We start from the raw sequence: 57,671 nt of genomic DNA on the forward strand, positions 1-57,671 counted from the left end.
AAGTGATCGCGACAGGATTCAAACCTGTAACCGGCTGATCCGTAGTCAGCTACTCTATTCAGTTGAGCTACGCGACCATTCTTTTGTTTTAACGGGTGCAAAGATACGGACTTTTCCCGAACTAGCAAGCTTTTCAACGACTTTTTTTGTAGAAAATTATTCTATGAACCGATAATTGAATAGTTGCCAACCTATACTTAGTCCGACATTCCACTCCCTTTTCGGTGAGCTATAATGATTTACATATGCAGAGATGTCTCCAAAAGGTAATTGACATACAACAGAAATTTCTCCTAAATATTCAAACTTGGAGAAAGCTTTTCCATAATATGCTTTATTCAACGAGTTTTTTTCGATTGGATAAATGGGCATAAAGCCATAAAATTCTCCCCGAAGATGGAACATTTGGTTTAAACGGTAAATAGGCCGAATACCGGCTCCCACAAATTGATTGGCACGAAAGGCTTCGTTGTAGGTCAATTTACTGTGTAGCGTGGGCGAAAACTCTCCAGCCTGCATCATTGTGGCCGTATAGTTCTCGGAAAAGTTTTTAGAGGCATATAATGCCTTCAAATACCACCCTAAAACCCAATGTTCACTCATATTATGATATTTCTCTTTCATGTATGATAATTGCAACCATGAGTGATGGTCTTTATTATTGTTGTTGGTGGTACTTCCTTCGCCCGGGTAGAATCGTTCTTTTCCAACGAAGATCTGGGCAACAAGAGCTTCTCTGTATCCACGTGTGGGGTATTGTTTAGAATTTAGGGTACTTCCATTAAAGCTGATTGATCCACCGAATAAATCATAGCGACTTTTGTCAAATTTGTCATTTCCAAAGTCAATGACGCTTTTCTGAAAATATTTATCTTCTATTTTCGCAATTCCGACCCCAAACTCTGCTCGCTTGCTCGAAAGGAAAGGTAAGCCGACCTGCAATTTTAAGAAACGTTCGTCTTTCTGATTGAAGGCAGGTTTGTTATTTCGCGAAAAAAGTTTGTCTTTCTTGAAATAGTCGAAAGTACTGATTGAACCTATAAGACGGTATGAGGTAGGAATGGCAGTGGCAAAGTCAATTTTTGCCATAAACTGCACGTTATTATATACTTTTCCGAGTTGCCCGTCAAGGATAAACTCTTTGGCATAGTAGTTTAAATCCTGATAGCTAAGCCCCAGATAGATCTGATTGGAATTGGAAGTGGATATATTTCCTCCCAACCGCACAGCAAAATTATTTTCTAATTTCACCTTTAAATGTAGATCGTAGGTGTCGTCTTCCGGATTATAAATTGCATGCGGTATAATTTCGGAAATCATTTTATCAGATAACAATCGGAAATAACCTTGTTTTAAATCCTCATAAGTGAATTCTTTGGTATCTGATTTATGAAATTCTCTTTTAATATATACTTGTTGTTGTGGATTAGCTCCGTCGATGATGATATTTTTAAAGCGTAGCTCCGGAAAATTACTCCGGTATACCATTCTTCTTAAACGTATATTGTCCAGATTTACACGCCGATGAATACGACTTTTGATTGAATCCATCATGCTGATGGTTCGATTATATCCTATATCGTGTAATTCGTCAATGCGTTGAAAATCCATTAGATTAACATTGTCATATTTGAACGTCATTAAAATCCCCATGGAGTCCGGAATGGAATAGTCGGTTTTCTGCATCACCATATTCTCAATTTGACTCATGAGATCATTTTCTTTGGGTTTAGTGGGATTGGTTGACACGACGCTTCCTATGATGACATCCGGATGAAAATCATCTCTCATGACATCTGTAGGGAAGTTATTATAAATACCTCCGTCATAGGCTAATACATTGTCTATTTCAATAGGCTTAAACATGAATGGGAAGCTCATGGAAGCTCTGACGGCATCTCCTAAATCTCCTTCCTTCATGACTAATTGTTTCTTGTTGTATACATCGGACGCAATGCAACGGAAAGGAACAAAAAGTTTATCAAAATCTCCCTTACAAGCAGCTGTGGCACGTGCATATAGGTCTACGAAAACGAGATTCATCTGAATCGGATTGACAACACTGGTAGGCAGGAATTGAGGTTTCAAACTTTTCAGTGAGTCTTTGAATGAAAAACGAATATTGAAAAATTCGGGAGTGGGAAGATTCTTTTTGAAGTGATATACATATTTCTCTTCCACTTCTCCGGAATACCATCGTTTAAAGTCTTCCGACTTGAGAAGTTCTACCATGTCGTCAGGAGAGTATCCCATAGCATATAAAGAACCGATAATGGCTCCCATAGAAGTGCCTGCAATGTAATCAATAGGAATGTTGTTTTCTTCCAAAGCGCGAATGATACCGATGTGTGTCATCCCTTTGGCGCCACCACCGCTTAATACAAGTCCTACTTTTTGGGCATGGATAGCCGGAATAATCAGCCATAAAGTAATTAACACTAAAAAAATCTTTCTCATAACCCAAATCAAACAATTGAATTTTTTGTCTATTAAGTGTTCAAATATATACAATACTTTTCAATTAATCGATATTTTACCGATCGTTTTAAATTGAAAAAGAGCATTACAACGTGTATTTAACGTTGAATGCTCTTTCTTGAAGTATGTGTAATGTTTAAAGGGGCGATATTAAATCAATTCTATGCTACGTTTTACGAAGTTATTCAAAGCTTCACCTCTTAGCATATTATTTTGCAATAAGGCCAAATCGATCAGCTGGCGGATAACTTTATTATTGCTTGCGTAGCCGATAAAGATAGCTTCTTTCTTGCTTTTCAGATCATCCCACTTCTTATCCAGATTGTTTAGTTCATCTTTTTCTGATGTGGGGATTTCTTCTTCTTTTTTATCTTTTTGCTTGTCTTTCAACTCATTGCGTTGTTTGTTGACATTGTCCATTTCAGAAAGTATCGGAGCTACTTCTGCCTGGCAAGCGCTTTCTTCTTCATTCAATACCTGTTTTATCAACTTATGGTCTGAATTAAGAATTAGATTAAACATATCAGGCATTTCACCATAGAAACTCATTCCGGCCTGAATATTTGCCATTTCCTTCATACGACGCATATATTCGCTTTGAGTAATCATGACTGGAGCTGAATTTTCTCCTAATGCCTGTGTCATGACATTGAATTCAACTTTATCCATTTTAGGCAATTGACTCTTGAAGGCTGTTGTGATTGCATCCTGTTTATTGGCTTCCAACGTTTCACCTTTCTTATCTTCTTTTACAATAAGATTGTCAACGACATCGCTGTCTACACGAGTGAAACGGGATTTTTCAAGTTTTTGTTCCAGCATGCTCACCATAGCTACATCCAACTGGCCATCCATGAGCAAAACATTGTATCCTTTGTTGGTGGCAGCTTCAATATAACTGTATTGCTCATCCTTGTTATTTGCATACAGATAAATTAGGTTTCCATCTTTATCTGTCTGATTATCTTTAATAAGGGTCTGGTACTCTTCAAATGTATAATGCTTGTCATTTGTATCGGTGAAAAGGGCAAATTTTTGCGCTTTATCATAGAAATCCTCTTGTGTGAGCATTCCGTAATTGATAAATATTTTTAAATCATTCCACTTCTCCTCAAATTGCTTACGGTCATTCTTGAATATAGACTGTAAACGGTCGGAAACCTTCTTTGTGATATAAGTTGAAATCTTCTTCACGTTCGAGTCGCTTTGCAAATACGAACGGGAAACGTTCAACGGAATATCCGGAGAATCGATTACGCCATGTAACAAAGTCAGGAAGTCCGGCACAATACCTTCAACCGAGTCTGTAACATATACCTGATTGCAATATAACTGAATCTTATTCTTATTTAATTCAATATTGCTCTTTACCTTCGGGAAATAGAGGATACCGGTCAGATGGAATGGATAATCAACATTCAGGTGAATCCAGAATAGTGGTTCATCAGACATTGGATATAGCTTACTATAGAATGATTTGTAATCTTCATCCGAAAGTTCGCTAGGTTTACGTGTCCACAAAGGAGTGGTATCATTGATTATATTATCTTCGGCTGTTTCTACTTGTTTGCCGTCTTTCCATTCTTTCTTTTTCCCAAATGCAATGGGAACAGGAAGGAAGCTGCAATATTTCTTCAGAAGCTCGGAAATACGTGCTTCTTCGAGAAATTCTTTGCAGTCATCATCAATGTATAAGATGATGTCTGATCCACGATCGGCTTTTTCTATTTCTTCAATAGTGAATTCAGGGCTGCCATCACAAGTCCATTTTACGGCTTGTGCACCGTCTCTGTATGATTTAGTGATAATTTCCACTTTCTTTGCAACCATAAAAGCAGAGTAGAAGCCAAGTCCGAAATGTCCGATAATGGCATTTGCGTCATTCTTGTATTTCTCCAGGAAGTCGTTAGCTCCTGAAAAAGCTATTTGATTGATGTACTTTTCAATTTCCTCTGCAGTCAAACCGATACCACGGTCAGAAATAGTAATGGTATCTTTGCCCAATTCAACGTGAACGGTTAAATCACCCAGTTCACCCTTAAATTCGCCAATAGAAGCAAGCGTATTCAGCTTTTGAGTGGCGTCTACTGCATTGGATACTAACTCGCGCAGAAAAATCTCATGGTCACTGTACAAAAACTTTTTAATGATAGGGAAAATGTTCTCTGTTGTAACCCCAATATTACCTTTTTGCATAATACGTATATTTTTTAGTTTATCTATTGATTAATTTTAATTGATGTTTGTTCAGATAGAGACAAAAAAAATGCCAGACCCGAAGGTCTGACATTATGGCATATTATTTTATTTTCTTATTCAGGAAATAATATTATTCCGGAGTGACAACTTTCATCTCCAATTCACCTTTTTCTTCATTGAGAGATACCTGAATAGTATCTCCCTCCTTCAAAGAGGAGGAAATGATGAGCTCGGATAAGCCATCCTCCAGATAAGTTTGAATTGCTCGCTTCAAAGGACGGGCGCCATATTGTACGTCATATCCTTTGCCGGCGATAAATTCTTTCGCCTTATCTTCAATAACAAGCTTGTAACCAATAGATTCTATTCTATCATACAATCCTTTTAGCTCTATGTCTATAATCTTTGTTATTGCTTCCAGAGAAAGCTGGTCAAACGTGATTATCTCATCTACACGATTGATGAATTCGGGCGCGAATGATTTGTTTAGAGCTTTTTGTATTACGCTTCGCGAGAATTCCTTATCATCCAGGCGGCTTTGTGTCGCAAAACCAACGCCACGTCCAAATTCTTTCAGCTGACGGGTTCCTATATTGGAAGTCATGATAATAACAGTATTTTTGAAATCTACCATTCTGCCATAACTGTCAGTCAGACGCCCCTCATCCATAACCTGAAGCAAGATGTTGAACACATCTGGATGTGCTTTTTCTATCTCATCAAGCAATACAATCGAGTATGGTTTACGGCGCACTTTTTCTGTCAGCTGACCACCTTCTTCATATCCTACGTATCCCGGAGGTGCTCCAACCAAGCGTGAAACAGTGAACTTCTCCATATATTCACTCATATCTATACGAATCAGTGCATCAGCAGAACCAAACATATATTTGGCTAACTCTTTTGCTAAGTGAGTTTTACCAACTCCTGTCGGGCCTAAGAACATAAATGTGCCAATTGGCTTATTAGGATCTTTTAGCCCTACACGGCTTCGCAAAATAGCTTTAACCAGTTTTTCTATTGCTGTATCTTGTGCGATGACTTTAGCCTGCAAATCTTCTTTCATACCTGCGAGCTTGATACCTTCAGCCTGTGCCATCCGTTGTACCGGAATGCCTGACATCATTGAGATGACATTGGCAATTTCTTCTGCATCAACAGTTTGCCTGTTTTCTTTCAGATTGGCTTCCCATTCTTTTTTCATCTCATCCAATTGGACGGAAAGCTCTTTTTCTTTATCACGGAAGCTGGCTGCAAGTTCGAAATTCTGCGATTTCACAGCTTCGTTTTTCTTGCTTTTGGCTTCTTCGATCAGTTTTTCTTGTTCTTCTATCTCTTTGGGCACATTGACATTGGTAAGATGTACACGTGAACCGGCTTCGTCTAAAGCGTCAATAGCTTTATCAGGGAAATTACGATCTGTGATATAGCGGTCTGTCAGCTTGACACATGCTTCCAATGCTTCATCCGTATAATACACATTGTGGTGGTCTTCATATTTATCCTTGATATTACGCAAAATCTGCAAAGTTTCGGCAGCGGTAGTCGGTTCTACTATTACTTTTTGGAAACGACGTTCCAAAGCGCCATCTTTCTCAATGTTCTTACGATATTCATCAAGAGTGGTAGCACCGATACATTGTATTTCTCCTCTTGCCAATGCCGGTTTTAGCATATTGGCAGCATCCATAGAACCTGCCGCAGAACCTGCGCCTACAATCGTGTGGATTTCATCAATGAATAATATTACATTCGGATTTTTCTGTAATTCATTGAGAATGGAACGAATACGTTCCTCAAATTGTCCACGATATTTGGTTCCTGCTACAACAGCAGTCATATCAAGAGCAACCACTCGTTTATCAAACAGAATCCGCGAAACCTTTTTCTGAATGATTCTTAATGCAAGACCTTCAACAATCGCTGATTTTCCTACACCAGGCTCACCAATCAAAATCGGATTATTCTTTTTGCGGCGGCTTAAGATCTGCGCTAAACGTTCGATTTCTCTCTCTCTGCCGACAACGGGATCTAGGCGTCCTTCTTCTGCCGCTTTTGTCATGTCAGTACCGAAATTGTCAAGTACCGGTGTGTCATTAGACGGCTTCTTAGAAGCGGTTTGTGCTTGTTGGCGTTCGTCCGAACCACCTCTGCCGGAACGGGGAGAGGACATTTCTTCGTCATCATCATCGTCTTCCGTAAAGCCCATGCCAGAGTTTATATCTGGTTGCAATGTAGCTTGCTCCAGTACTTTCACATAATTTATATCGTTTGCTTCAAGTACGGAAGCGGCCATATTGTTTTTTTCTCTTAAAATAGCCAATAATACATGTTCTGTATCAGCGATGTTACTTTTCATTCCACGAGCTTCTAAAATACACATTTTTAATATCTTTGCCGCATCATTAGATAACGGTACCTCTGCATCAGGCAATAACATATCATCAGCTTCTGCCTTCAGTTGAGCTTCAATCTGTTGCTTTATTGCAGCTAGATTGGTGTTGAGTTTAGACAATATCTCGATAGCTTTTCCTTCACCGTCACGAAGGATTCCCAGAAGCAGGTGCTCAGGGCCTATATACCTACTTCTCAACCGATTCGCTTCTTCCTTACTATAGACGATAATGTCGGAAACTCTTTGTGAGAATTGATTATTCATACTTTTCCTTTTCTTCTAAGGGTTATTCACTGGCAAATATACGCATTAATCAAGTTTGTATTGCAATATTTGCTTTATTTCTTATATCTACAAATGGCGTGCCATAAAAACGGTGTATTTGCATTATATATATAAGGTATAACAAATATCCAGCTCTTTTTTACCAATGTTATCTATCTTTCCATATTATATTTATCGTTTTTATCTTTTTATTTTCGAATTTTAAAGTTTAATGAATTGTCGTCCCGGTCATGCTAAAACTTTCTTTCTAAAAACTTTCGTATATCGGGGAAAAGTAGTACTTTAGCGTGGTTTTTCACAAACCGTAGAATGTATAATTAATAATCATTTTAAATGCTTGAACAAGACAGAATTATAAAGATTAACATCGAGGAGGAAATGAAGTCATCGTACATTGACTACTCCATGTCGGTCATCGTTTCACGTGCCCTTCCGGATGTTAGAGATGGATTTAAGCCTGTTCACCGTAGAATTTTATACGGAATGATGGAATTGGGCAATACTTCAGACAAACCTTATAAGAAATCAGCCAGAATTGTGGGTGAGGTACTCGGTAAGTACCATCCTCATGGAGATTCTTCTGTTTATTTTGCAATGGTGCGTATGGCTCAGGAATGGGCAATGCGTTATCCTTTGGTAGATGGACAGGGGAACTTTGGTTCTGTAGACGGTGATAGCCCTGCTGCTATGCGTTATACAGAAGCTCGTCTTAATAAGTTGGGTGAAGCAATGATGGATGACCTGTATAAGGAAACCGTCGATTTTGAGCCTAACTTTGATAATACGCTGGTAGAACCTAAAGTTATGCCGACACGTATCCCGAATCTTCTGGTGAACGGAGCATCCGGTATCGCTGTAGGTATGGCTACCAATATGCCTCCTCATAATCTTTCGGAAGTAATTGAAGCATGTGAAGCATATATTGATAATCCGGAAATTACAGTAGAAGAACTGATGGAATTTGTCAAAGCACCAGATTTCCCTACTGGCGGGTTTATATATGGTGTGAGTGGTGTACGCGAGGCATATTTGACTGGACGGGGACGTGTAATTATGCGTGCGAAAGCCGAAATCGAAAGCGGACAGACACATGATAAGATCGTAATAACCGAGATTCCTTATAATGTAAATAAGGCCGAACTGATTAAGTATATAGCTGATCTTGTAAATGATAAGAAAATAGAAGGTATCTCAAATGCCAACGATGAGTCTGACCGTGACGGTATGCGTATTGTTATTGACATCAAACGTGATGCAAATGCAAGTGTAGTGTTGAACAAACTCTATAAAATGACAGCTTTGCAGACATCTTTTGGCGTAAATAATGTTGCTTTGGTTCATGGACGTCCAAAGACGTTGAATCTGAGAGATTTAATTAAATATTTCATCGAACATAGACACGAAGTTGTTATTCGTCGTACTCAGTTCGATCTTCGTAAAGCGAAAGAACGCGCGCACATTCTTGAAGGTTTGATTATCGCTTCGGATAATATTGATGAAGTAATTCGTATCATTCGTGCAGCAAAAACTCCTAATGACGCTATAGCAGGCTTGATTGAGCGATTCAACCTGACAGAAATTCAGTCTCGCGCAATTGTAGAAATGCGTTTGCGTCAATTGACAGGTCTGATGCAGGATCAGCTTCATGCGGAATACGAAGAAATAATGAAGCAGATAGCTTATTTGGAAAGTATTTTGGCTGATGATGAAGTATGCCGTCAGGTAATGAAAGATGAATTGTTGGAAGTTAAAACGAAATATGGAGATGAACGTCGTTCTGAAATCGTTTATTCTTCAGAAGAGTTCAATCCGGAAGACTTCTATGCAGATGATCAGATGATTATTACAATTTCTCATATGGGTTATATCAAACGTACTCCGTTGACTGAATTCCGTGCACAAAATCGTGGTGGTGTAGGTTCGAAAGGTACGGAGACCCGTGATGAAGACTTTGTAGAACATATTTATCCTGCTACCATGCACAATACGATGATGTTCTTTACACAAAAAGGCAAGTGCTATTGGCTGAAAGTATATGAAATACCTGAGGGAACGAAGAATTCTAAGGGACGTGCTATTCAGAATTTGTTGAATATTGACTCGGACGATAATGTAACTGCATACTTGCGTGTGAAGAGTTTGGAAGATTCTGAGTTTATTAATAGCCATTATGTATTGTTCTGTACTAAGAAAGGGGTAATAAAGAAGACATTACTAGAACAGTATTCTCGTCCTCGTCAGAATGGTGTAAATGCCATAACTATCCGTGAAGATGACAGTGTTATTGAAGTTCGTATGACGAATGGAAACAATGAAATCATCATTGCCAATCGTAATGGACGTGCAATTCGTTTCCATGAAGCAGCAGTTCGTGTAATGGGACGTACAGCAACAGGTGTACGCGGTATTACATTGGATAATGATGGTCAGGATGAAGTAGTAGGAATGATTTGTATCAAAGATTTGAAGACAGAATCTGTGATGGTAGTTTCCGAACAAGGATATGGCAAACGTTCTGAAATAGAAGACTATCGTAAGACGAACCGTGGCGGTAAGGGTGTGAAGACCATGAATATTACCGAAAAAACAGGTAAGTTGGTAACAATCAAGTCAGTAACTGATGAAAATGACTTGATGATTATCAATAAGTCTGGTATCACTATTCGTTTGAAAGTGGCTGATGTTCGTATTATGGGCCGTGCTACTCAAGGTGTCCGTCTGATAAATCTAGAAAAACGTAACGACCAGATTGGTTCGGTATGTAAGGTTATGACAGAAAGTCTTGAAGATGAAATTCCGGCAGAAGAAGCAGAAGGAACAATTGTGAGTGATCCGAATGCTGATGCTCCTGATATTGATGATGCAGCAGACGTAAATGAAAACGAAAGCAACAACGAAATCGAGGAATAGACATAATATTAATAATTAATCAAACAACAATCATGAAAAGAGTATTATTTTCGATGGTTTTATTGATGGCTGTTAGCTTCTCATTCGCACAAACGAAGAATGTAAAAGAAGCAAAGAGTATTGCTAATGATGTAAAACCTAATTTTAAGCAGGCTGAACAGCTTATTGGGGAAGCTATGAAGAATCCTGAAACGAAGGATCTTGCTGACACATGGGACGTTGCTGGATTTATTCAGAGACGTATCAACGAAGAGCAAATGAAAAATGCTTTTTTGAAAAAGCCGTATGATACATTGAAAGTGTATAATAGCATTCTGAAAATGTATGAGTACTATACTAAGTGTGATGAATTAGCAGAAATACCTAATGAAAAGGGGAAAGTTAAAAACAAATACCGGAAAGCAAACGCTTCAAGTATGTTGGCTGAACGTCCTAATTTGATTAATGGTGGTATTCAGTATTTTAACTTGGATAAGAATAAAGAAGCCTTGAAATTCTTTGCAACATATGTTGAATCAGCTTCTTATCCAATGTTAGCTGATAAAGAATTGGCTAAAAACGATACTCTTCTCCCGCAAATTGCCTATTACGCAACATTAGCTGCTGATAGAGTAGGTGATAAAGATGCAATTATTAAGTATGCTCCTGCTGCTTTGTCTGATAAAGATGGTGGTAAATTTGCAATGCAGTTGATGGCTGATGCATATAAGGCTAAAGGTGATACTGCTGCATGGATTAAGGCTTTGGAAGAGGGTATCCTTAAGTTCCCAGGAAATGATTATTTCTTCGCTAACTTGGTTGATTATTATAATAGCTCTAATCAAGCTTCAAAAGCTATGGAGTTTGCTGACAGAATGTTATCTAATGATCCGAACAATAAGTTGTATTTGTATGTAAAAGCATATCTTTATCATAATATGAAAGAGTATGATAATGCAATCGAATACTACAAGAAAGCTATTGCTGCTGATCCGGAATATGCAGAAGCATACTCTAATGTAGGCTTGGTATATTTGATGAAGGCACAGGATTATGCTGATAAAGCAACAACAGATATCAATGATCCTAAATATGCTGAAGCACAGGCTGTAGTTAAGAAATTCTACGAAGAAGCTAAACCATTCTATGAAAAAGCTAGAGCTTTGAAACCTGATCAACAAGATTTATGGTTACAAGGTCTTTATAGAGTTTACTATAACTTGAACATGGGACCTGAATTTGAAGAAATCGATAAACTGATGAAGTAATATCGTTTTCAGGAAAATTATAAGTCTGAAAAATATGGAAAGGTTGCTAGAAATAGTAACCTTCTTTTTTTTCGTATAATTCATATTGAGGAGAGATAATCAAAAAATACATTTGAGGGAATATGTATTTTTCTTCAATTGATAAAAATTAAAAAGGAGCAATATAATAACATTGCCCCTTTGTAATTAAACATAATATTGATTATTCCCTAATCGTAAATGCCCGTTTTTTGCTTGATCTGATCAGCTATTAATAACAAGTAATGGTGTATCAGAATGAAAAATCATTTTTCTAGCAATACTTGGATTAAATAACCGAGCAAATATATTCCTTTTGTAAGAAGTCAAAGTGATTATATCTATTTGATTATCTTTGATATACTGATCAAGCCCTTTTAGCAAATTATCGTTCATTACTACATCATAATGAATTTCAAGCCCTGGATATTGCTTGTGAAAATATTCTTTTATACCTGCTAGTTTTATTTCATTCCAGGTATCTTTGGAATCAGTAAGATGTATTAAAGATACAGAAAAATGGAATGATTTCCAAGTATTAAAGAATGCTTCGAAAGCAATTAAATCTCTTTGATCAAAATTGGTAATAAAGGCGATCCGTTTTACTTCACTAAACTGTTTAAATGGTGTGTTTTCGGGAATGGCCAGTACAGCTGTGCGGCTTCTATCAATAACTTCAGCAGTTACACTGCCAATCAAATCGATATCTTTCTGATTCTTTCCCCGAGTCCCCATGATGATAACCATAGGACGCTGTTCCTTAGCATATCTTAAGATTTCTTCTTCTGGAATACCTTCACGTAAGATACAGCTATATTTAATATTGGGAAAATCACCCGATGTGACTTTTTCTTTTATCTTTTCTGATAAGGCATTGAGGTCAGAATGAACTTTCTGAATAATCGTTTTTACGGATTCTTCATCTCCAATCTGGTAATTGAAAACATCTCCATATGGTAATGATGAAGCATATATAGGCGTAAAATAGACGTGCAACAAAATGACTTCAGCATTTTCTGTTTTTGCTAGGTTAAATGCAAATTCACACGCTTTCATCGAATAATTAGAGAAGTCAACGGGAATTAAAATCTTATTTGACTTATTTTCTGTTTTGGGCTCCTTCTCTCCCACTATACTTTCAGACAGCCATGTAGAACTTTCTGTTATTTTCAAAGCACGTGGCAGATCGCTTTCCTTTATGCGTAAACGCACCCCCGAAGAAACAACCGGTTGTATTTGATTTACGTTATGAATGTATGTTTCTATACCTTCATTTTCCAAGACATTCTTTAAGATCTGCGCTTTGGTGTATGTCAGAATGGCTAGGGTTACTAATTTGTCTTCCATAAATGTACATTTTATAAGGTGAAAACAAATAAGAAATCCCAATTGTTTGATTCAATTGGGATTCAGTTTGTTATATTTTAAACTTGCACAGATTCGGTAGCCTGTTCTTTTTGCATACTCATATTCAATTCATCTAGGATTTTTAAAGCCCGATCAAGAACGGTCGTATCATCCAACATTACAAGCCCACCATCCGGACCGGGCTCAAGATGTATTCCGACACTTTTCCCCTCCTTGAAATTGTGTCCTCCGAAGAAGTTTCGCACTGTATCTACGTGCAAACCAAGTTCGTCTGCTATTCTATGCATGCTACCGCTAGGCAATGAATCTTTAATTTTACGAAGTTCATTAAACGTTATTGTTCTCATGTCTCATAAATTTAATGGTTAATACTATGTGATTTTTTTATCACGCTATAAACTTAAGCAAAAAAAAAGATAAAACAAATTATTTGCTTATCTTTTTTTCTTGAATTTATAAAATCTATTAATGACCTTTATATTACTTCAATAGCGGAAGCTGGTACCCATCCTACTTTTCCATCTTCCAACCGAATTTCTTTCCATTCTTTCATAGAGTTGTCCTTGACGTTTACCTTTCTCCCTTCATGCAGAATAAACAAACTGGTACCACTCTCGCTTGGAGTACTTCGAACTGTTACACTTGGGTTCATTACTATAGCTTCATTTCGATTGACTAAATGTTCTTTTTGTTGTGAAGCAAAAAGATTAGAGCAAATGGTGACAATCAGAAAAACGATTCCTAATATGAAGCCTACTTTTTTTAACACAATCTGTTTAGAGAATATAAAAAAGTAAAGAGCTATAATCAATAGAATAAAGGAAACAATACCCCATGTGGCCCATGCATCTACACTCATGCTATTTGTCAGAGACTTGATCCATGAAACAAAGAACACTTCAGGAACAGGCTCAACTTTGTCTATTGTCTTTGCGCGTGCCACTTCAAGATTAGCACGTATATCGCCGTTTCCTGGTTGCAACAATAAGGCACGCTCATAATTTAAAACAGCTTTCGCTATCTCTCCTATTTTATAATAACTATTTCCCAGATTGTAATAAACGTCAGCAGCTTCTCCATTTTTTAATAATGCTTCATATATTTGAATAGCTGCTGCATAATCTTCTTTTATATATGCGGAATCGCCTTCAGCTTTTGTGGCATCTTCCAGTGTGTTACTGGAAAATGTGGTATGTGAAGCGTGGATAGAATCAGCTCCATTGGTTTGTTTAGAATCAATGTTTAACGAATCTTGTGCAAAACAAGTAAGTGACATTGATAATAATATAAAAAATAATATCTTTTTCATGACACAATCTCTTCTGGGTTAATGTTTTATCGAATTCTCCATTTTGCTTATCACTTCTATTGAAGAAGAATAAACTTTATCCATGGCTTGATTTTCATCACCTGGAGCAAACCGGGCAAATTCACAGTCATTCAATGCATTCAGGAATTCTTTGATTAGTTCCTCATTTACTCCATGATTTCTTAGCTTCTCTTCAATATTATCTTTAGATAAACGAGATACCGGAATATTTAGTTTGTCACTTATATATCCCCACAGTGCCTTTAAAACTTCATCATAGAAAGCATCTTTCTTATTTTCGGAGAGTAATTTTCCAGCTAACTTCATACGTTTTGTTGCTACTTTATTGGCTTTCTTCGTACGCATTTTAGCTACGTTCGCATTTTCAGCAGCTTGCTTACGATAAATAATAAAGAAAATAATAAAGGCAAGAGCCGGAATGATATAGAATAGCCAATATGTCATTGAACCATAGAAGAAACTTCCTTTAGGTTGGAGAGTAACTTCGTTTTGTTTGATGTAACGGATGTCCTCACCTAATACTTTCAAATCCTCTTTATTAGTGAAGTTAGCAATTACTTGATCTGCATTACCCGCACCTTTCTCAACGTTTATTACATATTCTTCTGTTTTCAGCGTTTTATAAGATTTGGAGCGAATATCAAAATAACTGAAAGATACTCCTGGAATCTTATATGTTCCAGCATGTCTCGGAATTGCTAAATATTCGATAACCTTATTACCTGTAAGTCCTTCCCGGGTTAATCTGACTTGATTGTCTACTTTGGGATCGTATACTTCAAAATCATCTGGGAATTTAATTTCTGGATTAGAAATTAACTTCAGGTTACCTGTACCGGATATTACTAGTTTAATAGTAATAGCATCATTGGTTTTCAGTTCCTTGTTGTTGATAGATGAAGAAATATTGAACTCTCCCACTCCACCGGAGAAATCTGCCGGTTTACCTGCAGGAAGCGGATTTACATTTATTGCTATTTTAGGGGTGGAAATTGATTTTTTTATTTCAATGACATTACTTCCTCCATTGAAGAAAGCATCAAAAGGATCATCAGATTGTACAGGTTTACCAACTGTCATCTGGAATTGAGCAGGATCAATATATAGTTTTCCTGATTGTTGCGGGAAGAGAACGAACTGACGATAAACTGTCGTATAGTAATTACGTCCCTGATAATGTTCCGGAGTCCATCTCGCATTTGTAGTCATTTCGATTTCTTGAGAATGGAAACCTTTAAAGTCGGGTAACTTTGCATTATTCAGTTGTAAATTGGATTCTCTGGTGTATATTTTATAGGTCAGGACAAATGCTTCCTGTTCGTACACATTCGTTTTACTGGCACTTGCTGTAATAAACAAGTCTTGGTTAGAGACCCCTGTACCAGATGAGGAATGTGTAGAAGAGCTACTGCTACTATTGCTACTACCTTGATCTTGTGGCAATACTTTAATCCTTACTGAATTTGATACCATTTGATCGCCATCAGCAATAATTGAGGCACCGGGTATTGTGTATTCTCCGGCATTATTTGCCATTAATATATATGTGAATGTAATACTACTAGTAGACGTAACATTACCATTTACTATTTGAGTATTACTTTGTTGTGAACGGCTTGGCCCCATCAACACATCAAAACCTTTGATCGATGGTGCCCGGAAATCTTTCACTTTTTGTGTAGTAACAGTATACGACAGCCTGAACTGGTCACCTACTACCACTGCGTCAGGAGCAGAAGCAGTAAAAGACACTTTATCAGCAAGCATCTGAGTGCTATATGCTATCAATGCCATCAATATAATAATCAGTTTTTTCATTGCTTATGAAATTTATATCATCAACTTTATATTACCAATCTTTTTCTAAGCGACCACCTTGCATAACTTTTTGTTGCTTTTTCACTTTGTCTTGCACATCTTTTTCATCCTGCATTACAGAATTCAGCAATTGTTCAGCATTCTCCTTTGACATCTGATTATCTTGTTTTTTTTCTGACTTCGGTGGTTGCTGCTGATCTTTCTTTTCATCTTGTTTCTGATCTTTCTGCTTGTCTTTATTCTGGTCTTGTTTTTGATCTTGCTTTTGTTGATCTTTATTCTGATCCTGATTTTGGTCTTGATTCTGCTGATTTTGTTGATCTTTCAACATTTTCTGTGCAAGAGCCAAATTGTACCGGGTTTCATGATCGGCAGGATTATTACGCAATGACATTTTATAGGCGTCCACAGCCTTTGCATAATCTTTACCAGCTTGGAAAAGTACTCCCATATTGTGGTAGATATGGGCGAGCTTCATTTTATCCTTTTCAATTTTGCTGGCCGATACGTATTGTTCCATGGCATCCTGAAACTTTTGCTGTTGCGAAAGAGTATTTCCCAAATTGTACATAGATACTGTAGACTTGGGATTTACTTCCAGAGCTTTCCGGTAGTTTACCTCTGCGTCAACAAATACACTATCATTAAACAGACGGTTTCCCTTACGGATATAGTCGCGTTCTGCTTTCTGAGCCGAGACACCGGCTGTCGCTAGCAGAAATACAGCGAATAGAATATATTTACTTTTTAACATACGTATAACTATTTCTTATTAGAAAACAGGTGAATGTTCTTAAATAAAGGATTCTTGCGGTCCAAAATTAAGATTTCTGCCAATAACAATAGTAGAATAACCCATGCAATAGCTTGGAATTGTTCGTTAAACTCTGTATATACTTTTGACTCTACATCAGACTTCGCCATTTTGTTCACTTCTTGATTAATAGCTCTTTGGGCTGAATTAGAGTTGTCTACTCGTACATATATACCTTTTCCTTCCTTAGCAATTTCCTGGCACATAGCTTCATTCAAACGGGTAACAATCACATTACCTTCCCGGTCGCGGCGATAATCATTCGTACCTTCTACCGGAATGGGGGCACCATCAGGCATACCTACTCCCAATACACTTACTTGAATACCTTTTTCTGCAGCGGCTTTGGCGGCTTCCACTGCACCACCCTCATGATTTTCACCGTCAGTAATAACAATAATAGCACGTCCTACCCCTTCTTGCGGAGTGAAACTACGAGCTGCTAAATTGATTGCTTCCCCGATAGCTGTACCCTGTTTAGAAATCAACGAAGGATTGATGGACTCTAAAAACATCTTAGCGGAAATATAGTCGCTTGTAATTGGTAGTTGAGTAAAAGCGTCACCTGCAAATACAATCATACCTACCTTATCATTGTCAAGTTCATCCACTAATCTGGAAATTAATCTTTTTGCTTTTTCCAGACGGCTAGGCTGTACATCTTGGGCTAGCATAGAGTTTGAAATATCCAAAGCTATAATTACCTCTACTCCTTTACGCTTAACCGTTTCCAGCTTAGAACCGAATTGGGGGCGTGCTAATAATACGGAGAACAAGCCAATAGCAACAAAAATAATCCAGAATTTTACATCCGGACGATATTTGGATACATCAGGCATTAATTGAGCCAATAAAGTCGGGTCTCCGAAGCGTCGGATATTCTTTCTTCTCTTGTAGTTGGAATACAAGTAGAAAGCTGCTAAAAAAGGTAATAGCAGCAATAAATATAAATATGTAGGTTCTCCAAATCGAAACATCTTCTTACTATTTTATGATTGACAAATAACGATTGACAAACATTCTTATGGAATTTTCTTGAGTACCGAATTGCGTAATAGTACTTCCAACAAGACACAGAGGAAAGCTGCTAAAGCAAACCAATGGTATTCTTCGTCTCGTTTACTGTACTCTTTTACATTCAATTTAGTCTTTTCCAGTTTATCAATTTCTTCATATACTTCTTTTAGTTTCGAGTTGCTCGTAGCCCGGAAATAGTTACCATCCGTTGTTCCGGCAATCTCTGTCAATGTCTTTTCATCAATTTCCACCGGCATACTTACATATTGTACAGTATTCCCCACCGGATAAGGATAAGGAGCCATTCCATTAGTACCTACCCCGATAGTATATACACGAATACCAAAACTTTTAGCTATTTCTGCCGCTGTCATAGGCGAAATATCTCCCTTATTATTAGTACCATCCGTCAATAAGATAATAACTTTAGATTTCGCTTTGCTATCTTTTAAGCGAGTCACAGCATTAGCAATACCCATACCAACCGCAGTACCGTCAGTGATAAGGCCGCATTTAATATTATGTATCATATCCAACAATACGGCATGATCTACAGTCAACGGACATTGAGTGAAAGTTTCTCCTGCAAATAATGTAATACCGATATTATCATTGGGGCGTCCGTTGATAAATTCAGCAGCTACATCTTTGGCAGCTTCAAGTCTGTTTGGCTTTAAGTCTTCAGCCAGCATACTGGTAGAAACGTCAATAGCCAGCATAATATCAATTCCTTCTATTTCACTGTTCTGCCACTTGTTAGTAGTTTGCGGGCGTGCAAGAACCAAGATAACTAACACCAAAGCAATGCAGCGCAGTAGAAATGGAACATGCAACAAATAGTTCTTATAACTTTTAGGTGTATGTGCGTATACCCGAGCATCTGAAATTTGAAGGGTTGCTTCACTTTTCTTTTGTTTCAGGATATACCATACAATATATGGTATAAGCAATAATAGCAAAAACAGATATTCAATATTGGCAAAAACCATTTTATTTATGATTTAACAGTTTACTATTTAGTATTAAGTTATACACTCTTTATACAAAAAGATTGTATAACTGCAGACCTATATATATAAAGGTACCAATCAGTGCTGCTGATAACAGTGCAATTCCGCAAATCAGCATAGCTTTAACACGTAAAGAACGTTTCTCAATGATAGTGATTTCCGTTGGTTGCGGTTTCTGGTTTTCCTCTTCCGGTTGTTTTGTCTCATTGATAAAATCGATGGCATTAATTAAATTAGCATCGTTTTCATTCATCTGAGGATCATGTTTGGCAAACTTAACTAAATCAGCGGTCTGGAACAAAAGCTTCAAGTCTGATATAGCCTCTTTATCATTCAACTCCAATAGCTGGTCAATTATTTCAGAAGAAGTCATTTCTAATGCGTTAAATCCGAAACGGTCCTTAATATAGGTGCGAAGCGCATCCGTTAGTTCGGTATAATACTCCTTCGATTGTCCTTTCTGCCATACCTTCTCTGTTTTGATACGTTCTATCTCTTTCATTGCAGCCTGATGTGGCGGCAATTTAGGTTCAACTTTTATTTTACGGATAATAGGTTTATTATCACGTATACGAATAATGAGATAGATCAGTAAACCAAGCAAAGGTAAAGCCAGGAATGAACAAGCAATTAATCCATACCAGTCTTCCCACGCAAAAGGAGCTTTCATCACAGGTTTCTGCCCAAAGAACTGGTCCGGATGTAATGTATCAACCGGCATCGAATATACTTTCAATGCCAGAGCTTTAGATTTATATACTTTATCATCTACGGTAACCGGCATTGGTGGTAGATAATATAGGGCAGAGTCAAAAGAAGTGATAATGTATTCTTGAGTAATCAACATTCGTTGGCGATCATTCAGGAATTGGGTATCCGGTTTGACTGTTTCTATAATTTCCACACCTCTTACCAATGTATCGGTGTAAGCAGGAAAAATAGCACGCTGTTTAGCATCCATGGCTACTTGCAATTGCACTTTCGCCTGTTCGCCAATCAGTATCTGCAATGAATCAATTTTTGCTTCTACCGTGACAGACTGTGCTGCTGCTTTGCCTACAGACAATAGAGCTAATAATGCTATCAGAATAATATTTCTATTCATCTTTGATTCCATTAATTTCGTTTGGCAAATAAATTCAACAATGCCTTTACGTAATCCTGGTCGGTTCTGACAGATACAGCATCCACGTTACTTTTAGTGAAAGTATCGTTAAGTTCAGTCTGCTTTTGTATCCACCAGTCACGATGTGCCCGGCGTACAGCTTTGGAAGAGGTGTCGATCCATTGTTCATGTCCAGTTTCCGCATCTTTGATTCGCATCAGTCCTACTGGGGGAAGATCACTAACCCTCCTGTCGTACACTTGTAATGCTACTACATCATGTTTTCTATTAGCAATGGTCAGTGCATTCTTAAAGCTGTCCTGATCAATAAAGTCTGATAAGATAAATGCGGTGCAACGTCTTTTCATCACGTTTGTCAAATATTCTAAGGCAAGACGAATATTTGTACGACGGCTTTCCGGCTGAAAATCAATCAATTCGCGGATAATATATAAGATATGTTTACGTCCTTTCTTGGGAGGAATAAACTTTTCTATCCGGTCTGAAAAGAAAATCACACCAATTTTATCATTGTTCTGAATAGCAGAGAAAGCAAGCGTGGCAGCGATTTCCGTCACCATATCTTTCTTCAACTGCTTGATCGTACCAAATTCCAAACTTCCGGAAACATCGACCATTAACATAACTGTCAGTTCACGTTCTTCTTCAAACACTTTCACATAAGGTTTATTGAAGCGCGCAGTCACATTCCAGTCTATGTCACGTATATCATCGCCGAACTGATACTCACGGACTTCCGAAAATGACATACCCCTACCCTTGAAAGCCGAATGATATTGGCCTGCAAAGATATTGTTAGACAATCCTCGTGTCTTTATTTCAATTTGGCGAACTTTTTTTAGTATTTCACTTGTTTCCATTTATACAGTAGTTAAGTAGTAAGTAGTTAAGTAGTCATGTATAGATATTAATGACTACTTATTGACTGTATTATAACTACAAATTAGGGCACTTCAACCTTATTCAGAATCTTACTGATGATTTCGTCCGAAGTCATATTATTAGCTTCAGCTTCGTATGTCAATCCAATACGATGACGGAGAACATCATGTGCTACAGCGCGTACATCTTCTGGAATTACGTAACCGCGACGTTTGATAAATGCATACGTACGAGCAGCCAAAGCCAGATTGATAGATGCACGAGGTGAACCTCCGAATCCGATCATATCTTTCAGTTCCTTGAGGTCATATTTTTCAGGGAAACGGGTTGCAAATACAATATCTACAATATAACGTTCAATCTTCTCATCCAGATACACTTGACGAACAACTTTACGTGCTTCAATAATTTCATCCGCTTTGAGAATAGGCTTCACATTGAACTTCTCACCATTGATATTTTGGCGAATAATCAGTTTTTCTTCTTCCAGCTTCGGATAATCAATGACAACTTTCAGCATGAAACGGTCAACTTGTGCTTCAGGAAGCGGGTAAGTACCTTCTTGTTCGATAGGGTTCTGAGTAGCCAGTACAAGGAAAGGTTCCGGTAATATGAATGTTTCTTTACCAATAGTAACCTGACGTTCCTGCATTGCTTCCAGCAAAGCACTCTGTACTTTGGCAGGAGCACGGTTGATTTCATCAGCTAATACAAAGTTTGCGAAAATTGGTCCCCGCTGCACTTTAAAAGATTCATCTTTCTGACTGTAAACCATTGTACCAATAACGTCGGCAGGCAATAAGTCCGGCGTAAACTGGATACGGCTATACTTCGCATCAATCAGAGAAGCGAGTGTTTTAATAGCCAAAGTTTTCGCCAAACCAGGCACACCTTCCAAAAGAACGTGACCATCGGAAAGTAATCCGATAAGCAGTGATTCAACCAAATGTTTCTGACCAACAATGATTTGGTCCATCCCTGTCGTAAGATTGGTAACGAAAGCACTTTGTCTTTCAATCCGCTCATTTAGCTCGCGGATATCAATTGATTCAGCCATAAATACTTAATATTTTATTATTTAAATCCCTTTTATTTTATGTAAGCCTTTCCTGTGTGTTGTAAGGCTTCTTATTTTGCCTCCAAAAGTACGCCATATAATTAACGATTGCAACTAATTTTTATTAAAAAACAATGCGAAATCTTTAGATTAAGGTACTTTCATACGCTTTTGTACATCCATAACATTTCACCCGATCAATACAGGATTTGCATGATCGGGTGAATGGATTATTGCTATTTATTCTTTTGTAAGTTCCGGTATTTCAATTGTTGTGCCATATGGTACGTTATTGGGGTTCTTAATAACCTTCGGATTGTGCTTCACAATGTATGGCCACATTGCTTTTGTACCATAAAAACGCAAGGAAACCCTAGTCAAAGTTTCTCCTTCTTTGATTGTATATTTCGTTTTGGTTCCTGTAATTTTATAAGATGCTGAATCCAAATAAGCAGATGTAGCGGGTTGCTGTGGGGCTGTCTGGGGTTCTGCTTTGGTAGGAACAGTTTCTTCTTTTTGAGTAACAGGTGGTGTGGGCATAACAACTTTAGGTGCATCAGGAGTTATTTCCTTTATGGTATCCTTCCGTTCAATTGTATCGGAAAGTTGTGTTTCCGGTTGAACGGGTTGAGTTGTCACAGGTGGCATATCCAGCGCATTCTTGTCAGATGAAGAAGAAAATAAATCCGGGTAATAAATAAACAGGATAACACCTCCACATAATAACAAAACGATTACAATAACGGCTATTAAATAAGGTACAGGAGATTTTTCCTTTACTGGAGCTGTTTTTTTAGAAGCCGGTTGGGATACTTGTTCTGATTTGACCGGTTTTATCGTTTCTTTTTTAGCAGGAGGTATTATAGGAGCCACAGGTTGCAGATTTGCTTTCATAAGCTCTTGTTCTATAATTTTCTCGGCAGTGATCTCCTCTTTTTCTTCTATTATAGGTGCTGCTGGTTGTTGTTCTACCATTGCAACTTCCTCCTCCGGGACTTCTTCATCTTCCAGCTGTTCGACTTTTTCTTCGATATCAGTTTCTGTACTGGTCTCTTTAGGCTCTATATGAGAGGATGGCTCAATAGATTCTTCTACCATAGATACATTCTCAACAATAACAGGTTCCTCAATGAAGTCTTCCACAGATGGTTGAGCAGTTATTTGCTCTTCCTGAATCAACTCTTTTTCTGAAAGCTCATCATCAGTGCTTTCATATTCCTCTGTTACAAGGGAGGCCGTATTCTCACCAATCTCATTCAATACAGTTTGTGCTGATGCTTCCTCACCTGCTTCTTCTTCCTCTGTATCTTCTATCGGAGTATCTTCCAAAATTGTATTTTCATTCAATACAACAGTCTCAAAGTGCGCGAAAGGCTTATTTATTGTATCTCTTAGATTCGCATCCGGAGAAAATGAGACTTTTGTATGTCCCTTTATCTGGAAACGTTCTCCTGTGTTGACATTGACACTTTCCCGGCTATCTACATCAATAAGTTTGAAAGTTCCCAATCCTTTGATTTTTACAGTCTTTTCGTTCTCCAAAGCTTGTTCTATCAAGAGAAAAAACTCTTTAACAAACGCTTCGGCGTCTTTCTTGGTCATGCTATGTTTGGCTGCCAATAAGTCAGTAAGGTCTTGAATTGTTAGTCTTTCATTCATAACGGGAAATTATTTATTTAAACTTATCTTTCAATGTATTGCTAGGTCTATAAGATAGCACTAATTTGGGTGGAACCAACATGCGTTGTTTGCTTGCCGGGTTGATTGAAATTCGTTCCGCTTTCTTTTTAACTTCAAAAGAGCCGAATCCTTGAACTGCAATCACATTACCTTCTTCCAATTCTTGTGTCATACTGGACAACAAAGAACCCATCAATTCGGAAGTATCCTTGATTGTGTATCCCAATCTTTCCGCTAGTTCGGATGTAAATTCCTTATTATTCATAGTCATTTATAATCTTTGCATATAAATCAAAATCGTCTGCATTCGTCACTTCTACCTGATAAAACTGTCCGATCTTAAGTTCTCTCTCTGAACGCTTAACCAGCACTTCCGGATCTACTTCCGGTGAATCAAATTCTGTTCGTCCAATATAATAATCTCCTTCCAAACGGTCGATGATAATTTTCATCTGTTTACCGATTTTTTCTGCACTCAATTCAGCCGAAATACCTTGCTGGATATCCATTAATTCATCAAGTCTGGCCTGTTTAACCTCTTGTGGAATAGAGTCTTCGTATGCTTCTGCAGCATAGGTTCCCTCTTCTTCGGAATATGCGAAAGCTCCCATCCGATCAAAACGTACTTTGCGCACAAACTCTTTAAGCTCTTCGAAGTCTTCCTCGGTTTCTCCGGGATGCCCTACCATTAAAGTTGTTCGCAGGTGAATGCCCGGCACTTCTTTACGAAATTGTTCAATCAATCGGTAAGTATCCTCTTTGCTCACTTGCCGACGCATTAATTGCAACATATTGTCACTGATATGCTGAAGAGCAATATCCATATATTTACATACATTATCGCGTTCACGCATAACCCGGAATAAATCCGTTGGGAAATGTGCCGGATAGGCATAATGCAACCGAATCCATTCCACGCCAGGGATATCGGAAATACGTTCAATCAGTTCCGGAAGCATTTGCTTCTTATACCGATCGATTCCATAATAAGTCAATTCCTGTGCGATCACCTGAAATTCTTTCACGCCTTGCGATACCAGGTATCGTACTTCGTCCAAAATTTCCTCCATCGGTTTGGAGATATGGCGTCCTGTAATAATGGGAATGGCACAATAAGAACATTTGCGGTCACACCCTTCTGAAATTTTCAGGTAAGCATAGTGCTGGGGAGTTGTCAATGTCCGTTCGATATATAACTCATCATGATAGACCTTTCCTAAATCTTGTAAAAGCTCCTTCCAATTGAACTTGCCATAAAATTTATCTACTTGCGGAATTTCAACAGCCAATTCCTTCAGATAACGTTCGGAAAGACAACCCATCACGAAAAGTTTCTTTAAATCCCCTTCTTCCTTTCTTTCAGCAAACTCCAGAATCATATTTATGGACTCCTCTTTGGCATCACCAATAAAGCCACACGTATTGATTACTGCAATTTCTCCTTGTGGATTTTCAGTATCATGGGTTACGCTATATCCGACTTCTTCCAGTTGGCGCATTAACTGTTCGGAGTCAACCAAGTTTTTAGAGCATCCTAAAGTGATAATATCTATTCTCTTTCTTTTCATGCGTTCTCTCCAAACAAGGAATCAACGAATTCATTTTTACGGAATACTTGCAGGTCTTCCATACCTTCACCTAACCCGATATATTTAACAGGAATCTTGAATTGATCGGAAATACCAATCACAACACCACCTTTAGCGGTTCCGTCAAGTTTAGTGATAGCCATAGCAGTTACTTCGGTTGCCAGAGTGAATTGTTTGGCTTGTTCGAATGCATTTTGTCCGGTGGAACCGTCCAATACCAATAAAACTTCATCCGGTGCATCGGGCACGACCTTCTTCATCACATTCTTGATTTTGGTCAGCTCGTTCATCAAGCCCACCTTATTATGCAGGCGACCGGCTGTATCGATTATAACCACATCTGCGTTGTTGGCAACGGCAGAACTAAGAGTGTCATAAGCCACAGATGCAGGATCCGCTCCCATTTTCTGTTTGACAACAGGAACCCCTACCCGTTCTCCCCAAATCATTAACTGTTCTACGGCTGCAGCGCGGAAAGTATCGGCTGCTCCCAAATAAACCGATTTGCCTGCTTTTTTGAATTGATAAGCCAGCTTGCCGATAGTTGTAGTCTTCCCTACTCCATTCACTCCCACAACCATAATTACATAAGGTTTCCTTGTGATGGGTACGTCAAAATCAGCTACATCATCCGAGTTGTTTTCGGTAAGTAAAGCTGCTATTTCGTCACGTAATATAAGATTCAGTTCTTGAGTATTCACATACTTATCAGCCGCAGCGCGTTTCTCGATGCGTTTGATAATATTTAAAGTTGTTTCTACACCTACGTCAGATGTGATCAGTACTTCTTCCAGATTATCTAATACTTCATCGTCTACTTTTGACTTACCAGCCACAGCACGAGCAATCTTACTGAATACGCTCTCTTTGGTTTTAGATAATCCTTTATCTAAAGTTTCCTTCTTCTCCTTTGAAAAAAAACTAAAAAATCCCATATTGACACTTGTTTGTATAATACATTTGCTACAAAGATATAACAAAGGATTGGAAAAGTAAAAAAAAGAAGCAATAAAAAATCCCCTCATTGTTCACCAACGAGAGGATTTTGCAGTTATAGCGTATATGCTATTTCGATTATTTTTTGAAAAAGTCTTGTACTTTTTCGTTCGGAACCATTTGTTCATCAAAAACGTATGCTCCAGTTTTCGGAGATTTTACCATTTTGATAACCTTGGTATAAGCACGACCTTCTTTTGAACCTTCGTGCAAACTTGCTACTGTTTTCTTTGCCATGGGTTATACTACTTTTATTATTTAATTTCCTTGTGTACTGTTACTCTCTTCAGAATTGGGTTGTATTTTTTCAACTCAAGTCTTTCTGTAGTATTCTTTCTATTCTTAGTTGTGATATAACGAGATGTTCCCGGCATTCCACTGTCTTTGTGTTCTGTACATTCCAGAATCACTTGTACTCTGTTACCTTTTGCTTTCTTTGCCATTGTAAGTTTTCTCCTCTACGTTTAGCCGATTACTTTAATGCTTTTCCAATCACAATAACCTTTAGCCACTGCTTCAGTCAGCGCAGCATCCAGTCCTTTTTTGTTGATAATACGCAACCCGTTAGCGCAAAGGCTAAGGCTGATCCAACAATCCTGTTCTACATAATAGAACTTTTTGTTAAACAAGTTCAAATCAAAGGTTCTTTTAGTTCTTCTCTTTGAGTGTGAAACATTGTTGCCAATCATGGCTTTCTTTCCGGTAATTTGACAAATCTTCGACATTTCTATCTTATTTTTATAGTTTTATATCTATACTTATTTCAAACAGGACGCAAAGTAAGCACTTTTATCCGTATAAAACAAGAATTTCTTAAAATAATTCACTTTCAGGCACCTATTTTTTCTTTATTTGAGTAAATCACGGAGCATTAATAGGGCATTATTGCCAGCTCTTTCAATGTTCATGCTTCTTCCGCGGTTTGTTTCTTGCTTGTAAGTATGAATTTCGTTTTTATAACCAGCAGCTATCCAAACAGTTCCCACCGGCTTTTCCGGAGTACCACCTCCAGGGCCTGCTATCCCTGAAGTAGCAACAGCGCAATCTGTTTTTAATGCTTTCATCGCACCTTTTACCATTTCAATCACAGTTTCCTCACTGACAGCTCCATATTGTTCCAAAGTTTCGGAGGAAACGTGCAAAAGCCCCATTTTCACTTCATTAGAGTAGGCCACTATACTTCCATTAAAATATTCAGAACTGCCGGCGATGGAAGTCAACCGTGCGGCAATACTGCCCCCGGTACAACTTTCTGCGGTGGAAACGGTCAATTTCTTCTTTTTTAAAAGCTCACCGACTATAACCTCCAATGATGTATCTTCTTCACTGAAAATATCTTCACCAAGTATTTCCTCTAATTTTAACTTTTCACGTTCAAGAAGAACTTTTACTTCTTCTCTGTTTTGTCCTCGTCCTGTCAGTCTAAGACGAATAATGCCAAGTTTGGGTAGATATGCCAATTTAATGCATTCCGGTAAAGCGTTCTCCCACGATTCTAACTTTTCGGCTAATACAGATTCCGGATAGTGCTGTACGAGAAATGTTTGATGCATAATAACATCCGTTTGAAACCTATCGTGCAGCTTAGGTAACACGCTTTCTGTCATCACAGCAATCATCTCTTGTGGAACGCCCGGCATGGAAACAAGTACCTTGCCATCCCTCTCGAACCAACTGACAGAAGCACTTCCCACAGGGTTATTTATTACCATACAATCTTTCGGGACCATTGCCTGGCTTTTATTGAGTGCATTCATTGGTATTTTTCCTGCCAGTACCCGTTTTACGTTTTCGAATACTTCTTCGTTAAAAACCAGTTCCGTATGGAAGTATTTACATAAGGTCTGTTTGGTAATATCGTCTTTGGTAGGTCCGAGTCCTCCGGTTACTAAAACAATATTCACCCTTTCCATCGCATTATCAATCGCTTCCATGATTTCTTCTTCCCGGTCACGGATTGAAACAATACGAAGAACCTCAATACCTATTTTATTTAATTCCTGCCCCATCCAGGCAGAATTAGTATCGACAACCTGTCCTATCAGCAGTTCATCGCCAATGGTTATTATTTCGGCAAACATACTTCTTAGTTTTATCCTATTATATATAAGGTATACTTATTATAATGTCACACGGGAATAAGCCGGAAGATCAATAGAGCAAAAATCCTTATCCAGGTATTTGAAATATCCGGTAATGGCAATCATTGCTGCATTATCGGTAGTATAACTGAATTTAGGGATGAAAATATTCCAACCATATTTCTCAGCGTGTTCTTGGAAAGCATTGCGTAATCCGTTATTTGCGGAAACTCCTCCGGCTACTGCTATTTCATTAATTTTATATTCTTTGGCAGCTTTCCGTAATTTATCCATCAGAATGTCCACTACAGTAGCTTCCAATGATGCTGCAAGATCCACTTTATGGTGCTCTATAAAATCCGGATCATCTTTTAGCCAGTCGCGTAATGAATATAAAAAGGAAGTTTTCAATCCGCTGAAACTGTAATCTAAACCGGGAATATGCGGTTTGCTAAATGTAAAAGCTTTCGGATTTCCCTGGCGTGCTAATTTGTCAATGATTGGCCCACCCGGATAGCCAAGTCCCATCACTTTAGAACATTTATCAATTGCTTCACCTGCTGCATCGTCAATAGTCTGTCCGAGGATCTCCATATCATTATAGGCTTTTACCAGTATGATTTGTGAATTTCCTCCGGATACCAGCAAGCAAAGAAATGGGAAAGCGGGCTGTCTTTCTTCCTCTCCTTCTGCTTTAATAAAATGTGCTAAAACATGTCCGGTCAAGTGATTAACGTCAATCATTGGAATGTTTAAGGAACGAGCAAATCCTTTTGCAAAGGAGACTCCGACAAGCAAAGATCCCATCAATCCTGGACCACGAGTGAAAGCTACTGCGCTCAACTCTTCTTTGGTGACACCGGCACGTTTTAATGCTTCATGTACTACCGGTACGATGTTTTGTTGGTGTGCCCGTGAAGCCAACTCGGGTACTACTCCACCGTATGCTTCATGTACGGCTTGACTTGATACCACATTTGACAGCAAATAACCATCCTTGATTACGGCTGCCGACGTATCGTCACAGGAGGATTCAATTCCTAAAATTATTGCACTCATAAGTATTTAAACTATTAAACGGTGCAAAAGTAATCATAAAACTACGATTCGTAACGAACTATTTTATATTTTTGTTCGCAAAATAAAAGTTATCGCATATCAGAACGCTGAAAAAGACTGTACGCTGGGTAGTTGGTATTGTACTGGGAGTATATATCGGGACTATTGTTTTGCTGAATATACCAAGCATTCAGCAAACAATGAGTGTATTTGTGGCTAAAGAACTTTCCGAAGTTTTAAACACAAAGGTAGTGATTGGTAGAATTAATATCGGTCTATTGAACCGTATTATTATTGATGATGTATTGCTTGACGATCAAAGTGGTCAGGAAATGCTCAAAGTCACTCGTTTATCCGCCAAGTTTGATATTATGCCTTTCTTTAAAGGAAAGATATCTATTAGCAGTGTTCAGCTCTTCGGATTTAATATCGATCTCCGGAAAGAGACTCCGGAGTCTCCTCCTAATTTTAAATTTGTTTTGGATGCTTTTGCTTCCAAAGATACAGTAAAGAGAGAAAGTTCACTTGATTTACGAATTAACTCCATCCTGATTCGTCGTGGAAGGATGTCCTATCATGTGTTATCGGAACAGGAAACACCGGGAAAATTTAACGCCAAGCATATTCAGCTTCAAAATATCATAGCCAATATATCGCTGAAAGCCTTAAGTAAGGACTCTTTGAATTTAGGAATCAAGCGATTGAGCCTTGATGAAAAGGCATCCGGCTTTTCTTTGAAAAAAATGAGTTTGAAACTGGTTGCCAATGACAAGCAGACAAACATTGATAATTTTACTATAGAGTTGCCCGAAACATCTCTTAAGCTGGATACCATTCATTTAGAGTATGATAGTTTGAAAGCTTTTGACCGTTTTACAGAACAAGTGCATTTCTCTTTCCGTACTTTGCCGTCGCAAGTTACTCTAAAAGATATTTCTCCTTTTGTTCCTATCCTATCGCATTTCAAGGAACCGGTGACATTGGATATGGAGGTGAAGGGAACTGTGGACCAGTTGACTTGTTCGCATTTGGAAATTACGGCCGACGACCGCCAGTTTCGTTTGCGAGGGGATGTGTCGCTTCAGGACTTGTCGCGTCCACAAGATGCGTATGTATATGGAACACTTTCCGAGCTTTCGGCCAATACTCGTGGAGTCGGCTTCTTAGTGCGTAATTTGAGTCACAATTATAATGGAGTTCCTCCGCTTCTCGAACGTTTGGGAAATGTAAGTTTTCAGGGAGAGATTTCAGGATACTTTACGGACCTAGTTACTTACGGGCAATTACAAACGAGTCTTGGAAATGTAAAAACCGACTTAAAATTGAGTTCTGACAAGGCTAAAGGACTGTTTGCATATTCCGGTGCTGTCAAAACTGAAGATTTCCAGCTAGGTAAATTATTGGATAATGAGAAGTTGGAAGAAATCACTTTCAATCTGGATGTACATGGGCGGCACATTACCGGGCAATTGCCAGCTGTGGAATTGAAAGGATTGATCGCTTCGGTAGATTATAGCAGATATAGATATGAAAATATCACATTGGATGGAGAATACAAACAAGGTGGATTTAATGGTAAAGTGGCGTTGGATGACCCTAATGGATCGATATATCTAAATGGAGATGTAAATGTTACGTCTAAAGTGCCTACTTTTAATTTTCTTGCAGTAGTCAACAAAGTACGTCCACATGATTTGAATCTTACGACTAAATACCCAGATGCGGAGTTCTCTTTAAAACTGAAAGCTAATTTCACAGGTGGATCAGTGGATGAGATGATTGGAGAAATCAATGTGGATAGTTTGGAATTTACAGCTCTGTATAAAGCATATTTTATGCAGAATATGAATATCCGGGCTACCAAACAGAACGGCGAGAACCAACTAAGATTGACTTCTGAATTCCTGAAAGCAAGTATAGAAGGTAAATTCCAGTATCACACATTACCTGCCAGTATTCTGAATATTATGCGGAAGTATGTGCCGTCTTTGATATTACCTCCCAAGAAGCCGATTGAAACACATAACAATTTTCTGTTTGACGTACATATATATAATACGGACATTTTATCTACAATCTTTGATATACCGTTGACAGTGTACACTCATTCCACATTGAAGGGATATTTCAATGATGCCTTACAACGCTTGCGTGTAGAAGGATATTTTCCCCGTCTGCAATATAAAAATAACTTTATTGAGTCGGGCATGATTCTGTGCGAGAATCCTGCAGATCATATTCGTGCACAGGTTCGTTTGACTTCTTTGAAAAAGAAAGGGGCAGTCAATCTATCCTTGGATGCACAAGCTAAAGATGATAATGTCAGTACGACATTGAATTGGGGGAATAATGCTGCAGTGACATATAGCGGGCAATTGGCTGCCGTTGCCAAATTTCTACGTACAAGCGGGGAAAAACCATTGTTGAAAGCGATGGTGGATGTAAAACCTACTGATGTTATTTTAAACGATACTCTTTGGAAGATACATGCTTCACAAGTGGTGGTCGATTCAGGCAGGGTGGATGTGAATAACTTCTACTTTAGCCATCAGGATAGATATGTACGTATTAACGGCCGGCTCTCCGAGAATCCTAAAGATACTGTAAAGGTTGATTTAAAAGATATAAATATGGGATATGTATTTGATATTGCAAGCATATCCGACGATGTGAATTTTGAAGGTGATGCAACGGGAACAGCTTATGCAAGCGGAGTGCTAAAGAAACCTATTATGAATACCCGTTTATATATAAAGAACTTTTCACTTAATCAGGGTCGCTTGGGTGATTTGGATATTTATGGTGAGTGGGATAACGAAAATAGAGGTATCCGGTTGGATGCATCCATTCAGGACATATCCCCTTCTCCGTCACGTGTCACAGGTATTATTTATCCATTGAAACCCGAGAGCGGACTTGATTTAAATATTGAAGCAAATGAATTGAACTTAAAATTCCTCGAACATTATATGAAGTCTATTGCCAATGATATTAAAGGACGTGGGACGGGAAAAGTACATTTCTATGGAAAATTCAAAGGATTGAATTTGGATGGTGCGGTTATGACAGACGCTTCCATGAAGTTTGATATTCTGAACACACATTTTGCTGTAAAAGACACGATTCATCTGGCTCCTACCGGATTGACATTTAATAATATACATATATCCGACATGGAAGGACATTCGGGAAGAATGGACGGATATTTGCATTTCCAGCATTTTAAGAACTTAAACTATCGTTTTGAGATACAGGCAAATAATATGCTTGTGATGAATACGAAGGAATCGGCAGATATGCCTTTCTATGGTACGGTATACGGTACCGGAAATGTATTACTTGCCGGAAATGCCACACAAGGGTTGGACGTAAACGTGGCTATGACAACTAACCGAAATACTACCTTTACTTATATTAATGGCAGTGTAGCATCGGCTACCAGTAATCAGTTTATTAAGTTTGTAGATAAAACACCCCGTCGTACTATTCAGGATTCTATTCAGGTAATCTCATATTATGAACAAATACAGCAAAAACGTCAGGCAGAAGAAGAGCAGAAAACGGATATCCGTTTGAATATTCTGGTGGATGCAACTCCCGATGCCACCATGCGAATTATCATGGACCCTATTGCCGGAGACTATATCAGCGGAAAAGGTACGGGAAATATTCGAACGGAATTTTATAATAAGGGTGATGTGAAGATGTTTGGTAATTATCGAATTAATCAGGGAGTATATAAATTCAGCTTGCAGGAAGTAATCCGTAAGGACTTTATAATCAAGGATGGAAGCACAATAACGTTCAATGGAGCACCTCTGGATGCTAACATGGATATACAAGCTTCATATACAGTGAATTCTGCTTCCTTGAATGACTTGATACCGGATGCTTCGGCTATTATCCAACAACCCAATGTACGTGTAAATTGTATCATGAATTTAAGTGGTATGCTGGTACGTCCGACTATCAAGCTGGGCATAGAGCTTCCAAATGAAAGGGATGAAATACAAACATTGGTACGTAACTATATCAGTACGGAAGAGCAGATGAATATGCAGATCCTTTACCTGCTGGGTATTGGTAAGTTTTATACGGAAGATGCACGGAATAATAATCAAAATTCGAATGTGATGTCTTCGGTGCTCTCATCTACCCTCTCCGGCCAGTTGAACAATGCACTTTCACAAGTCTTTGAAACAAATAACTGGAATATAGGTACGAATTTGAGTACGGGTGATAAAGGTTGGACGGATATGGAAGTAGAAGGTATTCTATCGGGACAATTATTGAATAATCGTTTATTGATAAACGGAAACTTCGGTTATCGGGATAATCCGATGGCTAATACTAACTTTGTAGGAGACTTTGAAGCAGAATGGTTGATTACCCGTTCGGGAGATATCCGTTTGAAGGCTTATAATGAGACGAATGACCGCTATTATACAAAAACGAATTTGACTACACAGGGAGTAGGTATCATGTATAAGAAGGACTTCAATAAATGGAGTGATCTATATTTTTGGAATAAATGGCGGTTGCGTAATAAGCGCAAACGGGAAGAAGCGGAAATGGTGAAACCGCAACAGACGGACAGTATCACTGATAAAACAGCCAAATCGGCAGTAAAGAGAAATCATTCGCAACAACAATAAACATATAATAAACGATGACATGATTCCAGGCGGATATGTCATCGTTCATTATATGTGAGAATTATGTAATCAGGAGCATGTGCATCCTTTTTTATGGGATGACAATGCCGTCTTCATTGATATTTACTTCAAGATCTACATTCATTTTTTCCAGTTCGATCCGATAATAGATGGTGCCATCTGCTTTTTCAATACGTTTCGCTTCGTCAAAACGATATTCTCCATATTGATTATTAATCGTATTTTTGACAGCTTCGGGCAGTTCATTTTGACGTACTTCCCATGAAGTAGAATGCCAATCTCCGGTCTGATCGAACAAAACATCTTTTGATATTCCGTTATGAATGATATCCACTTCCGTATATCCGAAATCCCAGTCATTTCTATCATCTTCTACATCTATTTCCATGATTTTGGCATTCGGATATTTTCCATTAATGAAGTTTCTCATTGCTTCAGTCAATTGAACGGGAAGATGACCGGTGTTATCATCATCAGTGTCTACGATACTTTTAATCAGAGTTCCGTCCGCAGAATAATATAAGTCTATCTCCTGATTCTGATTTTCGACTTCAATTACGAAAATAGTCTCAACGCCTGTTCGCTCCAATTTGTCTACATCATCTTGTTTCCACGAAGCATATTCACTCTTTTCAAAAGAAGTTTTCACAGCTTGCGGTAATGCACTGTAAGGAATGTCCGTTTCCGTCATTTGCCATTTTCCATCTTGGGTAAACCATGCAGATGCTTTATATCCATCATAGAAATCTGCTACATAATATCCGGACTTAGTTTCCCATTTCACATTTGCAGCATTAGGGTATTTAGATGAAAATGCGTTTTGAAGTTCGGTAGGAACAGCAATTGAATTATCGTCGTCGTTATCACAACTTTGTAGGCTCCATGTAACGCAAAGTGCCAGTAAGAGTGTATAAATCTTTAGTTTCATCTTTGTTCTATTTTTAAAGGTTTAGAAGTCAATATCAATCAAATTAAATTTCAAGTCGAATTTCAATTCCGTACGGTTGGACAGTTTTACTTCATAATCTTTTTTATCCCTCTCTATTTTCAGGATTTTAGCATCGGGATAATTGGTCGTTACATATTTTTGAATTGTTGCAGGGATAATAGCTGTAGGTACCGCGCTATATTTGCAATTCACTTCTTCCCAGTTTCCTTTGTTATCAAATTCTACTTTATCGCCATTAGTGAAAATCACTTCATAACTTTTATAGAAGAAATCACTTTCCATTTTGGCTAATGCTACTTTGCTGTCGGCAAAATGCTGTTTGATAAACTGCTGTGCCTGTTGTGGCATTTGAGTTACCTGAATAGGTTTGTCGTCATCTGCACGAGCTACTGTTTGCAAAGTAAAAAGACATACTAATAAGAATACTAACTTTTTCATAATCGTTGTTTTTTAAATATTGGTTTTTACTACTATTATTAATTTCACATTGCAAAGATGAAAGGAGAATCTGAAAAGATTTGGGAATTTTGAGAATTATCGAAAAAAAATCTCACAAAAATATAGTGACGCTATCCTGTTAACATAGCGTCACTATCTATAAAGGATACCGTCACCATCCCATAAGGATAGCGTCACTATAATTTCTTCCTGAAATTAGATTCTTTAGGATTCTTTTAAAACTACTAATATACACATCGTTTATTTTTGCACACACGAATTTGACGATATTCATATTAAATAACCATAAGAACTTTTTTATGACTATGAGAACAAATTATTTTTTATTATTAGCTATTCTATTGGGGGTTATTCCCATGAGTTACACACACGCCAATGATTCAATACCGAAAAGCGTGATTCTGTACACACCTTACACAAAAATCTCCGTATCGCCCGGAGCGTCAATTGATTACAGTATTGATCTTATCAACAACACGGACCAATTGACGAATGCGAATCTTTCTGTTAGTGGATTGTCCTCCAGTTGGAAACACGAAATGAAATCCGGTGGCTGGAGTCTTAGCCAGTTGTCGGTACTTCCCAAAGAGAAAAAGACTTTTAATTTAAAAGTCGAAGTTCCATTAAAAGTGAATAAAGGCAATTATCATTTTGTGGTATATGCCGGAAACGCTAAACTTCCCTTGGATGTGGTGGTTGCTCAAAAAGGAACGTACCAAACCGAATTTACTACTGACCAGCCCAATATGCAGGGAAATTCGAAATCAACCTTCACTTTCAGTGCTACTTTAAAGAATCAGACCGCCGATCAGCAACTATATGCTTTGATGGCTAATGCCCCCAGAGGGTGGAATGTCGTTTTTAAACCGAACTACAAACAAGCCACTTCTGCACAAGTAGAGGCAAACAGTACACAAAATGTAAGTATAGATATTACCCCTCCTGCCAATGTAGAAGCCGGTAGCTATAAAATTCCGGTACGTGCTGCTACAGGTACAACTTCTGCCGAATTGGAACTGGAAGTAGTTGTCACCGGTTCTTATCAAATGGAACTGACTACTCCTCGCGGGTTATTGAGCACAGATGTCACAGCTGGTGATGTGAAAAAAATAGAGCTGGAAGTAAGAAACACTGGTTCTTCATTACTGAAAGACATTCAGTTGTCTGCCAATAAACCTGCAGACTGGGAAGTTACTTTTGAACCTTCAAAGGTTGACGCATTAAAGGCTGGAGAGACATCAACGGTAATGGCTACTTTGAAAGCTTCTAAAAAAGCGCTGCCCGGGGACTATGTGACTACTATCATGGCCAAAACTCCTGAAGTAAATGCCGACGCGCAGTTCAGAATTGCGGTAAAAACTCCGATGATATGGGGATGGGTAGGTGTGCTTATCATCATTGCTACTATCGGTGTGGTTTACTATCTGTTCCGTAAATATGGAAGGAGGTAAATGATGGGCGAACAAGTGATCGTACTTACCGATTTGACCAAACAATATGGTAATTTCACTGCTGTAGATCATATTCGCCTGAATATCCGGAAAGGGGAAATCTTCGGATTGCTGGGACCGAATGGTGCCGGAAAATCAACTACTATCTTAATGATGCTAGGGTTGACGGAGCCTACTTCGGGAACAGTTGAAATCTGTGGAATAAATTCTACCACTCATCCTATTGAAGTAAAAAGGAGGATAGGTTATTTGCCTGAAGATGTAGGATTTTATGATGATATGACAGGACCGGAGAACTTGATCTATACAGCGCGATTAAATGGTATTCCTGATAAGGAGGCGAAAACCAAAGCTATGGAACTGATGAAGCGGGTAGGCCTTGAAGAACAGTTAACCAAAAAGACCGGAAAATATTCTCGTGGTATGAGACAGCGGTTGGGATTGGCTGATGTGCTTATTAAAAATCCGGAGATTATTATTCTCGATGAACCGACTTCAGGAATTGACCCGGCCGGTGTTCAGGAGTTTATCGAACTGATTCGCTGGTTGAGTAAGGAAGAGGGGTTGACTGTACTTTTCTCTTCCCATCACTTGGATCAGGTACAGAAAGTGTGCGACCGTGTTGGTTTGTTTAGTAATGGCCAATTACTTGCGTTGATCGATATGGCAGAACTGAAAGACAAGAAACAGGAATTGTCTGATATTTATAACCATTATTTTGAGGAAGGAGGAGAAAGACATGAATAAAGTCAATCATCCTTTTTGGGTGATCGTCAACAAGGAAATTTCCGACCATGTCAAAAGTTGGCGGTTCATTATATTAATAGGTATTATAGCGCTTACCTGCATGGGATCGCTATATACAGCACTCACAAATATTGGTGAAGCTATCAAGCCTAATGATCCGGACGGCTCGTTTTTATTTTTGAAGTTGTTTACGGTTTCAGATGGGACTCTCCCCTCTTTTGTATTGTTTATTAACTTCTTAGGACCTTTATTAGGAATCGCCTTAGGATTTGACGCAGTCAATTCCGAACAAAATAAAGGAACATTGAGCCGTATGCTGTCCCAGCCTATTCATCGTGATTGCATTATCAACGCGAAGTTTGTGGCTGCTCTAATTGTAATAGGTATTATGCTGTTTGTATTGGGCTTTTTGGTAATGGGCTGTGGATTGATTGCCATTGGCATTCCTCCTACAGCAGAAGAGTTTTGGCGAATTGTTTTCTTCATCATTACCAGTATCTTTTATGTAGCATTTTGGCTGAATTTAGCTATTTTGTTTTCACTTCGTTTTCGTCAGGCAGCGACTTCTGCATTGGCATCGGTGGCTGTTTGGTTGTTCTTTAGCGTATTCTATACCATGATTGTTAATTTGGTGGCAAAAGGTTTGAGTCCGTCACAGATGGCGTCGCCTTATCAGATTATCAGTTATCAAAAGTTTATTTTGGGATTAATGCGTTTGGCACCGAGTGAATTGTTTAATGAAGCTACCACTACATTATTGATGCCTTCTGTTAGAAGTTTGGGACCATTGACTATGGAACAGGTGCAGGGAGCTATTCCCAGTCCGCTCCCGTTGGGACAAAGTCTTTTAGTCGTATGGCCGCAACTGACGGGACTGATTGCAGCAACAGTTATCTGTTTCGCTATCTCTTATATCATGTTTATGAGGAGAGAAATACGATCCCGATAACTAACTCACCATAAAAGACGCAAAGGACACAGAGAAATAAGTTAAATGAATACAGCTGATAGATCGGATGATGATTACCGACAAGTTATTCACTTTTTACTCCGTGTCCTTTGTGGTTTCTGAATAAAAAATTATTGTCTGGAAATCTCGAAGCAGTGCTCTTTCTGTTCGAAGTAATATCTTATACTCAAGTGTTGCAAACGACAGATAGAATCGGCTATTGCTAGTCCCAGACCTGTAGATCCTTCCTTTTTAGTTCCTTGATAGAAACGTTCGAAGATATGTTCCTTATCCAACGGATTTTCTACTCCTGAATTTCGGAAAGTAATACTGTTTTTGGTAACAGTGATCCGGATATGTCCCTCGTCAATGTTATGTACAAATGCATTTTTTAGGAGATTCGTGAGTAAAGCAACAGCCAGAGATTCGTTCATTGTCACATTGAAAATGTCCTGTTCATCGATAGTTACTTCTATGTTACGATAGTCGTAAACTTCTTCGTAATCTTGCAGATATTGTTTGAGAAGTCCATTTAGTTCCAATTGCTTGGTATCTGTAAACTGGCCATTGTCAATTTTGGTAAGCAATAGTAGAGATTTGTTTAATTTAGTGATGTATTCTAAAGTCTGGTGAGTTTTCATCAGTTCTTCCAGTTGTTTTTCTGATAACGAATCATCTTCCATCAACATTTCCAATCGGTTACGGCAGATAGCAAGTGGAGTTTGTATCTCATGTGAAGCATTTCCGATAAATTGTTTTTGTTGTTCGAACATCTGCTCCGTACGTTCTACATAACGAATAGCAGCCTCATTTAATTTTCGGAATTCCGTGATTTGGGTTTCGTTACTCAACGGCTTATTCTTTTTTCCTGTTTGATAACCGTCCAGCCAATGAAGAAGCACATAGAGCGGTCGCATATTCCGATAGAACACCCATACGGAAATGATAATAATGCAGAATAACAGAGCTACATACAAAAATATAATCCATACTTGGATGGCATCTCTCAAATCATCTTTTTCAATGCTGGGAGTTGATACTGTCAGTTCGTGGTATCGTCCTTCATCGTCTTTAAAGATAGTAGTAAGAATACGTGCCGGTTCGGTTTCCTCTTTTTCTTCAATATATACCATAGAGTCTTTATATTGAATATCCTCCCGGCTTTCTGCATATTCTTTGCTTACTTCCATCATATAATATTGATTGTTGGAGCCGTTGGTTTTAGAAGGTAGCTCCTCTCCTGCCAATGCCCGGATAATGATGGTTTCCGAATAATCTTCCAGAGCGTCATCCACTTCATCGTTGACTTCATCAATCATCGTAACATAAAAAAAGATAGCCCAGACCGTCAGTATGAAGGTCAAAGCAAGCGTAATACGAAGAATGATGTAATATATTAATTTCATGGACAATATTCTCTTTCTTTTTTTATTCTACTACCATTTTATACCCAAACCCATAGACCGCTTTGATTTCAATGTTTGCACCCGAATCTTTGAGCTTTTTGCGAAGATTCTTAATCTGTGCATATATGAAGTCAAAATTATCAACCTGGTCAATATGATCTCCCCATACTGATTCGGCCAAAGTGTTTTTATTGATTAATCTTCCGGGACGATTGATAAAATATAACAGGATGTCATACTCTTTTCTATTTAGCTCCACTTCTTGATCGTTGACAAATACACGATATTTATCCGGTTCTATTCGTACATTACCTTGGCGGATATCAATTTCTCCGTCATGCTGATGACGGCGAATCACGCTTTTAATTCGTGCATTTAGTTCAACCAAATGAAATGGCTTCGGTAAATAATCATCCGCTCCCAGTTCCAGTCCCAAAACTTTGTCTTCCAAGGAGTCCTTTGCGGAAATAATAATTACGTTCTCCCGTTTATGGAGAGCTTTCAGCCGTTCAAGAAGATCAAGTCCGCTTCCGTCCGGTAGCATGATGTCCAATAAGATACAATCATAGTCGTAGTCTTCAACTTTGCGTAGAGCAGAATTAAAGTCACTGGCTGTTTCCACAACGTAACGTTCTTTTTCAAGTGAACATTGAATCAGTTCTCTCAAAGAGGGTTCGTCTTCTACAATCAATATCTTCATAACTTTGTCTCCTTTCTTTTTTACAGCTACAAAGAAAAGGGATATTTCTGAAATAAAACTGAAATGGATTGAAAAAAGAGTTTGAAATAACCATTGAATGTCCTATGAACTATTTGGACAGGTCACAAATAATATAATATGGAAGGAAAAAGAAAAGGATGAAAGCGATTGAATCGTTTCCATCCTTTTTATAATTATGTGTGATTTCTATTTAATAAGAACGTGCAAATATCACGCGGCAAGCAGATGGTTTGCCTGTTACCATACATTTACCCGGTTCCTTGTCTCCCGGAACAAATGAATCGAACGGAATACAACGAATGGTTGCTTTGGTTTCTTCCTTAATCTTTTCTTCCGTTTCAGTGGTTCCGTCCCAATGAGCCAGAATAAATCCACCTTCTTCGATTTTTTCTTTAAATTCGTCGTAAGTATCTACTGTTGTAATCTTGGAGTTACGGTAGTCCAATGCTTTCTTGTAGATATTAGCCTGCATTTCTTCCAGCAAGTTTTGAACATACGTTTCAATGCCTTCACAAGTAACTGTTTCTTTTTCCAGTGTATCACGGCGCATCACTTCCATGGTGTTGTTTTCAAGGTCGCGACCACCCATAACCAAACGAACAGGTACACCTTTCAATTCATAGTCGGCGAATTTAAAGCCCGGACGTTTATTATCTGCATTGTCATATTTAACAGAGATACCTAATGCTTTCAGTTTCGCTACAATGCCTTCTACTTTAGCATCGATTTGTTTCAGTTGTTCGTCATTCTTATAGATAGGAACGATCACTACCTGAATAGGAGCCAAATGCGGAGGTAATACCAATCCGTTATCATCCGAGTGAGTCATAATCAATGCACCCATCAAACGGGTAGAAACGCCCCATGAAGTAGCCCAAACATACTCCAACTTGTTTTCTTTATTAACAAATTGAACATCGAATGCCTTTGCAAAGTTTTGTCCCAGGAAGTGGGAGGTACCACTTTGCAACGCTTTTCCATCCTGCATCATGGCTTCAATTGTATAAGTATCAAGTGCACCGGCAAAACGTTCGTTGGCTGATTTTACTCCCTTTACAACAGGAACGGCCATATATTTTTCTGCAAATTCACCATATACATTCAGCATTCTGATTGCTTCTTCTTCTGCTTCCTCACGAGTAGCATGAGCAGTATGGCCTTCTTGCCACAGAAATTCAGCAGTACGCAGGAAAAGGCGTGTGCGCATTTCCCAACGGAAAACGTTAGCCCATTGGTTGCAGAGAATAGGCAGGTCACGATATGACTGAATCCAATTCTTATAAGTATTCCAGATGATTGTTTCTGATGTCGGGCGGATAATTAATTCCTCTTCCAATTTAGCTGCAGGATCTACTACAACTCCTGAACCGTCTTCTGCATTCTTCAAGCGATAATGCGTTACAACGGCACACTCTTTAGCAAAACCTTCTACGTGTTCAGCTTCGCGGCTTAAGAATGATTTCGGGATTAATAACGGGAAGTATGCGTTTACATGTCCTGTTTCTTTGAACATATCATCCAATTGACGTTGCATTTTTTCCCAGATGGCGTATCCGTAAGGCTTAATCACCATACATCCGCGCACAGCAGACTGTTCTGCCAAGTCAGCTTTTACCACCAAATCGTTGTACCACTGTGAGTAGTTTTCACTACGTTTGGTAAGGTCTTTCAGTTCTTTTGCCATTATATTTTTCTATTTAAAGTTTTCTTGAGTGTTAAAACAGGGTGCAAAAATACGAAAAATGCATGAATTGCCCTATTCTTCATGCATTAATTTTCTAAAGTCATGTTTTGTTTCTTTTCCTCTATAATATGTATTTCAATAGAAAAGGGGCTTGGAAATAAAAAAATCAGGCAGTGTATTTAAGTTAACTGTCTGATTTTCAAAAGAGCGGTAAACGAGGCTCGAACTCGCGACCCCCAGCTTGGGAAGCTAGTGCTCTACCAACTGAGCTATTACCGCATATTTACTGTGTTTCCCGACTTAAAAGCCTTATGAAACGGTGATGCAAAGGTAAACATAATTTTTATATCTCAAATAAAATCACAGAAATTTTAATGAAAGAAAAAAGTAATGTCAAAGTTGCTTTTACTCTTTTGTTTTGATGAAAAAAGGACCGGAACTGAAAGAGCGTGAACAAACCTCTCTTTTCATCTGTTAGAATATCTCGAAATCAGATATAACCTAACCAGTATGAAAAAAAATAAGCGACTTTTTATACTATTGACTTTGTATTTCTCCATCAGTCAGATAGATGCACAGACACCATTAAGTTTTGAAGAATCACTGCATCTGCTGAATCAGGGAAATCAGAGTTTGAAAATTGCAGATAAGAGTATTGAGATTGCGAAGGCTGAACGTGATAAACTGAATGCTTTCTGGTATCCCAGTCTTCAGTCTACGGGTGCGTTTGTGCACATGTCGGAGAAGATTGAAGTAAAACAGCCCCTATCGCAGTTTACTGATCCGGCTAAAGACTTTGTACATTCCATTATTCCGGATGATCAGGTCATTTCATCCATACTAGATCAAATTGGAGCAAACACACTAGTGTTTCCCCTGACTCCCAGAAACCTGACTACTGTTGATTTATCAGCCGAGTGGGTGCTCTTTTCCGGTGGTAAACGTTTTCGTGCCACCAATATCGGAAGAACGATGGTCGACTTGGCACGAGAAAGCCGAGCACAGGTGTCGGCCAACCAGCAAAACCTGTTGGTTGAAAGTTATTATGGGCTTCGGCTGGCACAACAAATAGTAACTGTTCGTGAAGAAACTTATAACGGATTGAAGAAACATTATGAAAATGCCTTGAAATTAGAGGCAGCAGGAATGATTGACAAAGCAGGCAGACTTTTTGCCCAAGTAAATATGGACGAAGCCAAACGTGCATTGGAAGCTGCGCGGAAAGAAGAAACAGTAGTGCAAAGTGCTTTAAAAGTCTTGCTGAATAAAAAGGATACAGATGCTAATATCATTCCTACCTCTCCCCTTTTTATGAATGACTCACTACCGCCTAAAATGCTTTTTGATCTTTCTGTAAACAGTGGAAACTATACGCTCAATCAATTACAGTTACAGCAACATATTGCCAAACAAGAAGTACGGATTGCTCAAAGCGGGTATCTGCCGAATATAGCCCTTTTCGGAAAACAGACCTTGTATTCGCATGGTATTCAGAGTAATTTGTTGCCACGTACCATGATAGGTATTGGTTTTACATGGAATCTCTTTGACGGACTGGATCGGGAGAAGAAAGTACGGCAATCGAAATTGACGGAACAAACACTGGCTTTGGGACAGATGAAGGCTCGCGACGATTTGGCTGTTGGTGTAGATAAACTTTATACGCAGTTGGAAAAGGCACAGGATAATGTAAAAGCTCTAAATGCAACAATTGCTTTAAGCGAAGAACTGGTTCGTATCCGAAAGAAATCTTTCACAGAAGGGATGGCAACCTCTACCGAGGTTATTGATGCTGAAACCATGCTTGCCAGTGTAAGAGTAGCTCGTTTGGCAGCGTATTATGAATATGATGTGGCACTTATAAATCTACTCTCGCTTTGTGGCACACCAGAACAATTTGTAAACTATCAACCTAAACCGTAACAAATAATGAAACCAACTAGTAAAACCCTATCATGGGCTTTTGTTATCATCCTTTTGGCGGTCGGTATTTTTACCGGCTTAGGAGTTATACTAATGCATAAACAACAGCTAGTTCTGCAAGGACAGGCTGAAGCAACAGAAATCCGTATCAGTGGAAAACTTCCCGGTCGTATCGATACTTTCTTCGTTCAGGAAGGCGATTGGGTACACCAAGGAGATACTCTTGTCGTTATTAATAGCCCTGAAGTATATGCCAAGTATCAACAAGTGAATGCATTGGAACAAGTAGCGGTACAGCAAAACAAGAAAATTGATGCCGGAACCCGTCGTCAGATTGTGGCTACTGCATTGCAGTTGTGGAATAAAACGAAGAGCGACCTAACTCTCGCTCAAACAACCTACAACCGTATTCTCACTTTATATAAAGACAGTGTTGTCACTTCTCAAAGGAAGGATGAAGTAGAAGCGATGTATAAAGCGGCTGTAGCAGCCGAACGTGCTGCATACGAGCAGTATCAGATGGCTGTAGACGGTGCACAGAAAGAAGATAAAGCATCAGCTGCCAGTATGGTGGATGCTGCACGAAGCACGGTGGATGAAATTTCGGCTTTATTGGTTGACTCCCGGTTGACAGCTCCGGAAAGCGGACAGATAGCAACAATCTTTCCTAAACGCGGAGAATTGGTTGCGCCGGGAACTCCCATTATGAACCTGGTGGTTATGGATGATATACATGTCGTTCTTAACGTACGGGAAGATCTGATGCCACAGTTTAAAATGGACGGAACATTCGTTGCAGATGTACCCGCCATCGGTAAAGAAAATATAGAGTTCAAAATCTATTATATAAGTCCGTTAGGCAGTTTTGCGACCTGGAAATCAACCAAGCAGACCGGAAGTTATGACTTACGTACATTTGAGATTCATGCGCGTCCGACTCAAAAAGTGGATGACTTGCGTCCCGGTATGTCCGTGCTATTGACTTTAGACTAATTGACATCAAATAAACCAGCGAATGGATGAATCACAAACATACTCCCCTTTTTGTTCCGTATTGTTAAGAGAATGGCAGCGAATGACTTCGCGGCGCCTTTATTTTGGCGTCTGCATTGTTTTGCCGTTGTTCACCCTTTTCTTTATGGCTACGATTTTTGGCAACGGACAGATGGAAAATATTCCTATCGGTATTGTCGATCAGGATAACACTGCTACTTCCCGGGCTATTGCCAGGAATATCTCTGCCGTACCGACTTTTAAAGTGACAAAGCATTTTGCAGATGAAGCGGCTGCCCGTGAATCTGTACAAAAGAAAGAGATTTATGGTTATCTTTCCATACCTCCCCAATTTGAGCAAGATGCTATCACCGGAAAAAATGCAACACTCTCCTACTATTATCACTATGCATTATTGTCGGTAGGCGGTGAGTTGATGGCGGCATTCGAAACATCATTAGCTCCGGTGGCTCTTTCCCCTGTGGTGATGCAAGCCGTAGCTCTCGGAGTAGAACAGAATCAGATTACCACCTTTTTATTACCTGTGCAGGCTAATAACCATCCGATATATAATCCAAGTTTAGATTATTCGGTATATTTGAGTCAGCCCTTTTTCTTTGTTTTGTTTCAAGTCTTGATCTTGTTGATTACTGTCTATACGGTCGGTATTGAAATTAAGTTCCGTACAGCAAATGATTGGTTGACGACTGCTAAAGGCAATATAGTAACTGCTGTTTTGGGTAAGTTATTGCCTTATACCATTATATATATATTGATAGGGTGGTTAGCTAATTATGTCATGTTCGGTATTCTGCATATCCCTTTTCAAGGGAGTTGGTGGTTAATGAATATCATGACCGTGCTTTTCATCATTGCGACGCAGGCTTTAGGGCTGTTTTTATTCTCGCTGTTTCCGGCAATTTCGTTGGTGATAAGCGTAGTCTCTATGGTAGGTTCTCTGGGGGCTACCTTGTCCGGGGTGACCTTTCCGGTTCCCAATATGTATCCGTTGGTGAGGGATGCTTCCTATTTGTTTCCTGTCCGCCATTTTACGGAAATGATGCAAACCATGCTCTATGGAGGCGGTGGTTTTATCCATCTTTGGCCGTCGGCTGTGATACTCTGTATCTTTCCGTTGTTGGCCCTATTGTTGCTTCCCCATTTAAAACGAGCTATAGAAAGTCATAAGTATGAAAACATTAAGTAAGTTACAACAGTTATCATTCATCATTCGTCGTGAATTTCTAGCTATCAGTACCAGTTATGCAGTTCTGCTTGTGTTGATGGGAGGAATCTTTGTCTACGGATTACTCTACAATTATATGTATGCACCGAATATTGTAACCGATGTTCCTGTTGCCGTAGTCGATAATTCGCATAGTGAATTGAGTCGTGATTTTATCCGTTGGCTGGATGCTACCCCCCAAGCAGAGATTTATAGCCAGGCGATGGATTATCACGAAGCAAAAGAATGGATGAAAGAAGGCAAAGTACAGGGAATACTCTATCTGCCTCATGATTTTGAGAAGCGAGTGTTTCGGGGAGATGAAGCCGTATTTTCTCTTTATGCAACTACGGATGCTTTCCTGTATTTCGAAGCTTTGCAGGGGGCTTCATCGCGTGTTATGCTGGCTATTAATGACAAATACAGGTCGGATGAAGCGGTATTTCTTCCACCACAAGGATTGCTTGCCGTAGCTATGGCAAAACCGATCCATGTAGAAGGAACTGCACTTTACAATTATACGGAAGGCTATGGCTCTTATCTTATTCCCGCAGTTATGATGATTATAATCTTCCAGACTTTATTGATGGTTATTGGTATGGTGACCGGAGAAGAACATAGCAACAGAGGAATCCGCGCTTACACTCCTTTTGGATATGGCTGGGGAGTTGCCATTCGTATAGTGGCGGGAAAAACGTCCGTATACTGTGCTCTTTATGCTATCTTTGCTTTCTTTCTATTAGGCTTGCTCCCCCACTTTTTCAGTATCCCTAATATTGGAAACGGACTATACATTGTATTATTATTGATTCCATACCTGATGGCGACCTCTTTTCTGGGGTTGGCAGCTTCCAGGTATTTTACGGATTCAGAAGCTCCCCTACTCATGATCGCCTTCTTCTCTGTAGGATTAATATTTCTTTCCGGGGTTTCCTATCCGATGGAACTAATGCCCTGGTATTGGAAAGCTGCACATTACATTCTTCCGGCTGCACCAGGCACACTTGCTTTTGTGAAATTGAATTCTATGGGAGCCAGTATGGCGGATATCAGACCAGAATATATAACCCTTTGGATACAAGTACTTATTTATTTTATAATAAGTATATGGGTTTACAAGAAGAAACTGGAATCAGATCCAATTAGTTAATTTAACAAAAGCAAAACATACGCTAATTATGACATACGATTAAAGAATACCTTCAAATAAATCAACTTCTCAATGTGAATAATCAACTTTGGAAATAAAAAAGTTTCCAAATGAATGTTTTTTTGGAGAATCTCTTCTATTTCTTTGCTTTTCTCATTGCTTTTGTATAATTTCGTTAACTGTAATATTTATATGATCGCTAGAAGTAGCTTAAAAAACAACTGTTTATATGAAATATATTGTATATATTCTCCTCTTTTTCCCTATCTGGGTTACAGCGCAGACATACAAATACATAGGTATAGAAAAAGGTTTGAGTAATCGACGGATATTCAATATTCAGAAAGACGCACAAGGATACATGTGGTTTCTTACCAATGAGGGAATGGATCGTTATAACGGTAAAGATATAAAACATTATAAATTAAATAAAGAAGGTACTACTTTAGATGCTCCTGTACGTTTGGGATGGTTGTATACAGGATCACAAATTGGTATATGGGTGATTGGTAAGCAAGGGCGAATCTTTCAATATGAAGCAAACGGAGATGATTTCAGGATGGTATATAAACAGCCAACCCCCTCTGAAACAATCAGCTATGGCTATTTGGATCAAAGTAATAATATCTGGTTATGTTGTAAGGATTCTATATCACTATATAATATTAAAGATGCTCACATACTTCAATTCTCCAATATGTTGCATAGTAATATTACAGCAATAGAACAAGTAGATGACCATCATTTCTTTATAGCAACAGAAGTAGGCGTCCGATATGTAAAATTGGAAAACGGTATTTTAGAGACTATTCCTGTTGAAACATTGGATTATTTTCATGCACAGGTAAGTGAATTGTATTTTCATAAGCAATTAAAAAGACTATTTATCGGTTCATTTGAAAGAGGAGTTTTTGTGTACGACATGAATACACAGGAAATTATACGACCGGAAGCTGATCTTAGTGATGTAAATATAGCTCGTATCAGCCCGTTGAATGAAACGGAGTTACTGATTGCAACAGAAGGAATGGGAGTATATAAGGTTAATGCAAATACTTGTGAACTGGAACATTACATTATTGCTAATTATCAAAGTTATAATGAAATGAATGGGAATAATATCAATGATGTATTTGTGGATGAAGAAAAACGGATATGGCTTGCTAATTATCCCACAGGGATTACGGTGATTGATAATCGCTATGAGAATTATCATTGGATGAAACACGCTATGGGCAATGTCCAATCATTAATCAATGACCAGGTACAAGCGGTCATTGAAGACCATGAAGGTGATTTGTGGTTTGGAACTAGTAATGGTATTAGTCTTTATAATTCAAAAACAGGTCAGTGGCATTCATTCCTAAGTTCTTTTAATCAGCAACTAAAAGACAAGAATCATATTTTTATTACTCTATGTGAAGTGTCTCCCGGCATTATATGGGCAGGAGGATATACTTCCGGTATTTATAAAATAAACAAAAATACTCTATCAGTTGAATACTTCTCTCCTTACCTACTTTCTCACGTCAATATGCGTCCGGATAAATATATTCGTGATATAGTTAAAGATTCAAGAGGACATATCTGGTCGGGAGGATATTATAATCTAAAATGTTTTAATCTGGAGACCAACAGTGCGCGTCTATATCCGGGATTGAATTCCATTACATCCATTGTTGAAAAAGACAAAGATAATATGTGGATCGGAACCGCTAACGGATTGTATTTGTTAAATCGAAATACTGGCGAATATCAGTATATTGAAATGGAGATAGGAGCTATATATATCAATACGCTTTATCAGGCAGATAATGGTTTGTTATACATTGGGACAAATGGTGGAGGCGTATTTATCTATAATTCTCAAGATAAGATTTTTGAGCACTACTTTTCTGATAATTCGGCATTAGTTTCAAACAGAATATTTACAATATTGCCGGAAGTAGATGGACGTATAATGATGAGTACGGAGAATGGAATAACCTGCTTTCATACTAAAGAAAAGGTATTTCGTAATTGGACTAGAGGAGAAGGATTGTTGCCTGCTTACTTTAATGCAGCAGCAGGAACAGTGCGTAAAAATAAGAATTTTGTATTCGGTAGTACAGATGGAGTAATTGAACTTCCGATGAATGTAAAGTTTCCGGACTATAAGTTTTCCAGGTTGATATTTAGTGACTTTCATCTTTCTTATCAACCTGTTTATCCGGGTACTAAGGATTCTCCTTTGGAGAAGAGTATTGATGAGACAGATGTATTAGAATTAGAATATGATGAGAATACGTTTTCATTTGAAATTTCTACAATCAATTATGATTCTCCCGGGAATGCACTATATTCATGGAAATTAGAAGGTTTTTATGAGAAATGGACTCAACCGGGAGCAAATAACTTGATTCGCTTTACCAATTTGCCTCCGGGTAGATATACTCTTCATGTACGTGCTATATCCAGAGAAGAACATGACATCGTTTTTCAAGAACGTACTATGAAAATTATTATCACACAACCATTTTGGTTGAGTTGGTGGGCTATCCTGTGCTATATCCTGTTGGTAATCGGGGGATTTTATTTCGTTCTGCGGGTGATAAATCTAAGAAAGCAAAAGAATATATCTGATGAAAAAACGCAGTTCTTCATTAATACGGCGCATGATATACGTACTCCATTAACTTTGATAAAAGCACCTTTGGAGGAATTGTTGGAAGAAGAGACGCTTACCGACAATGGAATCACTCGTACGAACATTGCATTGAGAAATGTAGAAGTACTTTTACGACTGGTCAGCAATCTGATTAATTTTGAACGGACGGATGTATATTCCTCTAAAATGAGTGTTTCCGAGTATGAGTTGAATACCTATATGAATGATATATATGATACATTTGCTTCTTATGCAGCCATCAGGCGCATTGAATATACATACGAGAGTACTTTCAGCTATATGAATGTATCGTTTGATAAGGAGAAGATGGATTCTATTTTGAAGAATATAATATCAAACTCGCTAAAATATACTCCGGAAAATGGCAAGGTCAGCATTTCCGTATCCGATACGAATGATTCATGGAAAGTGATAATCAAGGATACAGGTATAGGTATTCCTGCCAGTGAACAAAGTAAGTTGTTCAAGCTTCATTTCCGTGCCAGCAATGCTATTAACTCTAAAGTGACGGGTAGTGGTATCGGATTAATGCTGGTAGGAAAACTGGTCAGCCTTCATGGAGGTAAAATTAGTGTAGATAGTGTTGAGCATCAAGGTACAACAATTAAAATTGTTTTTCCGAAAAAGAATAAGAATTCTCAAAATATCAGTGACGAAGCACCTTCTAAATTTGAGGCGTTGGCTCCTGTACTGCCCGCTCCGAATGTACCAGCAAAGACAAACGCTACGATAGATAATCCAAATTTACGACGGATTCTTGTTGTAGAAGACAATGATGAGCTACGCTCCTATCTGGTCAGTTCATTATCTTCTATATATAATGTACAAGCTTGCGCTAACGGAAAGGAAGCGTTGATTATTATCAAAGAATATTGGCCGGAACTGGTTCTTTCTGATATCATGATGCCGGAGATGCGGGGAGATGAATTGTGTGTGGCTATCAAAAGTGATATTGAGATTTCACATATTCCTGTGTTGTTGCTCACTGCTTTGGGAGAAGAAAATAATATTCTGGATGGACTGTCGATTGGTGCGGACGAATATCTCATCAAACCTTTCAGCGTGAAAATATTACGGGCGAATATCGCTAATCTGTTGGCAAACCGGGAACTGTTGCGCATGAGATATGCCAATCTGGATATAGAAGCGAAATCAATGGTTCCATCTGCAAACGGTACTAACAGCCTCGATTGGAAGTTTATATCAAATGTAAAGAAAATCGTGGATGAGAATATAAACAACCCTGAATTTTCTGTTAATGTGCTCTGTGAATCAAGTGGCATGAGCCGTACCAGTTTCTATTGTAAATTGAAAGCATTGACGGGACAGTCTCCGACAGAGTTTATTCGGGTGATGCGTTTGAAACGTGCTACCGAGTTATTGAAAGAGGGTGAATATGCCATTAATGAAATTTCAGACATGGTTGGATTCTCTGAAACTAAATATTTCCGGGAAGTATTCAAAAAATACTATAAGATGAGTCCGAGCAGGTATGCTAAAGGAGGAGGTAATCCCACTGCTGCTGATATGGAAGATGACGACGAAGATTGATAAATAGAAAAATAGATGAATAAGTCCTATTATTATAATATGTTCTCCCCTGCTATGAATATCTTTAGCAGAGGAGAACTTTCTTTTTCAAAACTTATTGTTCTGATTTTGGAAAAGTGGGATATTTAAAAGTTCAAATTAATACCACCCATAAACGTAGCTTTCGGCATGGGATAACCTGCATTTATTTCATAGCGTTGCGCCAATAGGTTTTCTCCTTTCACAAAGAGATTAGCGAAACGACAGAGACGATAATTTCCCCGAAGGTTCCATAAGACAAAACTATCTTGTTGCTCGTTGTTTAGTATTACAGAGGTATAAAGCCCCTTTACATATTGTATACCTGTTGATACACTCCAACGTCCGGAAGTGTAATCCACCCCTGCGTACAATTTATGCTCGGGAGCGGCAAGAACTGGATTTTCCATGTGAAGCCAGCTATAATTGGCATTGACATTCCAATGTGAATTCATGCGATAACCAATGTTGGTTTCCAACCCCCAGTTTTCTATTTCGCCGGAATTGATATTTAATGGAGGAACCAAACCGTTCGACATAATCACATTATCCCCATTGATATAATAAAGGTTGACTCCGTAGGATAACGCGCCCTCCAACAGACGTTGTGAGTATGAAAGTTCGTAACTTAGCAGTTTCTCCGGTTTTAGTTCCGGGTTGGCAGGGGTAAACATATACATTTCTCGAATCGTCGGATTACGGTATCCTTTGCTAACCATTGCTTTAAGTTCTCCATGCTTCGGTAAATGAAAGGCCAACCCACCTTGTGGAATCCATTCAGTACCTACATGCGAATGATGGTCTACACGAATACCTGCATCCAGTGAAAACCAGCTATTGATATCCTGACGAAAATCAACGTATCCGGCAAACTCATCCATTTGCTTGTCTACCCCCGGAGTATGTTCACCTGTAGCTACAACCTTGTTCCACGATTCACCTCCGAAGTGCTGATAATCCAGCCCTACGGTCAAACGGTTGCCGGTAAAGAGAGTGGCACTTTGATACCATGATACACCCAACATCTTATCTTTGGAGTTGAAATGTGACTTTTGCGGTTCTTTTCCTATCTGATAACCATCATTGATTTTATGCCGTCCCCAGTTATAGAAAAAGCTCAAAGCACCCGAAGTCTTCTCGTAATGATTCTCTAAAGCAAATGATGTCATTCCGCGAGTGATACGGGAATCGTTGTCGATCAATGGTACTTGAATAGTTCCCGGATTGGAAGCATTAAAATGAGTTACGTTTACATCTCCCCACACCTTCCAGAAAGAGCTGATGTCATAGCCTAACTTTGCATATCCACCGTATTGCTCGAATTTCATATCAGGGCGATGTCCGTCCGTACGATTATAAGAGCCGGTTACGACACTACTGAAACGTCCCTTTTTGACACGGTTTGAAAATTCAGTCTGTAATGTGTTGTATGAACCATAGCCCACTTGCATATTCGTATTTACTCCATCTTCCTGTTTCCGGCGGGTGACAATATTAATCACTCCACCCATTGCATTCGAACCATAAAGCACGGATGCGGGGCCTCGTAACACTTCTACTTTTTCTGCCATCATCGATTGATAAGCATCCGCTATCGGATGTCCCATCAACCCCATGTACTGCGGATGACCGTCAATCAATACCAATAATCCCGCTGTCGGGCTACCACCGATACCGCGCAGGCTCATACCTCCCGCAGCTCCGCCGGATACACCATATCCCATGACGCCACGACTGGTAGTGAATAATCCCGGCACCTGCTCCGTCAATAACGGCAACAGAGAAGGTTCATATCTTTTCTCAATCTGTTGCCTACTGACTACGGAAATAGTCATCGGAAGATGACGTACATCTGTCTCATTACGTGTCCCGGTGACTACAACTTCATCGATCATATAATTTCTTCCGGCCTGTGTACTGTCTCTCTTAGTCTGTGCCATTCCCGAGAGGGAAAGCAAACTACCGAACAGGAATAAACAAGCTGTATTTTTTCTCATACTTTATTTCGTGTTTCAGTTATCTCTTTCTTACTTCCTACTTCTGATTTTTTCCAGGAAATCGCGGATCAGCGGTAATATTTCTTCTGCTGATTCCACTTCGCTACACATAGTTTCTACTGGACATCCTCCTGTACGGTCGCGGTTCCAGATAAAAGCAACTTCCTGCGCAAAATCGACTTTCACATCTGATTTCCGGAATAGCTCCAAAGCCTTGGTACTGATAATATCCGTATATAATTCTTTTATACCACCCAGAATCATCAGGGCGGCAGCTCCCTTGCCAACCACTTTGTCGGCAACCAAAGCTCCTTTAAGAAACTCCGGTTCCTGTGTTAGCAAATCATAGAGATCAGCTACGCCACGTTGAGTGAAAGTGCGGATTTTTCCTCCGTTGGCAATGGTGCAGGAATATCCTCCCGTATGTAATAGATTAATTAATTCTTCCATCGTTTCTTTTATAAAGTACCTTGTTTCAATTGTTCTACAAACTGGTCTATCCGGTGCAGTTCTTTCGGAATATCAATGTTTTGCGGGCAATGAGCCACACACTGATTGCAACCGATGCAATGACTTGCCTGTCGAAGTTTGGGCACGCTACGGTCATATCCGACAAGAAAAGCGCGTCGGGCTTTCGCATAATTTTCATCCTGTCCGCTTCTGGCGACATTACCTTCATTGACACAACGGTTGTAATGCAACAATACAGCAGGTATATCCAGCCCATACGGACATGGCATACAGTATTTGCAGTCGTTACAAGGGATAGTAGGATATTTCAGCATTAATTGTGCCGTTTCTTCGAGGAATTCTTTTTCTTCATCTGTTAATGGTTCCAAAGGAGAATAAGTGCGAAGATTATCCTGCAGATGCTCCATATAAGTCATGCCGCTTAATACAGTCAGAATATCCGGGAATGAACCGGCAAAACGGAAAGCCCAGGAAGCGACACTGCTTTCCAGACGACGTTGTTTGAGCCGTGCCACCAGATTATCATTCAACTTGGATAGACGTCCTCCCAAAAGTGGTTCCATAATGATGGCAGGAATCCCCCGTTTGGCCAGTTCGCCATAGAGGTATTCCGCATCCGTATTTCGAGTATTGGTCTCTTTGGCATGTTTCCAGTCTACATAATTGAGTTGTATCTGTACAAAATCCCATTTAAATTCATCGTGTCGTGAGAGCAGATAATCATATACCTCAATATCACCATGGTAAGAAAATCCGAGATTCCGGATACGTCCGGCTTCACGCTCTTTAACCAGAAAATCAAGTATTCCGTTATCCAGGTATCGTCCTTTAAGGGCTTCCATTCCTCCCATGCCGATGCCGTGGAGCAACATATAATCAATGTAGTCGACTTGTAGCTCCGCAAACGATTTGTGGTACATCTTGAGCGAGGCTTCGCGAGACCACGTATCAGGAGAGAAATTAGATAATTTGGTAGCGATGTAATATTTATCACGGGGATGGCGACTTAATGCAATACCTGTTGCCTTTTCGGAAAATCCTTGTACATACGCCGGAGATGTATCGAAATAGTTTACTCCGTGAGCGATTGCATAATCTATCAATCCATTGACGGCATCCTGGTCGATAACTTCACCATTACCATCGGGAGCAGGTTTGAGCGGCCAACGCATACAACCATATCCCAAAAGTGAAACACGGTCACCGGTGGTTGGAGATGTGCGATAAGTCATTTTATCGGTGGGCACCTCTCCTTCTCCTGTTGTGCTACTTGCAGAAGTAGTTCCCTTTGAAGAGCATCCGTATAGCAGACCTGTCGATGTGGCTGCACTGATACCTACAATCTTAATAAAATCTCTTCTATTTATATCTTTCTTATTTTTTTCTTCCATAATCTTATACTGATTTAGATCAAATAATTCTGTGCATCTGATGTCCGCTCACATAAATGGCGCTGAAAGGACGGGATGGACAAAGGTTCTCACACGCTCCGCAACCAATGCATTTTTCTACATTCACTACCGGAATCTTTAGAGAATCCGCTTTGTCAGGATCGGAAGCCACCATTTGTATAGCACCTGTCGGGCAATGGCGGGCACAGTTGCCACACTCCATTCCATCCGTCAAAGGCACACAGTTCTCTTTAATCCATACGGCATGTCCGATCTGAATAGCCGATTTCTCGGCAAGACTGGTCAGATGAATAGCATCTGTCGGGCATACTTCCGCACATTTGGTACATTCAGGGCGACAATATCCGCGTTCATACGACATTTCCGGTTGCATCAATGTCATCAGATTGTCTGAAGGACGCAACACCTGGTTGGGGCAAACAGATACACATAATTGGCAGGCCGTACAATGTTGAGTGAAATTACGTGCGCTTAATGCGCCGGGAGGATAAATCGGATTTTCTCTGTTCGGGATCTTCTTATCCTCAATAGTGGCTAACCCGCCGTCCACTTTCTTTTCCTGTGCTTTCAGGACAGAAGTTGTCGCAAAGATTGCTGATGCCGAAAGGAAGCTACGGCGGGCATTATCAATCTGTTCGGTAGTGACAGCTTTTGCTTTCATATCTTCACTTGTAGCAGTTTCGTTTTTAGGTTTCCGTCGAGTGTATTTAATGGCTCCATGCTTACACTTTCCAATGCAATCCATACAAGCCACACAACGACTATAATCAATTTCATGAGCTTTTGAATTGATACACGATGCTTTGCAATTACGGGCACATAAACCGCAACTATTACATTTGGAAGTATCAATCACCGGTTTGAATATCGCATATTTGGATATAAATCCCAATACAGTACCCACCGGACAGATGGTATTGCAATACGTTCGTCCATTACGCCACGCCAGAATGAAAAGGACAATGAGAGTGACAACGGCAATAATCAGTGTTGAAAGGCTCTTCATCCATACATCTACCTCATAAAAAGCATAACTATCCATTCGTTCGGCAAAGTATGCCAACAGGTTGTTTCCCCACTGCCAAACCGGCGCGAAAAGGCTGGAAGCTATCCGTCCATAAGCACTATACGGAGCCAGTAAGATAGCCAAAGAATTCAGCCCTGCAACCATCATGATAATGAACACTCCTAAAACGCCATACCGCAACCATTTCATTGCCGATGAATAGCGGAACCGGTTTTTCTTTTGTTTACCGGATATCCACGAAACGATGTCCTGAAACACTCCCAACGGACAGATAACGGAGCAATAGATACGCCCGAACAGGAATGTAAGCACAATTAAAAACAATACGACACCTATATTCAAGGCTAATAAAGCCGGCAGAAATTGAATTTTCGCCAACCATCCGAACCATGTGTGCAATGTACCCGTAAAGTCGAGAAAAAGCAGGGTAATAAGCGTAAAGCACACAATGGCGGCTGTAAGTCTGATAGTACGTAGCATAAACTTTTTTAATTTTCAATTTATAGTAGTTATCTCTAAATGTCCAAAACAGTCAGGATTGAACCATCTGTATTTCAACGTTGCAAATTTAATCAGTGAAATTTGTTTTTCAACTATACAGATTACAGAATGTTTTACCAATTTTACTGATAAATAGAAAAGAAACGTTTAACCGTATTAGGTGAAGAGCTATTTTTCTAATGTCACGACCTCTCCGATCTCCGGAATCAATACATTGAGGTAATCTTTATTCTTCATCTCTTCTGCATTCTTCAAAGGCTCGTCCCAACGATGTTTGGCTAACGCATATTTAGAATGATGTACGGTCAGGACTTTCTTCGCTTTTAAGTCTCTG

Annotated in this window: 43 protein-coding genes and 2 tRNA genes (1 of these 45 only partly in view); 11 read left to right on the plus strand and 34 right to left on the minus strand. The window is 39.0% G+C overall.

The genetic code is table 11. The annotated features are described in order from the left end of the window. Positions 1-3 precede the first annotated feature (3 nt). The 4 genes from HMPREF9009_RS26025 to HMPREF9009_RS17220 all read right to left on the minus strand — a co-directional run bounded on the left by HMPREF9009_RS26025 (position 4) and on the right by HMPREF9009_RS17220 (position 7,336). Positions 4-77 (minus strand) — tRNA-Arg (locus HMPREF9009_RS26025). 79 nt (positions 78-156) lie between these two features. Further along, a complete protein-coding gene (locus HMPREF9009_RS17210; protein WP_049703367.1) occupies positions 157-2,457 on the minus strand; it encodes a patatin-like phospholipase family protein in 2,301 nt (766 codons plus the stop codon). Between the two features lie 171 nt (positions 2,458-2,628). Next, the gene (gene htpG / locus HMPREF9009_RS17215; protein ID WP_008640245.1) at positions 2,629-4,674 is read right to left on the minus strand and encodes a molecular chaperone HtpG; all 2,046 of its coding nucleotides are present in this window, start codon (positions 4,672-4,674) and stop codon (positions 2,629-2,631) included. A gap of 133 nt (positions 4,675-4,807) precedes the next feature. Further along, the gene (locus tag HMPREF9009_RS17220) at positions 4,808-7,336 is read right to left on the minus strand and encodes an ATP-dependent Clp protease ATP-binding subunit (protein ID WP_004314507.1); all 2,529 of its coding nucleotides are present in this window, start codon (positions 7,334-7,336) and stop codon (positions 4,808-4,810) included. 354 nt (positions 7,337-7,690) lie between these two features. Here HMPREF9009_RS17220 and gyrA point away from each other — a divergent pair, with 354 nt between their 5' ends. Together gyrA and HMPREF9009_RS17230 are read left to right on the plus strand one after the other, a co-directional pair. Next, a complete protein-coding gene (gene gyrA, locus HMPREF9009_RS17225) occupies positions 7,691-10,267 on the plus strand; it encodes a DNA gyrase subunit A (protein ID WP_049702827.1) in 2,577 nt (858 codons plus the stop codon). Positions 10,268-10,299: 32 nt separating this feature from the next. Continuing rightward, positions 10,300-11,514 carry a tetratricopeptide repeat protein gene (locus HMPREF9009_RS17230; RefSeq protein ID WP_049702828.1) on the plus strand — a complete coding sequence of 405 codons (1,215 nt, stop codon included), beginning with the start codon at positions 10,300-10,302 and terminating at the stop codon, positions 11,512-11,514. 243 nt (positions 11,515-11,757) lie between these two features. Here the strand turns inward: HMPREF9009_RS17230 and HMPREF9009_RS17235 are convergent, their stop codons facing one another. The 19 genes from HMPREF9009_RS17235 to tsaD form a co-directional block, all read right to left on the minus strand. Further along, the gene (locus tag HMPREF9009_RS17235; protein ID WP_004314373.1) at positions 11,758-12,879 is read right to left on the minus strand and encodes a universal stress protein; all 1,122 of its coding nucleotides are present in this window, start codon (positions 12,877-12,879) and stop codon (positions 11,758-11,760) included. A 77-nt stretch (positions 12,880-12,956) separates the two neighbouring features. Beyond that, on the minus strand, positions 12,957-13,247 hold the full coding sequence (locus HMPREF9009_RS17240) for a hypothetical protein (protein ID WP_004295969.1): 291 nt from the start codon (positions 13,245-13,247) through the stop codon (positions 12,957-12,959). Between the two features lie 128 nt (positions 13,248-13,375). Further along, complete coding sequence (locus HMPREF9009_RS17245; protein ID WP_004314372.1) at positions 13,376-14,209, minus strand: tetratricopeptide repeat protein; 834 nt, start codon at positions 14,207-14,209, stop codon at positions 13,376-13,378. 18 nt (positions 14,210-14,227) lie between these two features. Further along, on the minus strand, positions 14,228-16,048 hold the full coding sequence (locus HMPREF9009_RS17250) for a BatD family protein (protein ID WP_049702829.1): 1,821 nt from the start codon (positions 16,046-16,048) through the stop codon (positions 14,228-14,230). A gap of 31 nt (positions 16,049-16,079) precedes the next feature. Beyond that, a complete protein-coding gene (locus HMPREF9009_RS17255; protein ID WP_008022343.1) occupies positions 16,080-16,802 on the minus strand; it encodes a tetratricopeptide repeat protein in 723 nt (240 codons plus the stop codon). Positions 16,803-16,810: 8 nt separating this feature from the next. Beyond that, positions 16,811-17,839: a VWA domain-containing protein gene (locus tag HMPREF9009_RS17260; RefSeq protein WP_004314368.1), complete on the minus strand. Its 1,029-nt coding sequence runs from the start codon at positions 17,837-17,839 to the stop codon at positions 16,811-16,813. 45 nt (positions 17,840-17,884) lie between these two features. Further along, positions 17,885-18,868, minus strand: coding sequence for a vWA domain-containing protein (locus HMPREF9009_RS17265; protein ID WP_004314367.1), 984 nt, complete (start codon positions 18,866-18,868; stop codon positions 17,885-17,887). A gap of 49 nt (positions 18,869-18,917) precedes the next feature. Beyond that, the gene (locus tag HMPREF9009_RS17270; RefSeq protein ID WP_085929786.1) at positions 18,918-20,006 is read right to left on the minus strand and encodes a hypothetical protein; all 1,089 of its coding nucleotides are present in this window, start codon (positions 20,004-20,006) and stop codon (positions 18,918-18,920) included. Then, complete coding sequence (locus HMPREF9009_RS17275) at positions 20,006-20,875, minus strand: DUF58 domain-containing protein (protein WP_004314365.1); 870 nt, start codon at positions 20,873-20,875, stop codon at positions 20,006-20,008. The genes HMPREF9009_RS17270 and HMPREF9009_RS17275 overlap by 1 nt, the downstream gene beginning before the upstream one ends. An 83-nt stretch (positions 20,876-20,958) precedes the next feature. After that, entirely contained in the window at positions 20,959-21,954 is a 996-nt protein-coding gene (locus HMPREF9009_RS17280; RefSeq protein ID WP_004314364.1) for an AAA family ATPase, read from the minus strand. A gap of 240 nt (positions 21,955-22,194) precedes the next feature. Next, a complete protein-coding gene (locus HMPREF9009_RS17285; RefSeq protein WP_049702830.1) occupies positions 22,195-23,613 on the minus strand; it encodes an HU family DNA-binding protein in 1,419 nt (472 codons plus the stop codon). Positions 23,614-23,626: 13 nt separating this feature from the next. Beyond that, positions 23,627-23,899, minus strand: a complete 273-nt coding sequence (locus HMPREF9009_RS17290) for an HU family DNA-binding protein (protein ID WP_049703368.1) — start codon at positions 23,897-23,899, stop codon at positions 23,627-23,629. After that, positions 23,892-25,202 carry a 30S ribosomal protein S12 methylthiotransferase RimO gene (gene rimO, locus HMPREF9009_RS17295; protein WP_015531108.1) on the minus strand — a complete coding sequence of 437 codons (1,311 nt, stop codon included), beginning with the start codon at positions 25,200-25,202 and terminating at the stop codon, positions 23,892-23,894. The genes HMPREF9009_RS17290 and rimO overlap by 8 nt, the downstream gene beginning before the upstream one ends. Beyond that, positions 25,199-26,158, minus strand: a complete 960-nt coding sequence (gene ftsY, locus HMPREF9009_RS17300) for a signal recognition particle-docking protein FtsY (protein WP_009041129.1) — start codon at positions 26,156-26,158, stop codon at positions 25,199-25,201. Before ftsY ends, rimO begins: the two co-directional genes overlap by 4 nt. A gap of 139 nt (positions 26,159-26,297) precedes the next feature. Beyond that, positions 26,298-26,456, minus strand: a complete 159-nt coding sequence (locus tag HMPREF9009_RS25365) for a DUF4295 domain-containing protein (protein ID WP_004295982.1) — start codon at positions 26,454-26,456, stop codon at positions 26,298-26,300. A 17-nt stretch (positions 26,457-26,473) separates the two neighbouring features. Further along, positions 26,474-26,662 (minus strand): 50S ribosomal protein L33, encoded by a 189-nt coding sequence (gene rpmG, locus HMPREF9009_RS17305; RefSeq protein WP_002560155.1) that lies wholly within the window; start codon positions 26,660-26,662, stop codon positions 26,474-26,476. Positions 26,663-26,683: 21 nt separating this feature from the next. Next, positions 26,684-26,944 (minus strand): 50S ribosomal protein L28, encoded by a 261-nt coding sequence (gene rpmB, locus HMPREF9009_RS17310; protein WP_004314359.1) that lies wholly within the window; start codon positions 26,942-26,944, stop codon positions 26,684-26,686. A 123-nt stretch (positions 26,945-27,067) separates the two neighbouring features. Beyond that, positions 27,068-28,300 carry a competence/damage-inducible protein A gene (locus HMPREF9009_RS17315; RefSeq protein WP_049702831.1) on the minus strand — a complete coding sequence of 411 codons (1,233 nt, stop codon included), beginning with the start codon at positions 28,298-28,300 and terminating at the stop codon, positions 27,068-27,070. 39 nt (positions 28,301-28,339) lie between these two features. After that, entirely contained in the window at positions 28,340-29,359 is a 1,020-nt protein-coding gene (gene tsaD, locus HMPREF9009_RS17320) for a tRNA (adenosine(37)-N6)-threonylcarbamoyltransferase complex transferase subunit TsaD (RefSeq protein ID WP_004314357.1), read from the minus strand. 200 nt (positions 29,360-29,559) lie between these two features. Between tsaD and HMPREF9009_RS17325 the strand changes: the two genes are divergently transcribed. Next, positions 29,560-34,014: a translocation/assembly module TamB domain-containing protein gene (locus HMPREF9009_RS17325; protein ID WP_049702832.1), complete on the plus strand. Its 4,455-nt coding sequence runs from the start codon at positions 29,560-29,562 to the stop codon at positions 34,012-34,014. Between the two features lie 91 nt (positions 34,015-34,105). Here the strand turns inward: HMPREF9009_RS17325 and HMPREF9009_RS17330 are convergent, their stop codons facing one another. Both HMPREF9009_RS17330 and HMPREF9009_RS17335 read right to left on the minus strand, forming a co-directional pair. Further along, the gene (locus tag HMPREF9009_RS17330; RefSeq protein ID WP_049702833.1) at positions 34,106-34,963 is read right to left on the minus strand and encodes a PepSY-like domain-containing protein; all 858 of its coding nucleotides are present in this window, start codon (positions 34,961-34,963) and stop codon (positions 34,106-34,108) included. Between the two features lie 21 nt (positions 34,964-34,984). Then, a complete protein-coding gene (locus HMPREF9009_RS17335; protein WP_015531103.1) occupies positions 34,985-35,422 on the minus strand; it encodes a PepSY-like domain-containing protein in 438 nt (145 codons plus the stop codon). Between the two features lie 320 nt (positions 35,423-35,742). On the opposite strand from HMPREF9009_RS17335, the gene HMPREF9009_RS17340 reads away from it, so the two are divergent. Genes HMPREF9009_RS17340 through HMPREF9009_RS17350 form a run of 3 tightly spaced genes read left to right on the plus strand, consistent with a single transcriptional unit; the run spans position 35,743 to position 38,590 of the window. Then, positions 35,743-36,894 carry a COG1470 family protein gene (locus HMPREF9009_RS17340; protein ID WP_049702834.1) on the plus strand — a complete coding sequence of 384 codons (1,152 nt, stop codon included), beginning with the start codon at positions 35,743-35,745 and terminating at the stop codon, positions 36,892-36,894. 3 nt (positions 36,895-36,897) lie between these two features. Beyond that, positions 36,898-37,641 carry an ABC transporter ATP-binding protein gene (locus HMPREF9009_RS17345; RefSeq protein ID WP_004314352.1) on the plus strand — a complete coding sequence of 248 codons (744 nt, stop codon included), beginning with the start codon at positions 36,898-36,900 and terminating at the stop codon, positions 37,639-37,641. Then, positions 37,634-38,590 (plus strand): ABC transporter permease, encoded by a 957-nt coding sequence (locus HMPREF9009_RS17350; RefSeq protein ID WP_007752792.1) that lies wholly within the window; start codon positions 37,634-37,636, stop codon positions 38,588-38,590. The genes HMPREF9009_RS17345 and HMPREF9009_RS17350 overlap by 8 nt, the downstream gene beginning before the upstream one ends. A 131-nt stretch (positions 38,591-38,721) precedes the next feature. Here the strand turns inward: HMPREF9009_RS17350 and HMPREF9009_RS17355 are convergent, their stop codons facing one another. The 4 genes from HMPREF9009_RS17355 to HMPREF9009_RS17370 form a co-directional block, all read right to left on the minus strand. Beyond that, positions 38,722-39,996, minus strand: a complete 1,275-nt coding sequence (locus tag HMPREF9009_RS17355) for a sensor histidine kinase (protein ID WP_049702835.1) — start codon at positions 39,994-39,996, stop codon at positions 38,722-38,724. A gap of 22 nt (positions 39,997-40,018) precedes the next feature. Next, on the minus strand, positions 40,019-40,696 hold the full coding sequence (locus HMPREF9009_RS17360) for a response regulator transcription factor (RefSeq protein WP_007752797.1): 678 nt from the start codon (positions 40,694-40,696) through the stop codon (positions 40,019-40,021). A gap of 211 nt (positions 40,697-40,907) precedes the next feature. Further along, positions 40,908-42,401, minus strand: a complete 1,494-nt coding sequence (proS, locus tag HMPREF9009_RS17365; protein ID WP_007752799.1) for a proline--tRNA ligase — start codon at positions 42,399-42,401, stop codon at positions 40,908-40,910. 206 nt (positions 42,402-42,607) lie between these two features. Then, positions 42,608-42,680 (minus strand) — tRNA-Gly (locus HMPREF9009_RS17370). 231 nt (positions 42,681-42,911) lie between these two features. On the opposite strand from HMPREF9009_RS17370, the gene HMPREF9009_RS17375 reads away from it, so the two are divergent. From HMPREF9009_RS17375 to HMPREF9009_RS17395, 5 genes are all read left to right on the plus strand, one after another. After that, entirely contained in the window at positions 42,912-44,324 is a 1,413-nt protein-coding gene (locus HMPREF9009_RS17375; protein ID WP_049702836.1) for a TolC family protein, read from the plus strand. 6 nt (positions 44,325-44,330) lie between these two features. After that, on the plus strand, positions 44,331-45,317 hold the full coding sequence (locus tag HMPREF9009_RS17380) for an HlyD family secretion protein (protein ID WP_049702837.1): 987 nt from the start codon (positions 44,331-44,333) through the stop codon (positions 45,315-45,317). 22 nt (positions 45,318-45,339) lie between these two features. After that, positions 45,340-46,524 (plus strand): ABC transporter permease, encoded by a 1,185-nt coding sequence (locus HMPREF9009_RS17385; RefSeq protein ID WP_008640279.1) that lies wholly within the window; start codon positions 45,340-45,342, stop codon positions 46,522-46,524. Next, on the plus strand, positions 46,508-47,692 hold the full coding sequence (locus HMPREF9009_RS17390; RefSeq protein ID WP_008640280.1) for an ABC transporter permease: 1,185 nt from the start codon (positions 46,508-46,510) through the stop codon (positions 47,690-47,692). Before HMPREF9009_RS17385 ends, HMPREF9009_RS17390 begins: the two co-directional genes overlap by 17 nt. A 229-nt stretch (positions 47,693-47,921) precedes the next feature. After that, on the plus strand, positions 47,922-51,911 hold the full coding sequence (locus tag HMPREF9009_RS17395) for a hybrid sensor histidine kinase/response regulator transcription factor (protein ID WP_049702838.1): 3,990 nt from the start codon (positions 47,922-47,924) through the stop codon (positions 51,909-51,911). A 125-nt stretch (positions 51,912-52,036) separates the two neighbouring features. Here HMPREF9009_RS17395 and HMPREF9009_RS17400 read toward each other — a convergent pair whose 3' ends face one another. From HMPREF9009_RS17400 to HMPREF9009_RS17420, 5 genes are all read right to left on the minus strand, one after another. Beyond that, on the minus strand, positions 52,037-53,926 hold the full coding sequence (locus HMPREF9009_RS17400) for a TonB-dependent receptor (RefSeq protein ID WP_049702839.1): 1,890 nt from the start codon (positions 53,924-53,926) through the stop codon (positions 52,037-52,039). Between the two features lie 30 nt (positions 53,927-53,956). Next, positions 53,957-54,376, minus strand: a complete 420-nt coding sequence (locus tag HMPREF9009_RS17405; protein WP_049702840.1) for a DUF1893 domain-containing protein — start codon at positions 54,374-54,376, stop codon at positions 53,957-53,959. A gap of 8 nt (positions 54,377-54,384) precedes the next feature. Next, positions 54,385-55,788 carry an aldo/keto reductase gene (locus HMPREF9009_RS17410; protein ID WP_049702841.1) on the minus strand — a complete coding sequence of 468 codons (1,404 nt, stop codon included), beginning with the start codon at positions 55,786-55,788 and terminating at the stop codon, positions 54,385-54,387. Positions 55,789-55,807: 19 nt separating this feature from the next. Then, a complete protein-coding gene (locus HMPREF9009_RS17415) occupies positions 55,808-57,316 on the minus strand; it encodes a 4Fe-4S binding protein (RefSeq protein ID WP_049702842.1) in 1,509 nt (502 codons plus the stop codon). A gap of 189 nt (positions 57,317-57,505) precedes the next feature. Next, positions 57,506-57,671 carry the 3' end of an MBL fold metallo-hydrolase gene (locus HMPREF9009_RS17420; protein ID WP_004314337.1) on the minus strand. The gene runs 305 nt beyond the window's last position, so 166 of the gene's 471 nt are visible here — the last part of the coding sequence; its start codon lies beyond the right edge, outside the window; it ends in the stop codon at positions 57,506-57,508.

The sequence above is a fragment of the Bacteroides sp. 3_1_13 genome, assembly GCF_001185845.1.
Classification (GTDB): Bacteria; Bacteroidota; Bacteroidia; order Bacteroidales; family Bacteroidaceae; genus Bacteroides; species Bacteroides xylanisolvens.

Bases quoted from the DNA above. Each gene is read 5' to 3' on its own strand.
- HMPREF9009_RS17210 (WP_049703367.1), bottom strand. From the start codon at position 2,457: ATGAGAAAGATTTTTTTAGTGTTAATTACTTTATGGCTGATTATTCCG.
- htpG (WP_008640245.1), bottom strand. From the start codon at position 4,674: ATGCAAAAAGGTAATATTGGGGTTACAACAGAGAACATTTTCCCTATC.
- HMPREF9009_RS17220 (WP_004314507.1), bottom strand. From the start codon at position 7,336: ATGAATAATCAATTCTCACAAAGAGTTTCCGACATTATCGTCTATAGT.
- gyrA (WP_049702827.1), top strand. From the start codon at position 7,691: ATGCTTGAACAAGACAGAATTATAAAGATTAACATCGAGGAGGAAATG.
- HMPREF9009_RS17230 (WP_049702828.1), top strand. From the start codon at position 10,300: ATGAAAAGAGTATTATTTTCGATGGTTTTATTGATGGCTGTTAGCTTC.
- HMPREF9009_RS17235 (WP_004314373.1), bottom strand. From the start codon at position 12,879: ATGGAAGACAAATTAGTAACCCTAGCCATTCTGACATACACCAAAGCG.
- HMPREF9009_RS17240 (WP_004295969.1), bottom strand. From the start codon at position 13,247: ATGAGAACAATAACGTTTAATGAACTTCGTAAAATTAAAGATTCATTG.
- HMPREF9009_RS17245 (WP_004314372.1), bottom strand. From the start codon at position 14,209: ATGAAAAAGATATTATTTTTTATATTATTATCAATGTCACTTACTTGT.
- HMPREF9009_RS17250 (WP_049702829.1), bottom strand. From the start codon at position 16,048: ATGAAAAAACTGATTATTATATTGATGGCATTGATAGCATATAGCACT.
- HMPREF9009_RS17255 (WP_008022343.1), bottom strand. From the start codon at position 16,802: ATGTTAAAAAGTAAATATATTCTATTCGCTGTATTTCTGCTAGCGACA.
- HMPREF9009_RS17260 (WP_004314368.1), bottom strand. From the start codon at position 17,839: ATGTTTCGATTTGGAGAACCTACATATTTATATTTATTGCTGCTATTA.
- HMPREF9009_RS17265 (WP_004314367.1), bottom strand. From the start codon at position 18,868: ATGGTTTTTGCCAATATTGAATATCTGTTTTTGCTATTATTGCTTATA.
- HMPREF9009_RS17270 (WP_085929786.1), bottom strand. From the start codon at position 20,006: ATGGAATCAAAGATGAATAGAAATATTATTCTGATAGCATTATTAGCT.
- HMPREF9009_RS17275 (WP_004314365.1), bottom strand. From the start codon at position 20,875: ATGGAAACAAGTGAAATACTAAAAAAAGTTCGCCAAATTGAAATAAAG.
- HMPREF9009_RS17280 (WP_004314364.1), bottom strand. From the start codon at position 21,954: ATGGCTGAATCAATTGATATCCGCGAGCTAAATGAGCGGATTGAAAGA.
- HMPREF9009_RS17285 (WP_049702830.1), bottom strand. From the start codon at position 23,613: ATGAATGAAAGACTAACAATTCAAGACCTTACTGACTTATTGGCAGCC.
- HMPREF9009_RS17290 (WP_049703368.1), bottom strand. From the start codon at position 23,899: ATGAATAATAAGGAATTTACATCCGAACTAGCGGAAAGATTGGGATAC.
- rimO (WP_015531108.1), bottom strand. From the start codon at position 25,202: ATGAAAAGAAAGAGAATAGATATTATCACTTTAGGATGCTCTAAAAAC.
- ftsY (WP_009041129.1), bottom strand. From the start codon at position 26,158: ATGGGATTTTTTAGTTTTTTTTCAAAGGAGAAGAAGGAAACTTTAGAT.
- HMPREF9009_RS25365 (WP_004295982.1), bottom strand. From the start codon at position 26,456: ATGGCAAAGAAAACAGTAGCAAGTTTGCACGAAGGTTCAAAAGAAGGT.
- rpmG (WP_002560155.1), bottom strand. From the start codon at position 26,662: ATGGCAAAGAAAGCAAAAGGTAACAGAGTACAAGTGATTCTGGAATGT.
- rpmB (WP_004314359.1), bottom strand. From the start codon at position 26,944: ATGTCGAAGATTTGTCAAATTACCGGAAAGAAAGCCATGATTGGCAAC.
- HMPREF9009_RS17315 (WP_049702831.1), bottom strand. From the start codon at position 28,300: ATGTTTGCCGAAATAATAACCATTGGCGATGAACTGCTGATAGGACAG.
- tsaD (WP_004314357.1), bottom strand. From the start codon at position 29,359: ATGAGTGCAATAATTTTAGGAATTGAATCCTCCTGTGACGATACGTCG.
- HMPREF9009_RS17325 (WP_049702832.1), top strand. From the start codon at position 29,560: ATGAGTGTATTTGTGGCTAAAGAACTTTCCGAAGTTTTAAACACAAAG.
- HMPREF9009_RS17330 (WP_049702833.1), bottom strand. From the start codon at position 34,963: ATGAAACTAAAGATTTATACACTCTTACTGGCACTTTGCGTTACATGG.
- HMPREF9009_RS17335 (WP_015531103.1), bottom strand. From the start codon at position 35,422: ATGAAAAAGTTAGTATTCTTATTAGTATGTCTTTTTACTTTGCAAACA.
- HMPREF9009_RS17340 (WP_049702834.1), top strand. From the start codon at position 35,743: ATGACTATGAGAACAAATTATTTTTTATTATTAGCTATTCTATTGGGG.
- HMPREF9009_RS17345 (WP_004314352.1), top strand. From the start codon at position 36,898: ATGGGCGAACAAGTGATCGTACTTACCGATTTGACCAAACAATATGGT.
- HMPREF9009_RS17350 (WP_007752792.1), top strand. From the start codon at position 37,634: ATGAATAAAGTCAATCATCCTTTTTGGGTGATCGTCAACAAGGAAATT.
- HMPREF9009_RS17355 (WP_049702835.1), bottom strand. From the start codon at position 39,996: ATGAAATTAATATATTACATCATTCTTCGTATTACGCTTGCTTTGACC.
- HMPREF9009_RS17360 (WP_007752797.1), bottom strand. From the start codon at position 40,696: ATGAAGATATTGATTGTAGAAGACGAACCCTCTTTGAGAGAACTGATT.
- proS (WP_007752799.1), bottom strand. From the start codon at position 42,401: ATGGCAAAAGAACTGAAAGACCTTACCAAACGTAGTGAAAACTACTCA.
- HMPREF9009_RS17375 (WP_049702836.1), top strand. From the start codon at position 42,912: ATGAAAAAAAATAAGCGACTTTTTATACTATTGACTTTGTATTTCTCC.
- HMPREF9009_RS17380 (WP_049702837.1), top strand. From the start codon at position 44,331: ATGAAACCAACTAGTAAAACCCTATCATGGGCTTTTGTTATCATCCTT.
- HMPREF9009_RS17385 (WP_008640279.1), top strand. From the start codon at position 45,340: ATGGATGAATCACAAACATACTCCCCTTTTTGTTCCGTATTGTTAAGA.
- HMPREF9009_RS17390 (WP_008640280.1), top strand. From the start codon at position 46,508: ATGAAAACATTAAGTAAGTTACAACAGTTATCATTCATCATTCGTCGT.
- HMPREF9009_RS17395 (WP_049702838.1), top strand. From the start codon at position 47,922: ATGAAATATATTGTATATATTCTCCTCTTTTTCCCTATCTGGGTTACA.
- HMPREF9009_RS17400 (WP_049702839.1), bottom strand. From the start codon at position 53,926: ATGAGAAAAAATACAGCTTGTTTATTCCTGTTCGGTAGTTTGCTTTCC.
- HMPREF9009_RS17405 (WP_049702840.1), bottom strand. From the start codon at position 54,376: ATGGAAGAATTAATTAATCTATTACATACGGGAGGATATTCCTGCACC.
- HMPREF9009_RS17410 (WP_049702841.1), bottom strand. From the start codon at position 55,788: ATGGAAGAAAAAAATAAGAAAGATATAAATAGAAGAGATTTTATTAAG.
- HMPREF9009_RS17415 (WP_049702842.1), bottom strand. From the start codon at position 57,316: ATGCTACGTACTATCAGACTTACAGCCGCCATTGTGTGCTTTACGCTT.